This window comes from Kutzneria sp. NPDC052558, assembly GCF_044547355.1.
Lineage (GTDB): Bacteria > Actinomycetota > Actinomycetes > Mycobacteriales > Pseudonocardiaceae > Kutzneria.
Map to the genome: position 1 here is coordinate 54270 of NZ_JBIUAG010000029.1, position 55925 is coordinate 110194.

A 55925-nucleotide genomic window follows, 5' to 3' on the forward strand; every position below is an offset into this window, starting at 1 on the left:
CCTGTCGGTGCGATTCCTTGTCCGCTACTTCGAGACCCGCACCCTGACGCCGTTCGCGATCTACTGCGTGCTCGCCGGCCTGGGCTGCCTCGGCTACTTCGCGCTCGTCCAGGCCTGAGCACTCAAGAGCGGCTCCACTGTGGACGGATGTGTTCTCGGGCGAGCAGGAGCACGCCGGTGACCGCGACGACGGCGCAGGCCACCAGAACGGCCGCGGCGAACCGGGGCAAGGCGTCGGCCTCGCCGAACAGGCCGAGGCCGACGCCGACTCCGAGCATCGGGTCGATCACGGTCTGGCAGGCGATCACGACCTGCGGCGGTCCGGCGGCGTAGGCGTGCTGGACGAACCACAGGCCGACCGCGAGCGCGACAACCAATCCCAGCGCGGCGGCCACATGCAGGTGGGCGAGGCCATCCACGGCCAGGGAATGCGCGTACACCGAAACCAGGCCGTAGGCCATGCCTGCGGCCGCCGCGTAGGCCAGACAACGCGCGCGGCCCGCGGTCACCGCGCCGAATGCCCCCAACCCGAGGACACCGACCGCGGTCAGGGCGCCGGCGCGCGCCTCGGCGCCCGCCGAGAGCGTCGGCATCACCGCCCAGTGGGCTGACATCAGCACGAACAGACCGATGCCCGCGGTGCTGGCGATCACCGCGAGCCACGTCGAGGACGTCAACCGGCCGCCGGTGGAACGGACGGCCAGGACGGTGGTCACCGCGACGGCGACCACGCCGACCGGCTGGACCACGCTCAGCGGGGCGAGGCCGAGGGCGCAGGCGTGCAGACCGCCACCGAGCCCGGTGAGCCCGAAGCCGGACAGCCAGCGCGGCGCCCGAACCATGCGCAGCCAGCCCGACAGGCGTAGGTCGTCTCCGTCGGCCGCGGTGCGGACGGCGGCCTGTTGCAGCCAGGCGGCGACGGCGAAGCACAGCGCGCCGACAGCGGCGAGGGCAATTGCCAGGCAGGTCACGATGAGAGTCCTCTACTACAGACGTGTAGTAACCATTTCGAATCTACTACACTTGCGTAGTAGGAGGTGGGGCATGCCGCGACGCACCCGGGGCGGTCTGGAGCGCGAGATCCACGCCGTGCTGGCCGCGGCGGGCGGGCCGATGACGCCCGGGCAGGTGCGGGACGCCCTCGACGGCGATCTCGCGTACACCACCGTGCTCACGGTGTTGTCGCGGCTGTTCGACAAGGGCGAGATCACCCGCGAGGCCGTCGGCCGTGGCTACGGTTACTCCGCGCCGTACGACGCCGCCGAGCTCACCGCCCGGCGGATGGCCCTGCTGCTCTCCGACGGTGACCGGGCCACCGTGCTCACCCGGTTCGTCGACGGGCTCAGCCCCGGTGACGAGCAGCTGCTGCGCAGTCTGCTGGACCGATGACCGCCTCGGCGCTGGCCGCGCTCGCGGCGATGCTGCTGTTCGTGGCGGTCGCGCCACGGCTGGGCCATCGGCTGCCGCCGGCCATCGCCGCCTGCGTGCTGACGGCCGGCAGCCTGCTGGTGGCCGGCTCGACCGGGTTCGTGCTGGCGGTGCTCGCCCTCACCTGGCTCGGGCAGGCCCCGGCCATCGCCTGGTTCGCCGAATGGTCGCCGAGCGAACTCGACGTGGTCAGCCCGGTGCCGGAGTTCATCGCCGTCGGCTGCTTCGCGCTGCTGTCCGCCGCCGGCCTGCGCCTGCTGGTGCGGACGATCCGGTGCGGCCGCGCGCTGGTGGACGTGCGGCGGCTCCACCGTGGCTGGTCGTCGACGGTGATCATCGTGGACAGCGACCGCCCGGACGCCTTCGCCACCCCGTCTCCGGGCGGTCGCATCGTTGTCACCTCGGCGCTGATGGCCGCGCTGGCGCCGGAGGAACGGCGGGTGGTGATCGCGCACGAGCGGGCTCACCTGCGCCATCGGCACGCCTGGCTGCTGGTGCTGGCCGACCTCGCCGAGGCCGCGAACCCCTTGCTGCGGCCGACCGTCGCCGTCATCCGGCACGCCGTCGAGCGCTGGGCCGACGAGGACGCCGCTCGGCAGGTCGGCGACCGCCGGCTCGTCGCCCGCACGATCGCTCGGGTCGCCCTGCTGCGGCACGACGTCGGAAGCCACCCCCTCACACCGGCCGCGACCGGAGGCCAAGTGCCCCAGCGGGTCCGCGCGCTCCTGTCGCCCCCGCCGGGCCCTCGGCCGTGGCTCGCGGCCGTCGTCCTCGTTCTGCTCGCGGGCAGCGTTGTCGCCACGTGTGCCGTGGAGCGAACCGGCGACGCCGTCTTCGACCGGGTCGCCACCGTCCAGCACCGGTGACTCTCGTGCCGTCAGGCGTCGCGTCGGCGCAGCAGCACTGCGCCGAGGAGCAGAGCGATGGCGGCATAGCCGCAGAAGACCCCGAACCCCGACCACGGACCGAGCAGAGCCGCCGCGTCGGGATGCACGACCATCAACTGCTGGCCGGCATTGCTCGGCAGATAGGGATCGATGTTCGTGGCCCAGTCGGTCGGCAGGGCCTCGCCCAGCACCGGCAGCACAAGCAGGATCCCGAACAGGCTGGCGATGGCTCCGGCCGTGCTGCGGACAACGAACCCCAGACCGACACCCATCAGCCCGACAACCGTCAGATACAACCCGGTGCCCACGACCGCCCGCGCCACGCCGTCGGCGCCGATGGTGGTCTCGATGTGCTGCGAGCTGAGCAGGTACTGGCCGAGGAAAAACGCCAGGACCGCGGTCACCACGGTGACCACCAGCGTGATCACGGCGAACACGACGGCCTTGGCCACGAGGACGGGCAGCCGGCGTGGGGCGGCGCCGAGGCTGGAGCGGATCATGCCGGTGCTGTACTCGCCGGTGACGATCAGCACGCCGAGCACGCCGACGACGAGCTGGGCGAGGTAGAACCCGCGCAGGCTCACCGCGGTCGGGTCGAAGTGCGCCTGCTCGCCCGGCCGCATGTGCGGCCAGCGGTTGGCGGTGACCGCGGCGAACACGCCGCCGAAGCCGATCATCGCGATCAGCGTCGCGGCCAGCGTGAAGTACGAGGACCGCAGCGACCAGAACTTGTGCCACTCCGAGCGCATCACGCGCAGCTGGGTGACCCGGATGTCGTTCGGCAGTGGTGTCCGTGCTGCCGGCGACGGCTGGGTTTCGGTGAGCGTGGCGGTCATGACGCGGTCCTTTCGGTGAGCACGTCGCGGTGGACGCCGAATTCGACGGCGTCCTGGGTGAGATCCATGAACGCCTCTTCCAGCGAGGCGACGACCGGCGTCAGCTCGTCCAGCGGGATCCCGTTGTCACAGGCCAGTTGCCCGATCTCACCGCTGGTCAGGCCGTGCACCTCCAGCAGGCCGGTTTCCTGCGCGGTCACCGTCACCTCGGGCCCGACGAGCAGGTCCCGCAGCGTGCTGGCCTCCCGCGCGCGGACCCGGACGACCTTGCGGGAGAAGCGGGCGGTGAACTCCGCCATCGAGGTGTCGGCGATCAGCCGGCCCTTGCCGATGATCACGAGGTGGTCGGCGGTCAACGCCATCTCGCTCATCAGGTGCGAGGACAGGAACACCGTGCGACCGTCGGCGACCAGCGATCGCAGGAGGTGCCGGATCCAGCGCACGCCCTCGGGGTCGAGCCCGTTGACCGGTTCGTCGAGCACCAGCGTGTGCGGATCGCCCAGCAGCGCCGCGGCGACGCCGAGGCGTTGTCCCATGCCGAGAGAGAAGCCGCCGACCCGCTTGCGCGCCACGTCCCTGAGCCCGACCAGTTCGACGACCTCGTCGACGCGCCGCCGCGCAATGCCGTGCGTCAGCGCCAGCGCGAGCAGATGGTTGTACGCCGACCGTCCAGTGTGGACCGCTTTGGCCTCGAGCAACGCCCCCACCTCGCGCAGCGGCGCGGGATGGTCGGCGTAGCGCTTGCCGTTGACCCGCACCTCGCCCGCGGTCGGGGCGTCGAGCCCCAGGATCATCCGCATCGTGGTGGACTTCCCGGCCCCGTTCGGCCCCAGGAATCCGGTGACCTTCCCAGGACGGACGGTGAACGTCACATCGTCGACGGCGACCCGGTCCCCATAACGTTTGGTGACACCGAAAACCTCGATCATTCGCTCCTCGTCCCGTGCAGTGTGCGGACCGCGTGCCGGCACCGCGCGAGACTGGCACGGCCTGGCGCCACAGGCAAAACCATTCGCTGAGACGAGCCTCAGTCAGGACAAAGCGCCGGCGAGCCTGTCGATTCCCTCTCGATCCCACCAGGATGTGTAACGGTCGGCAGCGCGACCGACCCGGCCGTGGGCGGTCAAGGAATGAAGGTCACCTCCGGGTGCCGACGGGACGGACCGTCGGGCAGGTGGCCGTGGCGAGAGCACGGGACCCGACGCGCGGACGCGGGTCGTGGACGTGGCGGCGCGACTGCTGCGGGAACAGGGGCCAGGCGCCGTCGCCACCCGAGGTGTCGCCGGGGCGGCCGGCATGCAGGCGCCACCGCGACCCCGCCCTCGCCGACGCCCTGTACGATGCCGTGCTGGGACACATCCTCACCGAGGCCATCCCCGACACCGCCGCACCGTCACGCGACGGACGGGCAGCCGCGACGATCGCGTTCCGGGCCATCGATCGCACGTCTTGGCCGGCTGCCCAACTCCCGCCCGGTGCTCGTCCGCAAGTCCCGGTCATTACCGCTCGACGATGCCCGAGGCGTACGACCATGGCGATTCTCGGCGGCGGACCACCTCGCGGCGGTCGAGGGCTCGCGCCTGCCACTCACCGGCGCGGTGCCGGACACCCCATGGAGTCGCGACCTCGCCCACGTGATGGCCGTGCACGAGGAAGCCCTGCGCGACATCCTGACCACCCGGACTTGGTCAGTTCGGCGCCGGCACGCCCGTGCTGGTCCGACAAGTGGCTCCCACATCATGAACGGCTGACGATCAGCCTTGTTGGGCGGCATAGCGCGTGCGAGCATCGACGCCACGGTGCCGCCGGACTCATGCGAACACCTCGATTCGTTGTGCCGTAACGGTTTTGCCTGCCATTGAAAAGGATGTTCGTCATGTCCCACCATGTTCTCCCGCGCCGGGCGCTGTTACGCGGCGCCGGCGGCCTCGGGCTGGCCGCCGTGCTCGCGGCGTGCGCGACCGGCACGGATTCGGGAAGCTCGTCGGCGACGGGGCCGGCCAAGCCTGGCGGGACGCTGCGGGTCGGCACACCGGCGCCGCCCACCGCGGTCGATCCGGTGACGATGTACGACGGTTCGGCCATCGCGATCGTCCAACTGGTGGCTGACTACCTCATCTGGCTGGACAGCGACTTCAGCCTGGTGCCACGGCTGGCGACGAAGTGGAGCGCGGACGACGGCAACCAGCGGTGGGCCTTCACACTGCGCCAGGGCGTCACTTTCTCCGACGGCACACCGCTGGACGCGACCGCGGTCAAGGCGTCGTTCGACCGGCTGCTCGATCCGGCGAAGAACTCGGCGGCGCTGTCGGCGTTCAAGGGCGTGCTCGCCCCGGGCGGCGTCAGCGTTCGGGACGGCGACACGGTCGTGTTCACGTTGCAGCGCCCGTTCTCGGACTTTCCGTATCTGGTCTCGGCCGGCAACTACAACGCGGTGATCCTCAAGGCCGACTACGCCGGCGACTTCACCGCGAAGGCGATCGGCACCGGCCCGTTCCTGCTCACCGACTACAACCCGTCGACTGGGGCCACGCTCACCCGCAACCCCCGCTACTGGCAGCCCGGCCGGCCCTACCTCGACGGTGTCCGGGTCAAGTTCTACGCCGACGCCCAGGCCGAGCAGTTGGCGTTGCAGGGCGGTGACATCGACGCGCTGGTGATCACCGACCCGTCCGTCGTCCAGGCGGCCGGCGATGTGGTGCTGGACAAGGTGCCGGCCACCAGCATGACCACGCTGACGCTCCGCGTCGACCAGCATCCCTTCGATCGCAAGGAAGTCCGCCAGGCCATCGCCTACGCGCTGGACCGGCCCGCGGTGAACGACGCGGTCGACAACGGCATCGCGCAGCTGGCCAACGACCACCTGTTCGCGCCGCTGTTCCCGGCCAGTCCCCACGACATTCCGCAGCGGGCCAAGGATCCGGCCAAGGTGCGGCAACTGCTGGCCGAGGCCGGCGTCGAGCACCTGTCCTTCCCGCTGTCGTTCGACCCGCCGAACAAGAACTACGCGCTGGTCATCCAGGACCAGCTCAAGCAGGTCGGCATCGACGTCACCCTGGACCAGCAGACCTCCCAGGCGTTCTACGGCGGCGACCAGGCCAAGGACACGCCGTGGCTGTTCACGCCGGCGAACCTGGTCGGGTGGGCTGGGCGGCCGGTGCCGAGTCAGTTCGTCAGCCCCATGGTGACCAGCGACGGCGTGTGGAACGGCTCCAAGTACCGGAATCCGCAGCTGGACGCGGCGCTGCTGGCCTACGACGGCGCCACCACCGACCAGGCCCGCGCGCAGCAGGCGAAGATCATCGCCGCGGCGCTGCACGAGGACGTGCCGGTGGTGCTGACGCTGTGGAACGGGGCCGTCCGCGCGTACGACAAGGCGAAGTTCACCGGCATCAAGGCCCATCCCTCCTCGTTCGTCGACTTCAGCGCGGTGCGCCAGTCATGACCGGTCTGTTGCTGCGTCGGGCCGCCGCGGTGCCGGTGACGCTGGTCGTGGCGTCGCTGCTGGTGTTCCTGGCCACCGAGATCCTGCCCGGCGACGTGGCCAGGACGGTGCTGGGCCGTGAAGCCAGCGACGCGTCAGTGGCGCGGTTGCACGCACAGCTCGGACTCGACCAGCCGCTGTTGGCACGATATGCGCACTGGGCCGGCGACTTCCTGACCGGCCACTGGGGCACGTCGTACACGCTCGACGTGCCGGTGCGGGATCTGGTGCTCGGCCGACTCGGCAACTCCTTGCTGCTCGCCATGTTCGCGTTCGTGTTGCTGGTGCCGGTGTCGCTGACGGTGGGCGTGTTGTCCGGGTTGCACCACGATCGGCCGTTGGACCGGGTGCTCAGCGCGCTGGGGTTGGTGTTCGCCGCGACTCCGGAGTTCGTGACCGGAGTGGTGCTGCTGGTGGTGTTCGCGGTGGACCTGAAGTGGTTGCCCGCGTCGGCTCAGACCGACCCCGGCGCCGGACTGGGCGCGCAGTTGACGCACCTCGTGTTGCCGGCAGTGTCGCTTGTCCTGCTGTGCACGGGATATGTGGCGCGGCATGTGCGGGCCAACACAGTGTCCGTTGTGGACAGTGCGTTCGTGCGGGCCGCCCGGTTGCGCGGTTCGACGGGGGCACAGGTGATCCGCCGGCACGTGCTGCGCAACTCGACCGTGCCGGCGGTCAGCGCGCTCGGTGTGCAGGCGCAGTTCCTGCTCGGCGGGCTGGTCGCGGTCGAGCTGCTGTTCAACTATCCCGGCGTCGGCGCGCTGTTGCTCAACTCCGCGCTGGACAAGGACCTTCCGACATTGCAGGCGACCGCGGTGGTGCTCGGCCTGCTGTACATCCTGATCATGTTCGCGGTGGACGTCGTGCACCGACTGCTCGATCCGCGGATCCGGCACGGGGTGATCGCGTGACGACCGTGAGCCGGCCAACGCCTCTGGTCGCCGTCCCCACGCCACGGCGCCCACGGCGCCGCCGGTTCCCCGTCACACTCACGATCGGCCTCACGGTGGTGCTCGGCTGGGGCTTTGTCGCCGTGTTCTGGCCACAGCTGGCGCCGTACGATCTGCAACTGCAACATCCCGCGCACCGGTTCGCGCCGCCGGGGGGCGCCAACCTGCTCGGCACCGACCAGTTCGGCCGGGACACGTTCTCCCGGGTCCTGGCCGGATCCCGGTCGGTGTTGGAGATCGCCCCGCTCGCGACCCTGCTCGCGCTGATCGGCGGCACCGCGCTCGGCCTGCTCGCCGGCGCCTACCGCCGGTGGGTGGACGAGGTGATCATGCGCGTTCTCGACGCGGTGCTGGTGTTCCCGGCGATCATCGCGAGCGTGCTGTTCATCGCCCTGCTCGGGCACTCCGCGACCGTGCTGGTACTGGTGATCGGCATCGCGTTCGTGCCGATCGTCACCCGGTCCGTGCGGGCGGCGACGCTGGTGGAGCGCGGGAAACCCTATGTGGACGCGGCTTTGCTGCGTGGCGAACGCGGCGGCTCGCTGCTGGTCCGCGAGATCCTGCCCAACGTCGCGCGCACCGTGTTGGTGGAGGCCACGTCCCGACTCGGTGACGCGATCTTCGCGGTGGCCACGCTCGCGTTCCTGGGGCTCGGCGAGCAGCCCGGATCGCCGGACTGGGGCACCGCCGTCTCCGACAACCGGTCATGGTTGCAGAACGCGCCGTGGACGGTGCTCGCGCCGGCGATCGCGATCGCGACGCTCGTGGTCGGTGTGGCGTTGATCGCGGACGATCTGCGCGGCCGGTTCGAGGCGCGATGAGCGGACTGAGCATCGACGGGCTGAGCGTCGCCTACCGGGACATCCGCGCGGTGGACGATGTCTCGCTGACTGTCGACAAGGGACGGATGCTCGGCATCGTCGGCGAGTCGGGCTCGGGCAAGACCACGCTGGCCCGTGCGCTGGCCGGCGACCTGCCGGCGGCCGGGCGCGTGTCCGGCGGCCGGGTCGCGGTGGACGGCGTCGACGTGCTCGGGCTGTCCGGCCGCGGACTGCGCCAGTGGCGGCTGCGCGACCTCGCGTTCGTGCACCAGGAGGCCGGCGGCGCACTGGACCCGACGATGCGGATCGGCGCTCAGCTCGCCGAGGCACTGGCATTGCAAGGCGTTGCCCGGCCGGACCGCCGCAACGGGGTGCTCGACCTGCTCGACCGTGTCCAGCTGCCCGACCCGACGGCGGTCGCACGCCGCTATCCGCACCAGCTGTCGGGCGGCCAGCAACAGCGCGTGGTGATCGCCGCCGCGCTGGCCAAGCAGCCCAAGTTGCTCGTGCTGGACGAGCCGACCACCGGTCTGGACGCTTCGGTGGAGTGGGACGTCCTCGCCCTGATCGACCGGCTGCGCCGCGAACTGACCGCCACCGTCGTGCTGATCAGCCACGATCTGGGCCTGGTCGGCCGGCTCTGCGACGACATCGCCGTGCTGTACGCGGGCCGTGCCGTCGAGTTCGGCCGGGCCGCCGACGTGCTGCGCGACCCGAGCCATCCCTACACCGCCGCCCTGCTGGGCTGCGCGCCGACGCTCGGCGTGCCACGCACGGCGCGCCGAGTGATCGCCATCCCCGGCAATCCCGCTTCGGCCGGAGACATCGACACCGGATGCCGATTCGCGCCCCGATGCGCGTACGCGGACGACCTCTGCTGGGCCGTCGAGCCCGAACTGACCGTGGTCCAGCCGGCCAGGTCGGCACGGTGCCACCACGCGGAGCGGCTCGCCCCGCTGCCCACCGCGGCGCCCGCTCGTCCGGCAGCCCGAGTGCCGTCCACGGCGGACGCGGCGGTGCTGGCGGTCAGCGACCTCAGACGCGGCTACGGCCACCGCACCGTCGTCGACGGCGTGACCTTCGAGATCGCGGCGGCGGAGGTGTTCGGCCTGGTCGGAGAATCCGGCAGCGGCAAGACGACGCTGGCTCGCACGATCGTCGGCCTCGGCCCGGCCGGCGGCGGCGGAGCCATGACACTGGGCGGGGACCCGTTGCCGGCGCGGCTCGGCCGGCGTCGACCCGCTGTGCGACAACGAGTGCAGATGGTGTTCCAGCAACCCGACAGCACTCTCAATCCCGCGCAGCGGGTCGTCACCGTGCTCAGACGAGCGCTGCGGACGCTGGGAGGCACGACCACTGCCGACGAGTTGGCACGCCGTGTGCAGCTCGGTCCCGAGGTGCTGGCCGCCCGCACCACGGCGCTGTCGGGCGGTCAGCAGCAACGGGTCGCCATCGCGCGGGCGTTCGCGGGCACTCCGCGGCTGGTGGTCTGCGACGAGCCGGTGTCCGCGTTGGACGTCAGTGTGCAGGCCGGTGTGCTGGAACTGCTGGCCGAGCAACGAGATCGCACCGGCACCTCCTACCTGTTCATCTCGCACGACCTGGCCGTCGTCGGCTACCTCGCCGACCGGGTCGGTGTGCTGTACCGCGGTCAGCTGGTGGAGATCGGTCGCACCGCGGATGTGCTGGCCGGTCCGCACCACCCGTACACCGACCTGCTCGTCGGCGCCACCGGCCGCCGTGGGCGGACGGTGGCGCCGCGGCGGCCCGACACCGGCGCCGGCTGCGTGTTCGCCGCCCGATGTCCCCATCACCTCGGTGTTCAGTGCGACACCGAGGCTCCGCCGCCGCGGTCGATCAGCGACGGCCACGACGTCCGTTGCCACCTGCCCTTGTCCCACCTGCCGAGCAGCCAGGAGAAGCCAGCATGACCGACACCGCCGTGCAACCGGAGAACGAATTCGCGCAGGTGCCCGCGACGGCGGCCGATGTCGGGGTGAGCCCGCCGCCGGTGAGCAGGAGATGGGTGAACATCACCGCCGGCGGCCACGTCAGCGGCGTCACCTGGGGCAGCGGCTCACCGGAGATCGTGCTGTTGCACCGCTCCGGCGGCGACGCCCGGACCCTGGACCGGGTGGCGCTGCTGCTGGACCGGCCCGCGCTGGTGATCGACCTGCCCGGCGCCGGGCGGTCCAGCGGGCCCGCCAGCACACCGCGCCGGGCCGCGCGGGACGTCGCCGAGGCGGTGGCGTCCTTCGCGCCCCGCGCCAACGTCGTCGTCGGAGTCGGCGACGGCGGCCTGGTGGCGATAGCGGTCGCGGCGCGCCGATCGCAACTGGACACCGTGGTGCTTGTCGACACGGCGCCGGGCAGTGAACCGGACGTGGTTCGGGACCACCACTGGCGGCTGTCCGCGGGGATCACGCTGATCCACACCACCGAGGGACCGCTCACCGCGTCCGACCTCGCCGACCTTCGGCTGCTGCTGCCCAGCATCGCGGTCGTCGGCATCGACACGCCGGGCCTGATCGAGACCGAGGGCGCCGGGCGGCTCGCCGCCGCGCTGCGCCGCATCAAGAAAGGGGTAGTCGCGTGACCGACAGGGAGATCGCACTGATCGACGTCGCGGCCGCGGAAGCCGGCGACGCCGTCGAGCTCGCCCGGCTGCGCGCGGCCGGCACGGAGCTGGGCATCATCCAGGTGGTCAACCACGGCGTGCCGCAGGAGCTGGTCGACGACTTCCACACCCGCGTCGCGGCCGTGCTCGCGCTGCCGCGCGCCGAGAAGGTCGAGCTGGCCAGCCCGACCGGGCATCCCTACCGGGGCTGGCGGCAGTGGCCGGACGACTTCGGCCGGCTGGAGCTGGAGCGCTACAGCATCAGCCGGTACGACAGCCCGGCCGAGGCGGAGGCGGCCGGGCTGCCGGCCGAGTACAGCGGCGAGTACGCGCACCCGAACGTGTGGCCGGCCCAGGACCCGGGCCTGCGCGAAGTCGCCCGCGCCTACCACGACGCGGCCGCCGGCCTGGCCCAGCGGGTGCTCGGCCTCTACGCCCGGGTGCTGGACGTGGCCCCGGAGGTCTTTCCCGTCGGCGCCGCGCCGCACCACACCTCGTTCACCGTCAACAACTATCCGACATGGACCTACGGTGAGGCCGGGGATGAGGACCAGAAGCTGCTGCTGCTCGAGCACGCTGACGGCTCCGCGCTGACGGTGCTGCACCAGCGTGGCGACTACGAGGGATTGCAGGGGCAGTGGGCGGACGGCAGTTGGACGCCGGTGCCGATCGTGCCCGGCGCGCTCCAGGTCTTCACGGGCTCGCTGCTCACCCGATGGACCAACGGCAAGCTGCGCGCCGGCCGGCACCGCGTGGTCGCCGGCGGCACCGTGACCCGCCTGTCCAGCGGCGTGTTCTGGCATCCGAGGGTGGACACGATCATCGAGCCGCTCGCGCCTTTTGTCGGCGCGGACGAACCAGAGTACGACCCGGTGCTGTTGTGGGACACGGTGCGCAACCGCGTTGAGGACTACCTGGCGGTGTTCGGCCGCCCCGAGCAGGTCGCCGCCTGGCGCGACGGCCGTCCCTACGTCGCGGCGATCGCCGAATGAGCGACACGGTGCGCGCGTCCCGCCGCCATCCCGTGCCCGACGACGAGCTGACCTACGAGCCCAGCGCTCGCCGGGTGCGGGGTGTCGTGGGCGACACCACCGTCGTGGACAGCCGCCGGCCGCTGCTGGTCTGGGAGCCGGGCCGGCCCGTGCCGCTGTACGCCTTTCCGCGCGGCGACGTGCGCACCGATCTGCTCGCCGCCGGGCCCGCGGTCGGCCGTCCCGGCGCCGGCACGGGGTACAACCTGGCGCTGGCGGGACGGCAGCTGCCGGCCATCGCCTGGGACTACGAGGTTCCCGAGCTCGCCGACCACATCGCGTTCGACTGGTTCGGCCGCGTCGAGCCCGGCGTCGAGCACTGGTACGAGGAGGACGAGGAGGTCTTCGTCCACCCTCGTGACCCGTACAAGCGGGTGGACGCGCTGCCCAGTTCGCGACACGTCCAGGTGTCGGTCGACGGGACCGTGGTGGCCGACACCCGCCGGCCGGTGCTGGTGTTCGAGACCCGCCTGCCGGTGCGCTACTACATCCCGCCGGAGGACGTGGACTTCCACCGGCTGACCCGCAGCGTGCTGCGGACCCGCTGCCCGTACAAGGGGGAGGCACGGTACTGGTCGGTGTCCGGCGACCAGTCCCACGACAACATCGTGTGGACCTACCAGGATCCGATACCGTCCGTCGAGCCGATCAGGGACCACCTGGCCTTCTACAACGAAGTCGTCGACATCACGGTCGACGGCGAACTGCTGGAGCGGCCCGTCACGGTCTTCTCCGAACGGCTGAGCCAGCGCTGACCACGGCGCTGGCCTGACGGGGGTGTGCCAGGCAACAGCCCGGCACACCCCCGTCAGGCGAGGCCACGACGGCGGCTCGACCTGCTGGCAACGGACCGGAGGCCCTGGTGTGGTCAGCGCTGCTCGCGGCCGAGCGCGCGGGGGTCCATGGACGCCGGAACCGGGATGGCGTGGGCGGACGTGCCGGGCCGGCGCAGTCCGAGGTGCTCGCGCAGGGTGCGGCCGGTGTACTCGGTGCGGTACCGGCCACGGCGCTGGAGAATCGGCACGACTTCATCGACGAATGCGGCCAGTTCGTAGGGCAGCGTCGAGCCCATGATGGTGAAGCCGTCCACCGCGCCGGCGTCCTGCCAGGCCGTGATGTGGTCGGCGAGTTGTTCGGGTGTTCCGACGAAGTGTGTCTGGCCGGCGCCACTGGTGAGATCCTGGGCCAGCTCTCGCAGTGGGACGCCCGGCCGGGCCCTGGCGGCGGCGTAGAGCCGCTCCGCCCGGCTCGACGGAGCCGCCTGTCCCGTCCACAGCTGAGCCGGCAACGGCGCGTCCGGATCGTAGGCGTCAGGGTCGAGACCGGCGGTGTACAAGGCGTTCTGCCACCGGAATTCAGGGCTGGCCAACTCCTCAAGACGATCGGCTCGGCCCCGGGCCTCGGCCTCGGTGCCGCCGAGGGTGATCATGAGGGCGGGCAGCACGAGCACGTGCTCGGGGTCGCGGCCCGCGGCGGCGGCCTGGGCGTGCAGGTCCGAGCGGAACGCGACCGCCGCGTCCAGCGACGGCGGCCCGGAGAACACCAGTTCGGCATAGCGGGCCGCCAACCCGACGCCGGCCGCCGACTGCCCGGCCTGCACCAGCACCGGATGTCCCTGTGGCGAACGGGGAAAGGGCTGGATCCCGTCGACATCGTAGTGCTGGCCGTGAAAGCGCGGGTCGCGCAGTCGGCCGCGGTCGGCCCAGACGCCGTTCTCGCGGTCTCCGATGACAGCATCGTCATCCCAGCTGTCCCACACTCTCGTGACCGCGTCGACGAACTCGTGCGCGCGGGCGTACCGGTCGGCGTGCTCGGGATGGGCCAGCTCGCCGAACGCCGCCGCGGCCAGCGGAGTGACGGTGGTGACGATGTTCCAGCCGGCCCGGCCGCCACTGAGGTGGTCCAGCGTGGCGAAGCGACGGGCCAGCTCCCAAGGCTTGCTGTACGTGGTCGAGCCGGTGCCGATGAGCCCGATGCGGTCGGTGACGGCGGCCAACGCCGACAGCACCGAGATCGGGTCGAACTGGGTCTGGGGCAGATGTGTCGCGCGGTACTCCGCGATGGCCATGTTGTCGGCCAGGAAGATCGAGTCCAGCAGGCCGCGCTCCGCGGTCCGGGCGATGTCGGTGTAGTAGCGCAGCCCGAGCACGCCCCGGACGTCGTCCTCGACCACCCGCCAGGCCGACTCGTGGTAGCCGTTGGGCCAGATGAACGCGGTGAAGTGCAACGGCCGCTTGCTCACTGGTTCGACTCCTCCGTTGCCGTGCCGGACTTTTCCAGCCTAGGTCGACGTGACCAGCCGGACCCGACGTCTCAGCAAGTGGACCGGCCCCGCAATGCCGTTGTGTCCCGCGGAGATCGCGACTGTCGGGTCGTCAGCCGACCGCGGCGGCCGATTCGGCGGCGGGCACGTGCACCACCAGCATTCTCGACCGGCGGCGCCGTCGAAATCCCAGCGACTCGTACAGTCTGATGGCGTCGACGTTGCCCGCGGCGGCGTGCATGAACGGCGTCTCACCCCGATCCCGGATCCCGGCGGCCACCGCCAGCACCAGCCGGGTGGCCAGTCCCTGGCCGCGGAACGCGGGGTCCGTGCACACCGCGCTGATCTCGGTCCAGCCCGGCGGGTGCAGCCTCTCGCCGGCCATCGCGACCAGCGCGCCGTCACGGCGAATTCCCAGATATGTGCCCAGTTCCACCGTGCGAGGCCCGAACGGCCCGGGTCTGGTGCGCTCGACCAGGTCGAGCATTTCCGGCACGTCCGCGGGCCCCAGCGGCACCGCTTCCCCGTCCGCCCGGGCCACGACGCCGTGGTCGACGAGCTGCACCCCGGCGATCACCTCCTCCACCTGCCAGTGGTCGGGCGGGGTGAGGCCGGAGCCGGCGAGCGGGACCCGCGTGCCCGGCCCGACGAGCTCGGCCAGGTCGAGCCACACGGACTCGTCCGGCTCGCCGGCGATGGCCACGAAGGACGCCACGTCCGGCGGATAGCGCAACACCTGACCGCGCCGCTGGGCGAACCGTGCGTGCGGCCCGGTGAGCGATGCGAACACGGGATTGTCCAGAACGGACAGGGGGTCAGCAGCGGTCACCCACACGACTCTACGACGGACAAGATCCACGTCATCCGGGTTTCACATCGCGGGAACGCCGAACAACCGCCGGCCGACGCCGGTCGGTCAAGCAACGTCGGGGAACGATCGCGTTACACGGCACGGTTTCCCGCATGGTGAGAGGGTCGCGTCGGCGGAATCACGGCCCGGTCGGGGATGTTCTCCCTTGCGGCACGGGAAGAGCTCGTCAGCCGACAGGGAGTGTGCGACTTGACTTCGGAACAACGCCGCCGGCCGCTGCGTCTGGCGCTCGAAGTGGACGGGGACGGCGCGCATCCGGCGGCCTGGCGGTCGTCCGGGCGGCCGCCGGGCGCCGCGCTCACACCGCGAGGTGTCCGTGAGGTGGTCTCGGCCGCGGAGGCCGCCGGCTTCGACCTGGTGACGTTCGCGGACTCCCCGCTTCCGCCGAACACCGGTCTCGACGCCGCCGGCCGGTTGGACGCGGTCGGCCGCGCCGCCTACAACGCCCTGCTCACCGACCGGATCGGGCTCGCGCCGACCAGCCACGCCACGATCACCGAGCCGTTCCACGTGGCCGCGCAGCTGGCCAGCCTCGATCACGCCTCGCACGGCCGGGCGGCCTGGGTGGTGGGCGGCGCAAGCGATCCCCAGTCGCTGGCCACCGTCGGGGCGGCCGAGCTCGACGGGCCGGACGGGGTGCGGCGGGAGCTGGCGCAGGTGATCGAGGCCGTGCGCCGGCTGTGGGACTCGTGGGAGGACGACGCCGTCGTCAAGGACGTGGCGACCGGCCGTTATCTGGATCCGGACAAGGTGCACCACGTGGACTTCGACGGCGCGTCGTTCTCGGTCAAGGGGCCGCTGATCACGCCGCGCCCGCCGCAGGGTCAGGTGGTGCTGCTCGGTGGCGACGAGCTCGACGTCGCCCGGCAACTGGACGTCGTGCTGGTGGCCGGCGACCTGGACACGCTGCGCGATCGGGCCGCGCTGGCCCGCGCGGCCGGGGCTCCGCTGGTGTTCGCCGAAGTGGAGGTGTCGCTGGACGAAGGCGTGCTGGGTGCGCTCGACGAGCACACCCGGTGGGAGCCCGGGGCGCGCCTGCGTCAGATCGGATCGCCGCGGGAGTTGGCGCACCTGTTGTCCCAGTTGGCATCGGTGGTGGACGGGGTGCGCCTGCATCCGGCGGTGCTGGCGGTCGACCTGCCGGTGTTGGCCGAGCAGGTGCTGCCGGCGCTGGCCGACCTGCGCCGGCCGCCACGACCCGGCGACACCCTGCGGTCCACGCTGGGGCTGCCGAGGCCGGCCAACCGCCACGCCACCGTCTGAGGGGGAATTCGATGAGCCAGCAACCGAAACTGCATCTCGGCGTGTTCTACACCGGCGTCGGCCCGCACTACCTGTGGGCCGACGAGTCGAATGCCGACCACACCGCGATCGAGACCTACGTGTCGGTGGCGCGCACCCTGGAGCGCGGCCTGTTCGACGCGTTCTTCCTCGGCGAGGGCCTGCGCGTCCGGGAGAACCGGGGCCGCGTGCACTCCCTGGACGTCGCCGGCCGACCGGACGGCATCACCCAGCTGTCCGCCCTGGCCGCCGTGACCGAGCGGATCGGCCTGGTGGTCACCCAGAACACCACCTACAACGACCCGGCCGACCTGGCCCGCCGTCTGTCCACACTGGACATCCTGTCCGACGGTCGGGCCGGCTGGAACATCGTGACCACCGACAACGCCTGGACCGGGGCCAACTTCCGGCACGGCGGCTGGCTGGCGCACGAGCTCCGCTACGACCGGGCCGGCCAGTTCGTGGAAGCGGCCAAGGCGATCTGGGACTCCTGGGACGACGACGCGATCGCCGACTCCGCCGAGGCCAAGGCCTGGGCCCGACCGGGCTCGATCGCCGTCGTGGAGCGGCACACCGACCTGGTCGACCTCGCCGTCACGCCGACGCTGCCCCGCAGCCGCCAGGGCCGCCCGGTGCTGTTCCAGGCCGGTGACTCTCCCGGCGGCCGCGACCTCGCCGCCCGGCACGCCGACGTCGTGTTCTCGGCCAACACCGAGTACGCCAAGGCATTGGCCTACGCCGAGGACCTGCGCACCCGGCTCGCCGGGCACGGCCGGCCCGCCGACGCCGTGCGCATCATGCCCGGCGCATCCGTGGTGCTGGGCGACACCCCGGCCGAGGCCGCCGACCGGGCCGAATGGGTGCGGACCCAGCAGATCAACCCGCAACGGGCCGTCGCCTTCCTTGAGCAGTACTGGGGCAAGGATCTCTCCGGCTACGACCCGCACGGCCCGCTGCCCGACATCGAGCCCGAGGACGGCGAGCTCGATCCCTCGCGCGGCACCATCTCCATCGAACACCGCACCGGCAAGGCCGAGCGCATCCAGGCCTGGCGAGCGCTGGCCGCCGCCGAGAACCTGTCCATCCACCAACTCGTGCTGCGCGTCCAGCCGCGCGAGCGGGCATTCGTCGGCACACCGTCCCAGGTCGCCGACGAGTGGGCCCGGTACGTGCGGACCCGGGCCGTCGACGGGTTCAACATCAGCCCCCACCTGGTGCCGTCCTCGCTGGACGACATCGTCGACAAGCTGGTGCCCGAACTCCAGGAGCGGGGCGTGTACCGCACCGCCTACGAGGGCGCCACCCTGCGCGAACACCTGGACCTCGTCAACTGACCCGTCCGGGCCTCCCGCCCGCGAGCACGGGAGGCCCGGACCGGTCTGGTCCACCAGCGTGGGAAACGGCCGTTCAGCCGATCAACTGACGTTCGGGCACTCGTCGTCCGCGGGCAGGTTGCCGTACTTGTCACCGACCAGGTACGCGGCGCTGACCCACAGGGGCTTGCTGTCATCCGGGCTGATCCGCACCCATACGTAGTTGATGACGCCGTTCACCGTGACGCTGTCGCCGAGCGTCCAGCAGTAGCCGTTGGCGAGAGTGCCGGGCGTCAGCACGCCGGCGAGCCGGCAGGCGGTGGACGGGCACCGCTCGCGCACTTCGTCGTCGTGCCAGGCCAGCACCTTGACGTACTCGACGGAGTCGTGCGGCGCCGCCTTGCCGGCCGCGGCTCTGGCCGGGACGGTTGCGGCGGCGGCCGGGGTGGCCGCGGTCGCGGTGGCCACCCCGCCCAGCAGCATCACGAACAGCAGGCCGAGGGCGGCGGTGATCCGGGCGATCGTCATGGGAGTCCTTCCTCGTGGTTGTCGATCACCGGGCATGACGACCAGCAAGGCATGGCAGTTGTCTGATGGTCACGGTGGTTGATCCCGGCAACCTGTTGGCGCGCGACGCGTCCGAGCGGCCATGAGCGGGATTATCAGAGCAGTGCTCGCCTTCGCGCCGGTTGCTGCCGCCCTCGGCGCCGTGCCCTCGGTGAACGCCTGCCGTGGAGATCCTCGAACGGACCGGGCGCGCGATGTCGGAGAACCTGTCCAAGTGGGCTGTCCAATGGCGTGGTTTCTGCACGACCAGCCGCAAAATGTGGGACTTCCGCAACTTCGGTCGTAGAACTGGCGCAGCGGAGAACGTCGACTGTGGGGAGAAGACAATGGCTGATCTCGGTGCCGACCTGCTGATCCGGGCCGCGGCGGTGCACACCCTGGTGCCGGGCCAGCCCCCGCAGCGGGCGGTGGCGGTGCGGGGCGACCGCATCATGGCGCTGTCGGCGGACCCGAAGGGCCTCGACGACTTGGTGTCCAAGCGCACGACGGTGCTGGACCAGCCCGGGACGACGGTGTTGCCGACGTTCGACGACACCCACACGCACCTGATCTTCGCCGGCCTGAGCGCGCACGACGTCCCGGTGCACGAGGCCCGCTCGATCCCCGAGATGCTGGAGCTGATCCGGCGGCGGGCCGCCGTCACGCCCGAGGGGGAGTGGATCCGCTCGACGACCAACTGGCTGGAGTTCGACCTGGCGGAGCGGCGCCTGCCGACCGCCGCCGAGCTCGACCGGGCCACCGACCGCCACCCGGTGCTGGTCAAGCGGGGCGGCCACAACGATGTGGTCAACAATTACGCGTTGCGCCTGGCCGGCATCACCGAGGACACGCCGACGCCGTCGGGCGGCACGATCGGCCGCGACGAGCAGGGCCGCCTCAACGGCCGGCTGACGGACAACGCCATGCGGCTGGTCGAGTCGCTCGTCCCCAGCGAGGGCCTGCTCCAGCGCGTCGACGGCCTTCGGCTGGCCAGCGGCCGGTACGCCGCGACGGGAATCGGCGCGGTCCGCGACTGCGCCGTCACCCTCAACGACTACGCCATGCTGACCGCCGCGCACGAGAGCAACGCGCTCAACACGCGGGTGCGGGCCCTGATCGCCGCGTTCGGCCTCACCAACGCCGAGCTCGCGGAGTTGCTCGACGACATGGAGGACCTCCGCTACAGCGCCGATCCGTGGCTGCGGGTCTGGGGCGTGAAGTTCGGCATCGATGGCGGGTTGGAGGCCGGCGCCACCGAGGACCCGTACGCCTGCGACCACGCCTACTCCGGCACGCTGCTCTGGGAGCCCGATGCGCTGGTGGAAGCCGTGACCGCGGTGGTCCGCCGCGGTTGGCGGGTCGGCACGCACGCCTACGGCGACCGGGCGGTCCGCGTGCTCCTTGACGTGTACGAACAGGTGTTGGCCGACAACCCGGGCCTGCCGGCCAACAGCCTGGTCATGGAGCACGGCGGCCTGGCCGGCCCGAAGCAGCAGGCCCGGGCTGTCGAGCTGGGCGTCCCGGTCACCATCCAGCAGCCGCTGTTGCACGACACCGCCGAGGTCGAGCGGGAGTACTGGGGCCCGGAGCGGGTCGCCGCGCTGTTCCCCGCCCGCGGCTGGATCGACCGCGGCGCGCTGGTCTCCGCCGGGTCCGACTTCCCGATCGGCCACTTCGGCGCGATGCGGTCGGTGTGGGGCATGACCACCCGGCAGACCGTCATCGGCGTGCAGGGCCCCGAACACGCCATCACCTACGACGAAGCTGTCGCGCTGCACACCACGCAGGCCGCACGGTTGGTCGGCGAGCAGCACCTGCGCGGCGTCCTCACGCCGGGACGGCTCGCCGATCTGACGGTCTGGGAGCAGGACCCGGCCACGTGTGAGGGCGAGGCCCTCCGCGATCTGACCCCGCTGCGCACCATCGTGGGTGGCCGGCCGGTGCACCAGGCGGGCTAGGGCCAGATCACGCGGGGGTCACCGGGTCGCCGGGTGCGGAGTTCCTCGCTGCGTCACCAGATCGGCCAGGCCGTCGAGGATTCCGAGCAACGCCGCATGGGCCCGCGAGCCCTCCGGGAGCACGCCGCTCTCGTCGAACTGCTCGTGAGCGCGAAACAGCAACAGTTCGGGTTTGTCCAGCACGCGCGCGCTCATCGAATGCAGCACCTGGCGCAGAGCCAGTTGGGCGCGGACCGTGCCCAACTGGCCGCCCGACGCCCCCATGATCGCCACCGGCTTGCGGACCAGCGCGGGGCCGCCGGTGCTGTCCGAACGGGACAGCCAGTCCAGCGCGTTCTTGAGGCCGGCGGGAATGGAGGCGTTGTACTCGGGCGTCGCGATCAGCACCGCGTCGGCCGTCCGCACGCGGTCCCGCAGGTCCGCCACGGGCGCCGGGGCCGGATGCTCCTCGTCCTCGCTGAACAGCGGGATTGCCGGCAGCCGGTCGAAGTAGTCGAACGTGGCGCCCCGGCCGGCGATGGCCTCGGCCTGTCGCAGCAGGTTCGTGTTGAGGGATGTGCGGCGCAGGCTGCCCGAGATCGCCAAAATGCGAGTGGTCATCGTGATTCTCTCAGTTCGTCGGTTCCGGGCTGTGCACGAGACGTCCGCCCAGCACGGTGTGCGTGGGGTTGAGGTCGCGAAGGGCCGCACTCGGGCACGCCGTGGGATCCACCTCCCAGATGGTGAGGTCGGCGAGTCGGCCGGGGGACAGGACGCCGCGCAGGTTCTCCTCGCCGAGCAGGCGCGTGGCATTGGTCGTGTGCAGCGCGACCGCTTCGTCGAAGGCGATGGCGTGCTGGGGTCCCTGCACGCCGATCACGGTCTGCCGGGTGACCATGCCCCACACCGAGCGCATCGCGCCGAACTGGCCCACCGGGAAGTCGGAGCCACCGGTGACCAGTGCGCCCTGGTCGAGCCAGCCCCGGGCGGGGAACAGGTCGGCGACGCGTTCGGGGCCCCAGTACTCCCGCTCCACCTCGGCGGCGTCGTGCAGCAGCGGTTGCTGGATGGTGACGGGCACGCCCAGAGCGGCGGCGCGAGCGCGCTGTTCGGCCCCGGCCAGGCCGCCGTGTTCGATGACGAGGCTGCCGGCCGGCAGCCCGGGAACGTTGGCCTGCACGCGTTCGTAGACGTCGAGCAGGACGCGCACCGCGCGGTCGCCGTAGGCGTGGGTGCCGACCCGCCACCCGCGGCGCACCACCGCCTCCACGGCCTCGACGAGGGCGTCGGGTTCCCACATCAGCGTGCCGGAGAAACTGTGGTCGCAGGCATAGGGTTCCTCGGTGGCGCCGGCCTCCAGCCCGCCGTCCAGCCCGAACTTCATCCCCCACACCTGAAGCCACGGATCGGCGCTGTAGCGGAGGTCCTCCATGGCGTCGAGCATGTCCGCCCGCGCGTCCGTGGTGGTCAGGCCGAACGCGCCGATCAGGGCGCGCACCCTGGTGTTGAGCAAGCCTTTCTCGTGGGTGGCGCGCAGCACGGCGTAGTCGTCGAGGGAGACCGCGCAGTCGCGGACGGCGCCGATTCCCGTCGCGGCGTACTGGGCGCTGGCGATGCTGAGCCCGTCGACGCGCTCGGCCCGATCGGCCGGGGGAACCAGGCGCTCCACCAGCATCTTGGCGCTGTCGATCAACCGGCCGTTGAGCCGGCCGTGCTCGTCGCGGCCGATCACGCCACCGTGCGGGACGGGGGTGTCTTCGGTGACGCCGGCCAGCAGCAGCGCGTAACTGTTGGCGACGGCGTTGTGGCCGCCGCGCCGGACGAGGATCGGGTGGCGGTCGGTGGCCCGGTCGAGCTCGGCGGCGGTGGGCATGCGCCGCTCCGCCAGATTGAGCTCCTGCCAGTTCGTCGTGGTCAGAATCCAGTGGCCCACGGGGGTTGTGGCGGCACGCTGGCGGATCAGCTCCAGGAACTCGGGAATCGAGCGGGCCTCGTGCACCGGGACGTCATGGGCGCCGCGCCCGGCGAACATCAGGTGGGTGTGGGTGTCGTCGAACGAGGGCAGCACAGTGGCTCCCGGCAGGTCCAGGACCGCGGTGCGCGCGGTCACCGCGGTGTCCAGGCCGTCGGGCTCCGCCGACACCGCGACGATGCGGTCGCCCCGCACCGCCACTGCCCGCTGCGGGCCCTGGCCGGGCACCAGGGTGTGCACCGCCGCGGCCCGGATCACCAGATCGGCGCCGTGATCAGCCATAGTCGTTCTCCCACGTCAACGCGATGTTTTTCGGCGGCGACAGCGCCGGGATCACCACCCGGTGGCCGTCGCCGCCCCTGACCGCACCGTTATAGGGGCCGGCGGACGCTGATCAGTCCGCTGTGGAGAAAACACGTCACGGGCATGGTCGACGACGCGGATTCCGCGACACGTGCCCGCCGGTCCGCAGCGGTGGTCGAGGGCGGCGGTGGCCGGTCGGCCAGGCGATGTGGCCGATCGGCAGATCCTCACAGGCAGGCCGGCTCCGTACCTTTCGGCCGGTCCGGATGGCTGGTCCACCCGGAACCCCTGTTCAGCGGACACCCACTGGAGAAGACCGTGATCTCGTACCTGAACGCCCTGCGGCACTACGCCGTGTTCCACGGACGCGCCCGCCGAGCCGAGTTCTGGATGTTCATGCTCGTGCACGTCGTGATCTCCACCGCCCTGGCCGCGTTGGTGAAGACCTCCCTGCCGTACACGATCTACTCCCTGGCGGTCGCGTTGCCGATGCTGGCCCTCGCGGCCCGGCGGCTGCACGACACCGGGCGCTCGGCCTGGTGGCTGCTGATCGGCGTGCTCCCGGTCATCGGGCAGATCGTGCTGATCGTCTTGTTCGCCACCCGCAGCGACGAGGGCGCCAACCGGTTCGGCCCGTCCCCGATGGCGGTGACGGCCCGATGACCGCCGGCGCGGTGCTGCACGTCGTTGACGTCAGCAAGAGCTTTGGCGCGGTGGATGTGCTGGAGAAGGTCAGCGTCGCGGTGGAGCCGGGAGAAGTGGTCGCCATCGTCGGCCACAACGGCGCCGGCAAGACGACCTTGATGCGCATCGCCGTCGGACTGGTCCGGCCGGACAGCGGTGAGGTCCACGTCGGCGGCATTCCGTTGGCCCGCATCGGGAATCTCGGCGGCCTGGTCGGCACGTCGCTGGACGCGTCCGCGCTGCCGGCGACCTGGCGGGTCGGTGTCGCCATGCGGATCGCGGCAGAGCTGGCCGGGGCCGACGAACGCCGGATCGGCGAGGCGTTGGCCCTCGTCGGGCTGGCCGAGGTGGTCCGGCGGCGCATCGGCGCCCTGTCCATGGGCATGCGCCAACGCCTCGCCCTGGCCGTGGCCATGGTGGCGCGGCCGCGCCTGCTCATGCTCGACGAGCCGACCAACGCCCTGGATCCCGCCGTCAGCCACGAGGTGCGCGGCTGGCTCGCCCGTCACGCGGCCCGCGGCAACGCAATCCTGCTGTCCAGCCACAATCTGGCCGAGGTGGAGGAGATCGCCGACCGGGTCGTCATTGTCCACAAGGGACGGGTTGTCCGAGACGAGGTGAAGGCCACGCTGCTGGCCGCCGACTCGACGGTGGTCCGCGTGGACCGGCCCGATGTCCTGCTGGACTGGCTGGTCCGACACGACTACGCGGTCGACAGACTGGCTGGGGCGGCGATCCGGGTCGATGGCCTCACCGCCGACGAGACCGGGGTGATCTGCGCCCAGCTCGGCCTCGTCGTCCGACAGTTGGTCGGCGAGCGACCTCGCCTGACCGACGTCTACCAGACGGTGACCACTTCGGGAGTCCAGTCATGACCGCCGCGACCGACCACCACGTCCGGCAATCCCGTCGCTGGTTGGCCGGCGTGCCGTTCGGCCGGCTGGTCCGGATCCACCTGAGGATCTGGTGGGCGCAGCGTGCCCTGACCGTCGGCGCGGCGGTGACGTGCCTGCTGGGCCTGGTCGGCGCGGTGGTCGCGGTGGCGACGTTGTCGGGATCGGTCTCCGAGGGCACGGCCGGCCAGCGGCTCGACTACTCGGCTCAGTTCTCGGTGCTGGTCTGGCTCGGCCTCGGCGTGTTCGCGGGGAGCGCGCCGTTCCGATCACGATGGGCGGTCCTGGTGCTCACGGTGGCCCCGCGACGGATGTGGTGGCTCGGAGCCTGCTACGCGTCGGCCCTGATCTGGGCGTTGGCCGTCACCGCCGGATTCGCGGCGCTGACCTGGATCGGCGTGGTGATCACGTTGGCCGGCAACGGGTGGCTGGTGGCGGCCGGGTCGGGCCTGGGCGGCTGGCTCGGGCAGGTGCTGCTCGGGGTGTTGGTCAACGTCACCGTGGGATTCTTCCTCGGTGCGGCGATTCGGGCGTCGGCCGTGACCCTGGTCGCTGTCTACGTGGTGATTCCGACGGCGTTGGCCGGGGCCGGCGAGGCCGGGCAGTGGTTCGACTTCACCGCGGCCTGGGGGGCGGTCAGCCACCTCGCGGTGACCCCGAGCAGTGTGGCGCCGGTGGTGTTCGCCTTGCTCCTGTGGATCGTCGGCCCCGCCGCGCTGGCCGCTGCGCGGTTGCGCCGAGCTGTCGCACAGTGACCATGGGGCACAGGGGAGAGAACATGGGCGCGACCCCTCGCGTGAGGGTGGCACGGATCGGATCTGGCAGCCTCGGCGCGATTCGGGCGTGGTTGGGCGCGACGAGTCGGCCCGGGCTGATCAAGGTGCTCGTCCTGCCGGTCCTCATCGGTTGGTCGATGGTCCCCGAATCCCTCGGCTCGCCGTCGCCGCTGCGGCCGGCCGCAGCCACGCTGGTGCTCGCGGCGTTGCTGGCCCGCTTCTCCTGGCCCGCCGTCGGTGTGGTGGTGGCGTCGGCCTGCTTGTGGTTCGCGCCGCCGGCAGCCGTGCTCGCAGTGGCGCTGCTCGCCTACGGCACGGCGCGGCGGACCTCGTCGCCGTACTGGGCGAGCGCGGCGTTGTCGGCCTCCTGGATCCTGGCCGTGCTGGGCGGGTACCACCGCCTGCCGGGCGCCGCCGACGGCGACGTCCTCGTGTTCGCCGCATTGGGCGCGACGGCGGCTGTGGTGCCCGCGGCGGCCGTGGGGGCCTTGGTCGGCGCTCGGGCCCGCCGGCTCATGGATCTCAAGGAACGCAACGAGATTCTGCGACGGGCCAACCGGCTCGCCGAGAGCCAGGCCCGGATGGCCGAGCGTGCCCGGATCGCGAGCGAGATGCACGACCTGATCGGCCACCGGCTCAGCCTCATCAGCCTGCACGCCGGCGCCCTGGAGCTGCACGCCAGAAACACCGCCCCGCAGCTGAGCGAGCAGGCGGTGTTGGTGCGTACTACTGCCAAGCAGGCATTGGACGAACTTCGCGGGGTCTTGGACGTGCTCAAGGAAGATGTGGTCACCGATGACGCGAGCCCGGGGCAGGACGGGCGCGACGCCGGCATCGGGACCCGCGCCGACGTGACCGGGTTGGTGCGGGCCTCACAGCAGGCGGGAACGCCGGTGGAACTGGAATGGGACGGTGACGACCTGGCCGACGTCGACCAGCAGATCCGCCGCACGGTTCACCGGCTGGTCCGCGAATCCCTGACCAATGTGCACAAGCACGCGCCGGGGATGCCGGCTCGCGTGCGGGTGCGGCGACGCGACGCGGAGCTCACCGTCGAGACCAGCAACCGGCTCGCGCCGCCGTCCGCCACGCCGGCGCCCGGCACCCGGCTCGGGCTGGTCGGCCTGCTCGAACGGGTCCGCCTGGCCGGCGGCACGCTGACCACCGGCCCGGACGGGGATCGTTTCGTCGTGCGGGCGGTCCTCCCGGTCACCGTCGCCCCGGTTGGTGTGTCCGCGTGATCAGGGTCCTGCTCGCCGACGACGAGGCCCTGATCAGGACCGGCATTCGGTTGGTGCTGGCCGCCGCCGGCGATGTCGAGGTCGTGGCCGAGTGCGCGGACGGGGCCGAGGCGGTGAAGCTCGCGCGCCGCCACCAGCCCGACGTCGCGCTCGTCGACATCCGCATGCCCAAACTGGACGGGATCGCCACGGCGCGGGAGATCCAGCCGCCGGCCATCCGCACCCACGTCGTCATGCTGTCCACGTTCGGTGAGGACGCCAACGTCGCCCGCGCGCTGCGGGCCGGGGCCGTCGGGTTCCTGCTCAAGGACACCCCGCCGGACGAGCTGATCCAGGCGGTCCGGATCGCGGCCCGTGGTGAGTCGATCCTCTCGCCGGCGATCACGCAACGGCTCATCAGCCAGTTCATCGCGCCCGAGGACGACCGTGTGGTGGCGGCCAGACGCCGGTTGGCGGTGCTCACCGACAAGGAGCTCGATGTGCTCGTCCAGGTCGGCAACGGGCTGTCCAACGGTGAGATCGCCAGGAGCCTGCACATGAGCGAGGGCACCGCGAAGGCCCACATCAGCCGCATTCTGGCCAAGCTGCAGTGCGTCAACCGGGTGCAGGCGGCGATCCTCGCCCACGACTCCGGAGTCCTCACCGCCGGGTGAAGGGCCGTCCCCTCGGTCCGGTTCGGCGCGTCGCTGTGGTGGCTCTGCTTGAGCGTGGCCAGCTGATCCGGTGGGACGGTCAGGTGCTGGTTGATCACCGGCCGGGATCCGCCGATCGGCTAGGAACCGGCGTTCCTTGTGGCCTTCCGGCGTTTGCCGGCGACGACCGGGGCGAGCACGAGTCCGCAGCCGGTGTCCTCCAGGAAGTCGGCGACCGCGTCCCAGGAGCGGAAGCGGCTGCGGCTGCCGAGGCGTTCGTGCTCGGCGCACACCGACGGCAGCAGAACCCGCAGGGCCGTCACCCGCGCTTGCAGCACATCCGAGGTGATCCCGAGATCGTTGCCGCGCAGGGCCGCGCGGAGTCCGCCGCGCAGCGCCTCGTCGGCGGAGGTCGCCGACTCACGCAGACCGATGTCGAGCCAGCTCGGGTCGGTCAGCGTCTGCAGCGCGAACCGCGCCGCATAGGTGGGCGGTTGCAGCGTCGCGAGGTACGCGGGCAGCTGGCGGACCAGCGCGGCGACAAATCCTCGAGGGTCCGAGCTGCCGGCCAGCTCCTCGGCGGCGGACCGACGCAGGCGATCCATTCCGTCGATGTGCCGGCGCATGAGCGCCAGCACGAGGTTCTCCTTGGTGCCGAAGTGGTAGCCGACGGCGAAGTGGTTGGCCGCGCCGGCCGCTTCGGCGATCCGGCGGTTGGACACCGCGCCGATGCCGCCCTCGGCGAAGAGTCGCTCGGCCGCGGCGAGGATGGCGTCCGGAGTGGTCGACGCACCACCGTGGGCCGTGCTCTTCTTCCCTGCCATGTCCGTGAAACTAGCAGCTCACGGCCGGGTGTTGGACAGCACCAGGCTGGACGCGCCGGCGAAGAACAGGCCCACACCCTGCACAAAGCCGAGCGTCACGCCAGGGACCTGGACAGCCGCTTCGCCGCGCAGTTGCCGCACCGACTCGAGGATGGCGAACATGCCGTACTTGCCGGTGTGCGTGTAGGACAGCCCGCCGCCGTTGGTGTTCATCGGCAACGAGCCGCCGGGGCGGGTGTGACCGTCGGCGATGAAGCCAGCTGACTCACCGCGTCCGACGAAGCCGAGGTCCTCCAACCCGTACAGCGGCAGGTGCGCGAAGGCGTCGTAGACCATCAGGTGGTCGATGTCCTCCGGGCGGACGCCAGCGGTGGCGAAGGCGTCCGCGGAGGACAGCCGGAAGCCGAGGAAGCTGCCCAGGTCGTCCATCTGGGACACCATCGTCGACCCGGCCGACTCACCGGAGCCGAGCAGGTAGACGGGCGGGCGGGGCGACTGCGCCGCGCGGTGGCGGCTGGTGAGGACCAGGGCGCCGCCGCCGTCGGTGACGACGCAGCACATCTGCTTGGTGAAGGGGAAAGACACCACGTCGTCGTCGAGCACGTCGTCCACGGTCACCCGGTTCCGCCGCCAGGCGCGCTGGTTGTCCACGGCCCATTCCCGTTGCGCGACGACAACCTCGGCCAGCGCCCGGCGGTCGAGCCCGCGGTCGTGCAGGAACCTCAGCGCGGGCACGGTGAAGGCGGTGTGCGGCAGGACGGCTCCGTAGGGCCACTCGAACTGGCCCTGCGGCGACGTGCGCGTGGCGGAATGCCCGGCGGACCCGATCCTCGACCGGCCGGACTCCCCGTGCGTGACGAGCACGACCTCGGCGGCGCCGGCGGCGATCGCGGCGGCGGCGTGACGCACGTGCGACAGGAAACTGCCGCCGCCGACATTGGTCCCGTCGAGCCACCGAGGGGTGATCCCGAGGTGGTGAGCGACCTCGATGGACAGTGGTTCGGCGGCGGCCAGCCCATCCACGTCCCGAGGCGTGAGGCCGGCGTCGGCGAGCGCGTTGCGGGCGGCCTCGGCATGCAGCGCCAGCATCGAGTGGCCGGGCAGTGCGCCGATCCGGTCGGTTTCGGCCGCGCCGACGATCGCGATGTCCCCGCCGTGCATGCTGGTCATGTCGGGACTCCGGGTCGGTCGCCGGTCGGCGCGAACACCGGCAGGGTCATGTCGTCTCGCTGGTGGAAGCGGACCCGCAGGGGCATGTCGAGCACGAGCAGGTCGGGATCCGGGTCGATGTCGACGATGTTGGTCATCAGTCTGGGGCCCTCGTCCAGCTCGACCACTGCGATGACCGGTGACACGGGTTCGAATCCGCGCAACGGTTTCCGGGCGATCACGTAGGAGAGCAGGCGCGCGTTGCCGGTGACCTCGACCCAGGCGACGTCGGGGGAGAAGCAGTGACGGCAGAACGGCCGCGGGTAGAAGTAGTGCCGGCCACAGGCGTTGCAGTGTTGGATCTCCAGCCTGCCCTCGGCGGCGGCGGCCCAGTACGGCGCGGTGTCCGGTGTCGGCGCGGGGGTGCTCATCGTGCTCTCCTGGAGAACGTGCCGTGGTCGAGCACGGCGGTGGCGCCGACACGGGTCTGGAACACCGCGTCGTCGTCGCCGGTGACCCATATGAGCACGTTGAGCGTCTGCCCGGGCAGGACGGGCGCGGCAAACCGAGCCGACATGGAGCCGAACTCGTCCGGGTCCGAGCCGCAGAGGGTGTGCAGCAGGGCGCGGCCGGTGAACCCGTAGGTGCACAGGCCGTGCAGGATCGGGCGGTCGAACCCGGCCCTCGCCGCGTGGCCGGGATCGCTGTGCAGCGGATTGCGGTCACCGCTGAGCCGATACAGCAACGCCTGGTCCGGGCTCGTGTGGTAGCTGACGATGTGATCGGGCGCCCGGTCCGGCGGCTGCCAGGGAACCGATTCGCCGCGCGGCCCGCCGAACCCGCCCGCGCCGCGGAGGAACAGCCCGGTTCGCAGCTCGGCGAGCAGCGCGTCGGTCGACCCGTCCCGCAGCGCGGACTTCAGCCAGACCACGGCGTCCCGGCCCTTGTCGTTGACGCCTTCGAGCTCGGCGGTGGCTCGCGCCGTGCCGGCCGGCGGGATCGCCGAGTGCAGCGAGATGGACTGCTCGCCGTGCAGCAGCCTGGCGTGGTCGAAGTCGCCGATCAGATCGGCCAGGCTGCCATTGCGATGTCCGTTGAGCACCAACGGGAACGTCGGCAGCGTCAGCTGCGTCGGGCTTTCGGTAGTGAAGGCCAGCTCCGCCGTGCCGGCGCCGACGCCGAGCGCGTAGAGGATCGCGTCGGTCGAGGTCCAGCTCGACTCGCCGGCGTCCCAGGCCCGGCCGACGTTGTCGGTGTGCAGCACCATGTCACCGCCTCGCCGTGAACACCGAGTGGGGCAGGCCGTCGGCGAGTGGGCGGAACCTCGCCTCGATCGCCGCCGCCAGGTCACTGGTCTGCCATGGCACGTCGGCGTCGACCTCGCTGATCTCGTGCGGGTTGGCGTAGAGGCCGACCCGATGGCCGGCTGCGGACAGGACCCGGCCGGTGAGCCAGCCGGACCTGGTCCCGGCCAGGTACGCGGCCAGCGGCGCGATGTTGTCGGCGGCCAGTTCTGCCGGCAGTGCCCCCGGCGCCACGGTCGCGACCAGGCGGGTCGCGGCGGTGGGGGCGATGGCGTTGGCGGTGACCCCGTACTTGGCCAGCGCCTGGGCGAGTGAGTAGGTCAGCCCGACGACGCCCATCTTGGCGGCCGCGTAGTTCGGTTGCCCGGGGGAGCCCTGCAGACCCGACGAGGACGTGAAGTTGATGATCCGGTAGTGCCCCTGAGGATCGCGCCGTTGTCGGAAGTAGGCGGAGGCGGGCCGGATGGTGCTGTAGTGGCCCCGCAGGTGCACCCGGATCACCTGATCCCAGTCCTGCTCGGTGAGGTTGAAGATCATCCGATCGCGGAGGATGCCGGCGACGTTGACGACGATGTCGAGCCGGCCGAAGGTGTCGACCGCCATGTCGACCAGCCGCTGGCCGGTCGCGGTGTCGGCGACGTCGCCGCAGTCGGCGAGGGCCCGCCCGCCTGCCGTCGCGATCTCCGCGGCGACCTGCGCGGCCGGGCCGGCGTCATCGCCCGTTCCGTCGGGAGTGGCGCCGAGATCGTTGATCACGACGGCCGCGCCTTCGGCGGCGAACCGCCGCGCGATCGCGGCGCCGATGCCGCGGCCGCCGCCGGTGACCACGGCCACCCGTCCTTCGAGTGTCGTCATGACTCCTCCGTTGGTCCTGTGCCGCAGCGTCGGCCGAGGACGCCGGCGAACCGGGCGCGCAGCGTTCGCCGGAGCAGCTTTCCGCTCTCCGAGCGGGGCAGGTCGGCCATGAACTCGTAGCGGCGCGGACATTTGAGTGCCGCGAGCCCGGCCCGGCAGAACGCGTCGAGCTCCTCGGCCAGGTCGGGCCCGGCGACGACGGCGGGCCCGGGACGCACCACGGCGAGAACGCGGTGGCCCCACTCGGGATCCGGCACGCCGATGACGGCCACGTCCGCGACCGCGGGATGGGTCAGCAGGTGCTGCTCGATCTCGGCCGGGTAGATGTTCACGCCACCGGAGATGATCAGGTCGTCCCGGCGGTCCAGCACGTACAGATAGCCGTCGGCGTCCAGCCGGCCGATGTCGCCCACGGTCGCGAACCCGTCGGAGCGGATCGCGGCCGCCGTCTTCGCCGGATCGTTGTGGTACTCGAACGGCGCCGCCGCGGCCGGGAAGTAGATCCGGCCGGGCTCGCCCGGCGGAGTCGGGTCGCCCTGGTCGTCAAGGATCTTGACCAGCGCGGGCTTGCCGACGGAGCCCGGGTGTTCGAGCCACTCCACCGGGCCGATGTGGCAGACCACGCCCTCGGTGGATCCGAGGTACTCCCACACGACCGGGCCGAGCCACTCGATCGCCCGCTGCTTGTCCCGCACCGGACAGGGCGCGCCGGCCAGCATGACCACCCGCAGGCTGGAGGTGTCCCACTGCTCCCGCACCTCGTCGGGCAGGGCCAACAGCCGGTGCAGGTGAGTGGGCACCAGGTGCGTGGTCGTGACGCCGTGCCACTCGATGTCCTCCAGCGTCCGAACGGCGTCGAACCGCGGGTGGATCACGACGGTGTGGCCGAGGTGCAGGCTGCACAGGGCGAGGTTGCCCGGCGCCGCGTGGTAGAGCGGCGCGCAGACGAGATGGACACCTCGGCCGGCGGTGATCCCGAACTTGCCGTAGTGCCGCGCCATCTGGGCGATGACCACTTCGGGCGGCAGTTGCGGCAGCGGGCGGCGCACCCCCTTCGGGCGTCCGGTTGTGCCCGAGGTGTACCCCATGATCGAGCCGGCCTCGCGGTCGTGCGGCGGGTGGGCGGGCTGGTCGTCGCGCAGCGCGGAGTAGGGCCGCCAGCCGGGAACCGGCGCGCCCACCGCGTAGCGGGCGGCCGGGAGATCCGCCGACTCGAGGCCGCCGGCCAGACCGTCGGTGGCGACCACGACACCGGCCCCCGAGTCCCGCACGATGTGGCTGATCTCGCTCGGCGCCAGGTGGCTGTTCACCGGCACCACGTACAGTCCGATCTGGAACGCGGCCAGCACGACCTCGACATGCTCGGCCGAGTTGTGCTGGATGCTGGCGATCACGTCGCCTCGACGCAGCCCCAGCCCCCGCAGGCCGTTGGCGACCTGGTTGGCCGCGGCGACCAGGTCGCCGAAGCTCACCCGGCGGCCGGACGGGCTGACGATCGCGACGCGGGTGGGGTCGGTCCGTGCGATCGCGTACGCGCCGTGAACGGCGATCGGGGTGTCTGCTGTGGACATTTGTGCTCCCGCGCTCAGGGACGGACCGGACCGGTGATCACCTGCGTCTCGGTGTAGGCGTGCAACCCCCAACGGCCGTTCTCCACGCCGATCCCGCTCCACTTGTGACCGCCGAAGGGCAGGTCGGGCCAGACCCCGAAGCCGTGGACGTTGAGTGAGACCTGTCCGGCGTCGAGGTCCGCCGCGATCCGGGCGGCCTCGGCCACATCGGCCGACCAGACGGACGCCGTGAGCCCGAACCGGCTGTTGTTGGCCCGGGCCACGGCGTCCTCGACGTCGTCGTAGCGGATGACCGGCAGCGCCGGCCCGAACTGCTCGTCGTCGACGATCGCGACGCCGTCCGAGACGTCCGTGAGGATGGTCGGCCGGTAGAAGTAGCCGGGCCGGTCGATCGCCCGGCCGCCGGCCGCCACCCGCGCGCCCCGGACGATCGCGTCGTCCACCAGAGAGGTCACGCGGTCGAGTTGGGGCCGATTGTTGATCGGGCCCAACACGGCGCCCTCGACCGTTCCGTCGTCCACCTTGACCGACCGCGCGATGGCCGCGAGGGCGTCGACGAGCTCGTCGCAGATGCTCGCGTGGGCGTAGACCCGCTTGACCGCCAGACAGACCTGGCCGTTGTTCATGAAGGCGCTGGCGAACAGGCGTTGGGCGATCGTGCCGATCTCCACGTCCGGCAGGACTATCGCGGGGTCGTTGCCGCCGAGTTCGAGCGTGACGCGCTTGAGGTCGGGGGCCGCCGCGGCCGCCACCCGTTTGCCCGTCTCGGTCGAACCGGTGAAGCTGATCTTGCGGACGAGCCGGTGCCCGGTCAGCAGCGAGCCGAGCGGGTCGGGGCCGGCGATGACGTTGAGGACACCGGGCGGCAGGACCGGCCGCAGCACTTCGCCCAGCGCCAGTGTCGCCAGCGGCGTGAACGGCGACGGCTTCACCACGACGGTGTTGCCGGCGCGCAGCGCCGGCGCGATCTTCCACATCGCCAGTGTCAGCGGGAAGTTCCACGGGGTGATGGCGGCGACGACGCCGAGCGGCCGGCGATGCACCTCGGCGTAGCCGGTGGCGTCGTCGCGGACGACCTCGACCGGCAGCTCCAGATCCGCGTGGTAGCGCAGCCACAGCGCCGACCGCTGCACCTCCGTCGCCGCATCGGTGAGCGGCTTGCCCTGTTCGGCCGTGAGCAGGGCAGCCAACTCCGGGCCGGCGGCGTCGACGGCGTCGGCAGCGGCATGCATGGCCTTCCGCCGAGCGCCCTCGTCCCGTTTCCACGAAGCGAACGCCTGGTGCGCCGCCGACACGGCCGCCTCGACGTCGTCGGGGGCCGCGGCCGGGGCGGTCGCGAACACGCTGCCGGTCGCCGGATTGACGACGTCGAACCGGCGGGCCGTCCCGGCGCGAGCGCCGCCGATCGTCATGGTGTGCTCGGACATCAGGCGTTTCCCATCAGCAGGACCGGTTTGACCACAACACCGCCGCGCGTGTCGGATTCCGCGACATTGAGTTGATCGAGCTGGTAGTGCCGGACGAGCCGGTCGAACGGGAACAGACCACGTCGCCAGAACCTGATCAGCTCGGGGATGAACAGCCGTGGGATCGCGCTGCCCTCGTAGACGTAGGTGACCGACCGGCCGCCGAGCTCCGACGGAAGCACGGTCAGTGAGTCCCGTCCGGCGCCGAGAAGCGCACACTTTCCTCGCCGGGCAAGCACTGTGATCGCCGTGGACATCACGGCGCCCACACCCGTGGTGTCGATGCTGAAATCGAAACCCGGGCCGTCGGCGACCACCGCTTCGGCCAGATCGTCGGTCGTGGCGTGCACCGTTCGAACGGCGCCCAGTTCGATCGCCGTGGCCAACCTCGCCGGGTTGAGGTCGACCGCGACGATCTCGTCGGCCCCGGCGAGCTTGGCTGCCATCACCGCGGACAACCCGACAGCTCCGGCGCCGAACACGACGACGGAGCTGCCCGGCCGGACGCGAAGTTCGTTGAGCACGGCCCCGGCGCCGGTCTGCACGCCACAGCCGAGGGGCCCGAGCAGATCAAGCGGAGCATCGGGATCAACCCGCACGACGTTGCGTTCGGTGGCGATCGCGTACTCGCTGAACGAGGACTGCGCGAACCACCTGCTGGTGATCGGCCGCCCGGCGGAGTCGTGCGCCGAGCCCGTGCCGTCAAGCCGCCGGCCGCTGAGGTTGCGCGCACGGAATGTCGCGCAGTAGGCGGGACCACCGCGCAGACAGGCAGCACACGTTCCGCACGAGTCGAAGGTGAGCACCACATGGTCGCCGGGGGCTACCGCCGTCACCCCGTCGCCCACGCGATCGACCACGCCCGCGCCTTCGTGGCCGAGGATGGCCGGGTGGAATTCCGGGCCGAAGAACGGACTCCGGGCGATCAGGTCGGTGTGGCACAGTCCGGCGGCGACGACCCGGACCAGCACCTCACCGGGCCGGGGATCCTCGATCACCACGTCCTCGACCACGTACGGCGCCTCGGGGCCGCGCAGCACGGCCGCTCGGGAATGAGTCATCGACGCCTCCAGTGGCGGTGTTGAGGTCGTCAGCCGACGCGGGCGGGCAGCGTGGCGATGCCGTTGACGAAACTCCCGGCGAGCCGGACCGGAGTGCCGAACTCGATGCCGGGCAGGCGGGTCAGCAGTTGCTTGAACAGGGCTCTCAACTGGGTCCTGGCGACCCCGGCGCCCAGACAGTAGTGCGGGCCGCCGCCACCGAAGGAGACGTGACGTGACCGCGGGCGGCGCAGGTCGAACTTCTCCGGGTCGGTGAACACCGCGCCGTCCCGGTTGCCGGAGCAGTAGAAGAGGACGACCTTGTCGCCGGCGGCGATGGGCGCGCCATGGAGTTCGGTGTCCGCGGTGGCCGTGCGGGCGAAGGTCATGACCGGCGTGGCGTGGCGGACGAACTCCTCGATGGCCGGCATGACCCGGCCGTCGAAGTCGGCCAGCAGCCAGTCGCGTTGGTCGGGGTGCTGGTCCAGCGCCAACGCCGTCAGCGTCGTGGTCTGCTTCGTCGTGTCGGTGCCCGCGACGCTGATCAGCGTCATGAACTGGCCGATCTCGCGGTCGGTCAGCCGTGCCCCGTCGATCTCGGCCTGGACGAGCCCGGTGAGCAGGTCGTCGGACGGCTTCCTACGCCGGTGCTCGGCCATGCTGGCCCCCATCGCCAGCAAGTACTGGTACTCGGACATCTTCGCCGCCAGGACACTCTCGGGCGGCAGCCCCTCGGCCTTGCCGCCGCCGATGAGCGTGTGCGCCGCTTCGGCGACCCGTGCGCGCTCCGACGGTGGAACGCCGACGATGTCGGAGAACGTGGTGAGCGGCAGGCGGCTCGCGCAGTCCGCGACGAACTCGATGTCCCCGGCGCCGACCAGCGAATCGACGATCTGCGCCGCGTCGGCCTCGATGCGCTCGGCGATCCGGCCGACCGCCTTCGGCGTGAACGCCGCGTTGACCAGCGCCCGGTAGCGACCGTGCTCGGGTGGATCCATGGACAGGAAGAACGAGGAGTGGGCCGAGTGCCGCCGCGGCAGCGGTTCGGCGGCGATCCCGTGTCGTGACGAGAAGAGTTCGGGCTCCCGGCTGACCGCTGAGATGTCCGCCGCCCTGGTGACGGCCCAGAATCCGCGTTCGTCGTGTGGATAGCTCACCTCCATCGGCGGATGCCAGCTCACCGCCGCCCGCGCCCGCAGCCGTGCGAACGACTCGTCCCGATGGTGGAAGTCCTTGGCCCAGAAGGCGCGGCTGGAGATGTCCACCCCGGTGGCATGACTTTCTGCAAGGTGCATCCGAGCACTTCCGTTGCGTGCGGGGGACCCGTCGTCGGACGGGGTCCTTCTGGGATGGAGGGTGGCATCATGGCACCCGTTAAGTCAAGTGGCTTAGACCAGAATTGACGACACTCGACTCATCGCCGGCGGCGCGGTCCGCGCGGGCGTGGGACACGGGCAGGGCGCTGACGCGGAAGGGGTGTCCGCGGATGTTCCGGGGGCGTGACCCCTGCCTGGTGTCGGCTCGGCCAGCTTGCCGACGCGAGCGGCATGAACGCCGTCGAACCGGGTATCCACTGCCATGAGTTCGGGCTCCCGCGCGAGAAATCGTCGGTTCCTCGGCAGGCTGGCTGTCTCCGGGAACGGCGGTGGTGCGTCGGCGCGAGCGAGGCTGGTGGTCTCCTTCGTCGTCGGGCTCCTTGCCGGCGCCGCCGGCGTCCTGCTGCTGAGTTGGCCGTACGGTGTGCTGATCGGCTGGACGACGGCGGCCACCGTGTTCGTGGTGTGGTTCTGGATCACCATGTGGCCGATGGGCTCCTCGGCCACCGCGGCTCACGCCGTCCGCGAGGATCCCGGCCGGGCCGTGGCCGATCTGCTGGTGCTGGCCGCTGCGGTGGCCAGCCTGGCCGCAGTGGGCGTGCTCCTGGCCGCCGGCGATTCCGGTGGCGGCCAGGACGTGCAGGCCGGCATGAGCGTGCTCAGCGTCGCGCTGGCCTGGGCCGCGGTGCACACGGTTTTCACCATGCGCTACGCCCGCCTCTACTACGTCGGTTCGCCTGGTGGTATCGACTTCAACGAGGACATGCCGCCGCGCTACACCGACTTCGCCTACCTCGCCTTCACCATCGGCATGACCTTCCAGGTGTCGGACACCGCCTTGACGTCCAAGACCGTTCGCGCGACCGCGTTGCGCCACGCCCTGCTGTCCTACCTGTTCGGCGCGGTCATCATCGCCGCCACGATCAACCTCGTCGCGGGGCTGGCCAAGTAGGGATGACCAGAGCTCGTCTCCCGTCATCCGCCGCACCCGATCTCGCTGCTGGCCGCAGCCGGCGAGCTGGCGACCGGAATTCACTGCGCCTAGAAGACAAGCCATCCCGCGCTGACCTCGCGATGCCGGACGTGCTCTGCACGTCCGGCATCGCGTCGTCGCCGCACATCGCACCGGTGCTGGTCGGCGAGTTCGGCAGCACCCCCGCCGACCCGAATGACCGGGTCTGGCTGCAGAACCTGTTGGCGTACATGGGAACCGGCCAGATCGGCATGAGGCCAGCGCGTCGATCGGCTTCCAGGCCAACGGGTCCGCATCGGGTCAGCCGACCGGCTACGCCGTCGCCGGCGCCGGCTGCGCGGTGAGCTGACCAGTGACGGCCCCCGGCCCCGGCGGCCGTCACACCCCGACGGTGCGCAGGCGGGTCGCCGGCCGCGCGCCCATGCCGTGCACCAGCGCACTGCCGAGCACGCAGCCGACGGTGATCACCAGGACGGTGTCGGCGGTGTGGCCCTCCGGCAGCCGGTTGATGGCCGGCAGCCCGAACACGATCGAGGTAGTGCCGCCCGGGCCGAGCGCGGCTGCGGGCGGTGAACGTCGTTGCGTCGCCGAGTCATGATCTAGTGGCGATTTCGTGGCGACGGGACCCCGGCGCAACGCGTCGGAAGCGGGTGGAACAAGCGGTCATTGCGACAGAGCTGCGCGAACGTGGCATGTCGGTGCACACGTTCACCGGCCAGGAGCGGGTCGAGTGGGCGGCCGTCAACGCGGCCCTGATTCGGCCCGACGGGTACGTCGCCCGGGCGACGGAGGCCGACGAACGCGGGGCCCGCGAAGAGCTGCTCGACGCCGCCGCGCAGCTGCGACCGGGCAATCGTTGACACGTCAGAGAAAGGGAATAAATGGCGGTACGACGTCTCAACCCGTACACCATGCACAGGATTCCGGACACAATCAGCCAGATCGTGGTGGCCGGGTCGCTTGCCACGTGTCCGGACAAGTCGCCTTGGACGCGCACGGCAACATCGTCGGCACGACGCACCTGGCGTAGACCGAACAGATCAATGTCAATATCGGACATGTTCTTGCGGAACTGGGGGGCGGGCCTGGTTCCATCATCAGCGAGACGATCTTCGTTGTCGGTCAGACGCCCGAGCTGACCGAGGTGACCGTGTCGACGCTGAGGTCCAATGGAGCACCGCCGCCCGCGAGCACCTACGTCGGCGTCGAATCCCTGTATTCACCCGACGTGCTGGTGGAAGTGAACCTGGTGGTCGACGTGCCGGTCGGGGCGTTCAAGCAGTAACGGTCCAGTGGCGAGACGGTAACCACTCGACGACCAGCTTGATGGTTGAATACGCCACTTTCAAGGCGCGGCTGTGCCCTGTGCTTGGCCGAATGAGACGTTCAGCACCGCGGAACGGCGATTTCGTCAGACGACGCACCTTGGAGGACGCTCAGGAACATGACCAGTAACAAAATCTTCACCGCGTGGTTCACGTCCGAATCCGACGGCGTGGACCACGCGGTGACAGATGAAGAGTTCACCGAACATCGACCCGAGCCGGAAGCGGTGTGCGGCGCTCTAGTGGCGCTCGGCCCGCTGGAGTCCTCACCCGGGCCGCGTTGCCCGCGGTGCGTCGCCTTCCTGGCCGCGCGAATGACGTTGCGCGACCTCGATCGGCGGTTTGAACTGTATGAGCATCGACGGTCGGAATGGTGGGGTCGTTTACTCCGTCGTTGCCGGCTTCTCTCGACGGCCAGTGAAATCCTCTGATGAGCGAGTGTGCCGACCTCTGGTGAGGCGCTACGTGGTCGGCACGACCAGCGCGGTGGCCACGGCGGCGATGCCCTCGCCGCGACCGGTGAGGCCGAGGCCGTCGGTGGTCGTGCCGGAGACCGAGACCGGACCGCCGACCACATCCGAGAGCACCCGCTGCGCCTCGTCGCGACGCTTGCCGATCTTGGGGCGGTTGCCGATCACCTGCACCGCGGCGTTGCCCACGGTGAAGCCGGCCTCGTCGAGACGGCGGCGGACCTCGGCGAGCAGTGTCACGCCGCTGGCGCCGGCCCATTGCGGGTCGCCGGTGCCGAACACCGCGCCCAGGTCGCCCAGCCCGGCGGCGGACAGCAGCGCGTCGCACAGCGCGTGCGCGGCGACGTCGCCGTCGGAGTGGCCCTCGCAGCCGTCGGTGTCCGGCCAGTGCAGCCCGGCCAGCCAGCACTCGCGGCCGGCTTCGATCGGATGCACGTCGGTGCCGATGCCGACGCGGGGGAGGAATGTCACAGCTGGGCTCCTGAGAACAGCGCCTCGGCGACCACGAGATCGAACGGCGTGGTGATCTTCAGCGCGTGCGGGTGGCCGGCGACGGTGGCGACGGGCTCGCCCAGCCGCTCGACCAGACCGGCGTCGTCGGTCACCGGAGCATCTTGCTGATCATGGGCGCGTCGCAGCAAATCCACGTCGAAGCCCTGTGGGGTCTGGACTATTCGCAGGTGCGACCGATCCGGGGTGGCGACCACAAGGCCAGTGGAATCGACCTGTTTGACGGTGTCGGCGACCGGCAGCACGGGAATCACCGCCGGCGCACCGGCTTTCACGGCGTCGACAACCGCGCGGACGACCTCGGGCGGCGTGAAGCAGCGGGCCGCGTCGTGCACGAGGACAACGCGGGTGTCGGGATGGATGGCCACGGCCTCGTCGAGCGCGAGGCGGACCGAGTCGGAACGTTCCTCGCCGCCTGGCACAACGCGGACGGTGGGACCGAACTCACTGAGCGCGTCGACCACCACTGTCACCATGTCCGGGGGAGCGGCGACGACAACCTGGTCGACACAGCCGGCGGCCAGCAGGCCGCGCACGGCGTGCACCAGCAGCGGAGCCCCGAGCACGGAGACCAGCGCCTTCGGGATGGGGGCGCCGAGACGTACGCCCCGGCCGGCCGCGGGCACGAGCACGGACACTCTCATTGAGGAGCCTTCCTGTCTTCGGCGCCCAGGTTCAGCGGGGCGGGACAGATGACGTAGCCGGCCCGCGACCACTGTCTCGGCGAATACGTCCGATTACGGTGGGTCGAATATCGGTCAGCCGCCCAATGCTGTCACCAACGAATGCTGTCAAGGTTGTCGTCAGAGGGGGTGTGAGAAAGGGAGAGAAAATGTTGTTCAGGAAGACGGCAGTCGGGTTGGGATTGGCCGCGGTGATCGCCGCGGGAATGTTTGCGACCACGGGCCCTGCTCTGGCCGCCTCGAACGACTATGTCATGACGTTCTACAAGGCTGACCACTGGGCGGCTGCGTCCTACTGTCAAGGTTACGCCAACTCCGCGAACCAACACTGGACCGAGGCCCGGCATTCCTGGGACGACTGGTTCTACTGCGCCGACGGGCCTGTCGACAACAGTGCCAATCTGTGGGTGCGCCGCCCGTGAGACCGAGACAGTGGCGGGTCCCCGCGGGGACCCGTCATTCCTTGTTTCACGGCGCGCTGACCAGGCCTTCGCGCACCGCCCAGAGTGCGGCCTGCGTTCGTGACGCCAGGCCGAGTTTGGACAGCACGTTGCTGACATGGGTTCGTGCGGTGCGCTCACTGATGACGAGGGTGTCGGCGACGTCCCGATTGGACTTGCCGCGGGCCACGAGGATCAGGATCTCCCGTTCCCGGGGTGTGAGCGCGGTCGCGGTCTTCCGCGGTGACGCCAGGGATCGGGTGAGTATGCCGGCGACCGTCGGATCCAGGTGCACCTGCCCACGCACGGCCGCGCGGACCGCGGCGCACACCTGGTCGGCCTCGGCGTCCTTGAGCAGATATCCGGTCGCGCCGGCTTCCAGTGCCATGTGCACCCGCTCGGCCTCGCTGAAGCTGGTGAGGGCGACCACTTGGACGCCGGGGTGGCGTTCCTTGATGGCTTTGGTGGCGCCGATGCCGTCCAGGCGTGGCATGTGCAGGTCCATCAGCACGACGTCGGGCAGATCCTCACGGCTGGCCATGGCGTCGAGTTCGTCGAGGGCGGCCTGCCCGTCTGGCGCCTCGCCGAGCACCTCGACGTCGTCCAGCATGTCGAAGAACGCACGCATGCCGCGGCGGACGACCGCATGGTCATCTACGAGGAACACTCGGATACGCGCGTCGTCGTCCGGATGGCTCATGACTGACTCTCCTGACGCGGGTGTGGTTCGACGCCATCGAGAGCGTCGGGAAGGATCGCCTGGACGGTGGTCGAACGGGTGGGGCAGCTGTCGATGACGAGGTGGCCGCCGATCCGGGCCATCCGCTCGGACATCCCGCTCAGCCCCATGCCGCTGGTTCGCCGGGCGTCGGGATCGAAACCGCGGCCGTCGTCGGCGATCTCGATCAGCAGTGCCCCGCTGAGCTGGGGGTGCTCGCCGAGCCGAACGGCGATCTGCCGCGGTTCGGCGTGCTTGATGCTGTTGTGCAGGGCTTCCTGGAACACGCGGAACAGCTCGCCTTCGGCGCGTCGCCCGAGCGACAAGTGCTCGTCGGTGGCCTCAACCTCGATCGTCACCCCCTCGCGGGTGGCGATCGCGGTGGCCTGCTTGCGGATCGCCTCGGCCAGCCCGTCCTCGTGCAGCGCACTCGGTCGGAGCTGGAACAGGGAAGCCCGCATCTCCGACAGCGCGCCCTGGGTGAGGCCACGCAACTCCTTGAGGCCACGGGCCACCGGGCCGTCGGGGTCGCCGCCGGCCTTCTGCACGGCCAACTCGACCGCGCGGGTGTGCAGGGTCATGGAGAACAGGGCCTGGCACACCGAATCGTGGAGTTCACGCGCGAGCCGGTGGCGTTCCTCCAAGGTCGCGACTTCCGACGCGTCGTCGATGATCCCGATGACATCGTGCACGCTCAGCTGGTCGTCGCCGACGACCGACGCGACCAGGATCCGGGCGGACGCCACGCCGACCACGCCGGCCAGCACGGTCTCGACGTGATTGACCAGGTCGGCGTCCGCCTCGTCGGAGCCGCCGCCGACCGGCTCGGGCGCGGCGGCGAACGGATGCAGCGTGCGCTCGGCTACAGCCGGATTGAAGAAGCGCTTCAACAGCTCGCGCAGTTCGCCGACGGCCACGCGCCCGTGCCGTCTCCTGGTCTCGGTCGGCTCGGCCAAGGCGTCGACGAACAGGATCGCCTGCTCCCGCTCGGCCAGCCGTGGTCGGCCAAAAACCGACACACCCACGTATCCGCCGACGTTGACCAGCGCGCTCCAGAACATCGCATGGGTGATGCTGTCCGTGCCGGTGAGCCCGAAAAGGTGCTGGGGACGCAGCCACTGGATCCCGAACGGCCCGTCGCTCACGAACGACCTCGAGATCCAGCCGGCATCGGTCACCGTCGGCAGCAGCAACGTGTACGCCCATACGACGAAGCCGGCGCTCAGACCGACGAGGGTGCCGTTGCGGGTGCCGCCCTTCCAGAACAGGCCGCCGAGAACGGCCGGCGCGAACTGGGCGACCGCGGCGAACGACACGAGGCCGATCTGCGCGAGCGCGGACGCCTGGCCGGCCAGCCGGAAGTAGCCGTATCCGAGCAGCAGGATCACCACGATGGTGACGCGGCGGATGCCGAGGATCGTCGGCGCCAGATCGCTGCGCCGGGTGAGCTTCGCGTTGAGCCGCAACAGGACCGGGAGCACCAGCGAGTTGGACACCATGGTGGACAGCGCGACCGTCTCCACGATGATCATGCCGGTGGCCGCGCTCAGCCCGCCGAGGAAGACCAGCAGCGTGAGCGCCTGTTGGCCGGCGGCCATCGGCACGGCGAGCACGTAGGAGTCGGCGTCGACCCGGTTGCCGAGGCGCAGCAGACCGGCGGCGGCGATCGGCAGCACGAACACCGACGTCGCCAGCAGATAGAGCGGGAACAGCCACATGGCCTTCTTGAGGTGGCGCTCGTCGGTGTTCTCCACCACGCCCACCTGCCATTGCCGGGGCAGCAGCACGATCGCCAGCATCGCCAGCACGTTGTCCCAGATCCAGGTGCCTGGGGGGACGTTGAAGGTGAACAACCGGTCCAGGTTCGCGTCCTTCGCCCGCATGAACACGTCGCCGAAGCCGTGGTACAGCCCGAAGGTCACGAACACGCCGACCGCGAGCAAGGCGACCAGCTTCACCGTCGCCTCGAAGGCGATGGCCGCGACCATTCCCTCGTTCCGCTCGGTGGCGTCGAGATGACGGGTGCCGAACAGCACCGCGAAACCGGCGAGGAGCAGCGCGGCGTACAGCGCCGTGTCCTGGACCATCGGCACCTGGCCGAGTTCGGTGCTCGACGTGAGCGCGGGGTGGCGGCGGATGATCTCGAACGTGGTCGACACCGCTTTGAGCTGGAGAGAGATGTACGGGACGATGCCGATCACCGCGATGACGGACACCAGCCCGCCGAGCGCGGCGCTCTTGCCGTAGCGGGCGGCGATGAAATCGGCCAGCGAGGTGATCCGGTGCCGGCGGCTGATCCGGACGATGCGCCGCAGCACGAGCCAGCCGAGCCCCATCATCAGTGTCGGGCCCAGATAAATGGGGAGGAATCCGTACCCGGTGCTCGCCGCGTTGCCGACGCCGCCGTAATATGTCCATGAGGTCGCGTAGACGGCGAGGGAAAGCCCGTACACCGTTCCGTTTCGGACGACGCTGCGCCCGCGGGCGGCTCGGCGGTCGCCGTAATGGGCGACCGCGAACATGGTCAGCAGGTAGGCGATCGATATGGTCAGCACTACCCAGGTCTGGAGCATCAGGTCATCCCGAGAACTTCACGAGGAGCGCCACGAGGGCGATGAGCACGGTCCAGACGGCGAAGAGGTACAGCCACACGTCGGGCAGGCCGAGTTGCAGAATGGCGCCAGTGGCAGGGATCAGGGGTGGCAGGAACAGCACGGTCCCGACCAGGACGACAAACGTCAGCCGAGCGGTCAGTCGGCCGCCGCCCTCCGGATCGTTGTCGGCGCTTTCCATTATCGCCACCCCTCGCCGCCCGTGACCTCTGGCGGTCATGATTCTTGCCGCCCGTGATTCCCGTACGGTAGCGCGCCGCATCGGCCCGGTCGAGTCGACGTTCCGTCGAGCAGAACTTCGAGCGTTCGACCCGTTTGCTTATTCCGCGTATTGGAACATCGGGTATGGCGGCAGGTGGGGCGGGCATACCGTTCTATTGGCGAATTGGCTGACCTGTGTGAATCAAGGAGTGAGTCCGATGCGAGAAGATCACACAACGCTTCACTCGATGGCGGTGCTGGAGCTGGTGGCGCCGGATGAGCCGTCGGTCCCGATCGAGGTCGAGCTCCGCTATGACACCCGCGACCCGTGGGCCGTCACCATGGCCTTCCACGCCGGCCCGTCACGCTGGGTCGAATGGTGCTTCGCCCGCGACCTGCTGGCTGACGGGCTGATCGCCGAGACCGGCTCCGGCGATGTGCGCATCCGCCCGGACGCCGAGGACGCGGAGTCGGTGGAGCTGGTCATCAGTTCACCGTCCGGCCGGGCCCGGTTCGAGGCGCCCGCACGCGAACTGGCCTGTTTCCTGGACCGCACGCACGACATGGTGCCGCCCGGAGCCGAGGGACGATGGGTCAGTGTCGACGACGCGTTGGCCACGCTCTTCCTACAGAACCTGAACTGACTCGCTCGGTGCGGGGCCGGGCGGCGGCTGCCGCCGGCCGTGGCCTGGCCGGAGGTGCCGGTCACCCGAGCGCGTTGAGGGTGTCGAACAGGTCGTCGACGACCCTGGCCTTTTCGAGAAAGCGGATTGCGCCGGCCTGCAGGGCGCTCCGGCGGGCGCTGCTTTCCATGCCGATGGAAACCACGGGAACCGCGAAGTCGTGGCTCAGTCGGCGAATGAGCGACAGGCCGTCGTTCCTGGTCGGCAGGTGCACGTCGACCACCGCGATCGTCGGAGTGCGCGCGCGGGCCAATGCCAGGGCTGAGTCGAGGCCGTATGCCTCGATGATGCTTTCCACTCGCGGATTCGCGGTGAGAAAGGTGCGCAGTGCCGCGCGGACTCGCTGATCGCTCACCGCGATCAGCACTTGGCGGAGCGCGCCATTGTTCTCGTCACGCATCGAGGCGCCTCCAACCGGGCAGTCGTGCACTTACTTGTGAACAGTGAAGCAGAAGAAGCATGTCGCGGTCCCGCAGCTGACGACGTATCTCGTTCGCGACATCTGACGTAGATCAGGCCGAGGGTCAGGCGGCTACCGTCACCGAGCCGGCCCGGCGCATCGCCGCCTTCGCATCCTCGATCATCCGCTTTCGGTCCGCTGCCGTGCTGTACGGGCCGAACCCGTCCTTGCCGGCGAAGTCCTCGCAGCTGACGACCAGTCGCTCGAAGGACTCGTGGCATTGCTCGAACGCCGGCATCGACCGCACCGCGCCGGTGAAGAAGACCAGGTACTGGGCGGGCGCGTCGATGTCGCGGCGGTCGACCCGTGCCACTTGGGCCAGCTCAAGGCGGCCGAGGGTGATGCGGGCCTCCTCCCACGCCTCGCGCCGCGCCGTCGCCTCGAGATCGGCGTCCGAGGGCTCGACGCCACCGGCCGGGATCTCGATGCCGCGCTGCAGCCGCACGGTCACGACATCGCCATTGTCGGTGAAGGGCACCACGCCGACACCCCAGATGTCGGCCACGTCGATGTCGGCGACCGCCGCGGCGTCCAGCCAGGTCAGCGTGACCGGCAGCCCCTTGACCAGCATGTCGCTCGTCGACTGCCGGCGGCTCGGCAACGTCGCCGAATCCGCGAGGTAGCTGTTCTCAAGAAGCTTCTTGACGGTGATGCAGCGGGTGGCGGTATTCGCGTTCATTGTGGCCTCCGATGTGTCCGTTGCTGATGGAATGAACTCTGCCAGCGGTGGTTCGCGACTACATCGGACGCGCGGCCTGAATGTGTTTACCCGTTGATGGAGGTCTCGCCTGAGACGGTTGTTGCCGGGCGGTCTACGTCATCTGTCTCGGACGTCATGGACAAAAGGGCAACCAGTAGCCCCATATCGTCGGCTGTTCCGTTGAGGGGAACGTCTTTTTGGGTGGCCAGTTCCGGCCGTGTCAGGATTGCGACGGCAATTCGGAATGGCGTTCAGCCTTCCGGTTCTCCCCGAAACAGGAGTGTCACATGTCTGCCAAAACGATGATCCGTCGGAACCTCCGCGCGCTGGGTGTCGCCGGCGCGTTGGTCGCCGGGATCGTGGCCGGTGCGGCGCCGGCCTCGGCGTCGACGATTCCCGACGGCCACATCCAGTTCTGTGCGCAGGGCGGCTACTCTGGCTACATCCATGTCCTGTCGACGCCGATCCCCGGCTACGACGGCCTCACCACAAGGTCCATGGTGAGCCCGGTCCAGAAGCCGGGCCAGTGCTGGTGGTCGACGTTCGACACCGCCGGCCAGTGGGTGCAGGTCGACGTGGTCGGCCTGCACACCAACGGCAGCGAGTTCTACATCGACAGCTACTGGTGGAACAGCCGCACCGGTCTGGGCATCGGCGCGGAGGGTGGGGAGAACTCGGCCTGGACGCAGGAGTGGTGAGCGGTCCCTTCGGGCGCTGACATCGGCAGAAAGGCGTTCCGCCACCCGACCGTTGGTCGGGTGGCGGAACGCCTTCGGTGGGGAGACGAGGTGGACGGGATCGGTGGGGCCGTGTCACCGCACGCGCACGTACGTGGCTGCCTTGAACGTCACGAGCGGCCCGACGGTGGTGGGTTCCCAAGGCTGTTGTGGATGAGCAGGTCGAAGCCGTGCGGCGCGTCGGGTCCTACGATGTTCTGCACGACGGGTCGGCCAACGACGCCCCTCATCGTGTCCATGGGCCCGCTGAGCCGTGCATGCGTGGATGCGGCTGAACAGCTTGCGTGGAGGCAGCGGACGGGTGGGTGGCGCCGGCGGCGGCTTCGTGCAGGCTGCGACCGATGCTGGTATGACAACTCCGATCCACAACCTCGGTGTGCCGCGCCGTTTCATCCCGCACGCGAACCGGCAGCAGATCCTCGACGAGCACGGTTACACCGCCGGCGGCATCGCCACCGCGATCCGGCAGGCCCTGGCCGGTGGTGGTCCGAACCGCCAGGAGCCGGACAAGGCGCCGGTTTCCTTGGTCTGAAATGGTGTTGAGGGGGCGCCGCGGCAATCCGGGCGCCCCTTCGCTTGGTCGGCCGGCGGGCGTGCCCATCACACCATCGGGTGATCCTGTCCGGTTGTGCAGCCAGGTGGAACGCCGCGTAGGAAGTCCGGCGGGACGGCGCTAGCGTCCTGTGTGGACAGTGCAGGCCAGTCGATTTCCGGGTCCGCATCACCTGATCCGAGGAGATGACCATGTCCGTATCGCTTGGTATGCCTACCGCCGCTCCTCCTGTGTCACGCGGTCGGCGGCGGACCCGGCAGCTGCATGTGGGCTCGGTCGGCGTCGCGCGTGAGGCCTCGAATCGCCTGGCCGGCGATCCGGAGGGCACCGCGGTGCGCTCCCGTATCGGCACCGTGAGCTCGAAAGTCGTGCCGGGTGAGCCGGTGGTGTTCGCGCTGCGGGAGGGCACGGCGGTGCTGCCGATGACGCCGAAAGTGCCGGCGAGTGGTGCTGTGCAGTGGGTTCCGGCGAACGGCGACGTTCCGGTTGAGCCGGTGGCGTTTCTGCCGCGCGGCGGGGAGCTGGTGACGCCGCAGACGCCGAGCGTGCCGGCGGACGAGTGACGACCGGTACGTACTAGACACGGAGGGCCGGCGATGAGTCTTCAGATTCCCCCGGATCTCGATTGGCTGGTGAAGATCACCGCTGGTCAGGGGTGGCCGAAGGGTGACGAGGACAGGATGCGGGCCCTCGGTCGTGAGTGGAAGGCGTTCGCCGGACAGCTCAGTGGTGTCACTGGTGAGTTCGAGCCGGTGTTCCGGCAGGTGATGGACAACATCAGCGGGCAGCCGGCTGAGCAGTTCGGGAAGTTTGTCACGCAGATGCATCAGCAGTTGCCGGCGTTGGGCGAGGCCGGTGAGCAGTTGGCGGAGCTGTCTTCGAAGACGGCGCAGCAGTTGGAGTATTCCAAGTACATGATCATCGCGCAGTCGGCGTTGCTGGCGGCGGAGATCGCGTGGTGTGTGGCGAATGCGCCGTTGACGGCTGGTGGCACGATGGCGTTGGTCCCGGGGCTGATCGCGGCCAGTCGGTTGACTGTGATGCAGATCTTGAAGCGGTTGGCGATGGCGGTGTTGTTCGGTGTGGTCTCGCAGTTCGGGTTGGACGTCGCGGTGCAGGCGATTATGGCGATCAAGGCCAAGCTCAAGGGTGATGATTTCTCGTGGAATTGGCAGAACACCCTTGGCATGGTTGAGATGGGCGCGATCGGTGGCGCGATCGGCGGGGGTCTGCATTTGGGTATGAACAAGCTGCGGCCGGAGGGTTTCGGGGACACGTTCTCGGGCATGATGATCAACGGCGGCATTACCGGGGTGACCGTCACGGGTATCAGCAACGTGATGAACAAGGATGACGGCAGTCTGGGGTATGGTCTCACGTCGGGTCTGGCGGGCGCGATCGGTTCTGGGGGTGGGCGGCGCGGTCATGGCGGTGGTGTGCCGAAGATGGGTGAGATCCATGTCGGTGATGTTGACAAGGTCCACTTCGATGCCTCGGACCTCAGCCAGGACGTGCCGCCCGCGTATGAGCTGGGCGACGGCCCGAACTCCGATCCTGCCGCGGCGCCGTCGTACCGGCGTGGCGACTATGAGGGTCTTCCCGGGCTGGATGGCGTCTCGAATCAGATGCCGACGCCGCGGCCGGTGGGTGTGGGAGACTCGGGCGAGGGCAGGGGAGATCCGTTCGCCACGAACCTCACCCCGGTCGGCGATCGCAGCGGCATGCCGGTGGGGCCGCCGCCGGGGCTGTCGAGCAGCCGGCCGGGCGACGCGTCTACGCCCGGTGTGCACGGGGAGGCACCGCGTCCGCAGACGGAGCAAGAGGCGCCGACTCCGGCACGGCTGTCGATGCCGACGGCGCAGCCGCATTCGCCTACGCTGCAAGCTGCTGCGGATTCCGTGCGGTTGTCGATGCCGACGGCGCAGCCGCATTCGCCTACGCAGCAAGGTGCTTCGGGCTCCGTGCGGTTGCCGGTGCCGGGCGAGCAGCCTCATCCCCATGCTTACCAAGATGCTCCAGCGTCGGTGCCGGGTGGACATCTCGGCCCGATCGAGCGCAGCAGTGACCGATCTGTCGAGCAGTCCAACACCCTGGCGCACCACGAAGTGCCGACGCGGGTGGTGCGGCCGGATGACCTGCCCAATGCGCAGGCCGTTCCGACTCCGCTCGAGTCACACCACGGTGTCCCGCAGGACCGGCCGTCTACCAACGACGTCCGCAACGCGACCGGCGGCGACAAGCCGACCGCCGCGCCGGCCCCCACGCGGACCACCACGCAGCAACCGATCTCCGTGCAGACGCACGGCAGCGTGGAGAAGCCGCCGGTGGCCGACGCGCCCAGGATCGCCACGGATCGCGGCGCGCCGGTCCAGCACCAGCCGGCCCAGTTCGAGCCGGTGTCACCAGGGGAACCGGTGGTTCGGTCGAACGAACCGCAGCTGCCGGCCGCGAGCCGCGAGCCGCAACCCGACGCCCACGTGGCCGTCGGCGATCATCGGCCCGCGCAGGTGATCGACCAGCTTGATCTTCGGCTCGGCGCGTCCAGCGAGCTCCTTGGCCAGCCCGGCCATTACCTGCCGAAGCTGCCGTCGGAGAAGGTGCTCGGGAAGATGCGTCCGGAGCGGCGGGATGAGCTGGAGCAGCGGCACGAAGAGCGCGAAGCGGAGTACACCAGGCTGAAGGCCGACGTTGCCGAGTTGCACGTCGAGGAGGAGGTTCTGCCGGTCCTCGGCGGAGCCGGCGACGTCCGTCTGGCGAGCGTGGGTCCCGATCTGGCAGATGATGTCCGCCTCGGGACGCAGGGCCTCCGGGACGGCCAGCCGCTGGCGCCGAACGGGGGCAGGACCGACGCCGATGCCCCGGTGCAGCAGCAGTTCCGCGAACATCATGACCAACGCCTCGCGACGCCGTCGGCGCCGCCGTTCGGATCGCACCGCCCTGACGACGAAATCCGGCTCACGAACGAGGGGCCGACGACCGATGACAGGGGCCATGCAGGACCGGAGGCGCGCGAGGTTGAACACGAGCCAACGGCCCAGCCTGCCACGCGCGGTGGCGTGGACGAGCGCGTCCCGACGAAGAACGTCGCCGACGACGAGTCGTGGCGCCACGCAGTCGACCGGCCCCACGACTGGTTCGAGCCGGATCATCCGTTCCGCCCGGAGCAGTGGGAGCATCTGCGCCGGGACGACCTTTCGCGCCGAGTCCACACCGAAATTGTGGACGTGAAGAATTCAAGTCGAGTGGATGAGCGTGGTCGTCTGCATGTTGACAGCTATACCGGCCTGGTGCGCTATGACCTGCGTCGCATCGAGGTGACACCGGGGCGTTTTGTGCAGGAGTACACGGTCAAGCTGCGCCTGACGGGCGAAGACGCACACATTGCAAAGGCGAAACGAGACGTCACCGCAGCCGTGAACGAGCTGTTCAACAAGGGAAACCGGCTGCCGTCTGGCGATCAGTTCCATGTGCGGCTGGAGTTCGTCGAGAACCGCTCAGAGGCGCACACCGAGGTGAGCGTCGGTATACGCGAAACCGACCAGCGCCATTGGGCGGTCAACGAGCATCCACACAAGCTCGCACATGAGGTGTTGCACTTCCTGGGACCCGGTGACGAAGGGAATGACCCTGCCCGTGTGTTCCTGGACGATGCCAGCAAGTCCGCGGTTGTCGACGACAACGGTGTGCTCGGTGGTGGGGTTGGCGGCGATGTCGTCGAGTTGAAGCCGCGGAACCTGTGGTATGTGGAGCGGGTCGCGCGGGATCAGGTGGCAGTGCCTGACACTCGGCTGGGTCACTCCTACGACGGTGTGAATCTGGGCCGGGAGAACCCGCGTGTCGAGCATGGTGATGCGGCTGTCGAACTGAACACGCGTCCCGCGCCGCGCCGTCGTGAGGAAATACGGTATATCGACAGCGCGGATTATCAAATCGCAAGCCGGGGTGGCGATGCGTTTCAAAGATATGAGGACTTGGATATCGCTCGCCATGGCGGATTTCCGGAGCGTCGGCCGGTTCATCGCATCTTTGCCGAGGATCAACCTGTGCTGCGGGTGTCGTCGGACAATAGTATTGCGATCAATGCAGGCCCGGGCGAGATTCGTGAGGTCTATGCGCTTCGGTCTCTGGCGGACGAGGCGAACCGGCGGCTCAGGTTGGCGGGCAGCAAGGTGGAGCTCGTACCAGATGCGAATCATCAGATTCGCATCGGCGATAGTCGCATTCTGTACAAAGTTGTTCCGGTGTTCAGCGGGAAAACGCCGGACATCTGTCGGGACTTTGCGGCTGAGGTGCTTGGTGGCCAGCCGGATCACCTGATCTTCCGTCGCGGCCCTGAGGCCGTCGAGGTGGCGGCGTCGGCCGACGCGCCGATGGAGGTGACGGGTGTGCACAAGTTTGCCCAGCAGGTCGCTACGGCGGTAATGGTGTCCGGGATCGACGATCTGAATCCACGCTGGGCTGCGAAGATAGTGGCAGGGGACCGGCGGCCTACGGCGCAGGTGGGGCGCCACGGGTTGCCATCGGGCGCGGAGTATGGCTCTCTCCTTAGTTCCGACGATATCAATCATGAGACGATGGAACGCGCGGTTCGAAAGCTCGGTATCAACGAGCATGCCGAGCCGAAAATCGGCGAGGCTTACATGATCAGCTCGATTCCAACCGCTGATCAGCTCGGAAATCCCGCTTATAATGAGAATCATGCGCGCGCCGGTGGGCTCGGCACGGTCTTCGGCTATCACTTCGGTGCCGTTGTGCTCACCAGTGCGGACGGCCGCACCCATGTAACCATCGAGAACTACCGTAGAAGTGCGGTCTTCGACGCTCTTATCAGCGACGCTGTGACGAAAACCTTGGAAAAGAACTGGGAAAAAATCGACCGCGTCGTCCGTGAACTTGATGAAGCGGTGAGGGCGGCTCCACATGGTACGCCGGATCGTAGTCGAGCACAGCAGAAGCTGAACCTTGCGCGCGCCCTTGCCACAATGAAGGCCCATGACGGAAACCGCGACTTGCCTGCCTATGGAAATGCGGCCAGGGCTGCCGAGCTTGCCATGGGATCACTCGCCAGAATTGTTCAGCCGGGCGATCTGTGGAGCTTTCACATGTACCAGCCCGGCGGCGGTCTCAGCTTCCACGAGAACTGGGGCATGGTAAATACGAGCGCTAATCAAGCTGCAAGTATAGTTAATCCCTTGACTGTCGTCGCGGTCGGTGGGCACGGCGGGCGAAGCGTTGTCAAAATCTCATTCGAGAAAAACTCCGTCACGTTCCCGAATACGGGGAGAATCGGCATTACGCGAATGGCGAACGCTCTCGCTCGAGATATGCTATGGCGGCGGGAAAACAGGCTCGACTACGAACGGGTCGAGATTACCGGGCATAATCCGGGCCTCAAACATTTGCCCGATGTCAAAAATATGGGCCTTCGTCGCGCCGAGGCGGTCGCGGTCGAATTGCGGACCGCATTGGACGCCGAATTGCTTCGGCTCCAAGGTCATGGCGGCATTGTGGCGGCGCGTGACGCCAACATCAGTGTGACGTCCAAGGGGAACGATCTCTCCGACTTCGACCAAGGCACGGTCAGCGTGGTCTCGGTGCCGGCCAACGTGCGTCGCCAGTCGGTGTCGGTCTACCGGCGGGAGCGCTTTGACGACACCCCCCAAGCCGGTCCTCCGCCGACCGACGCCCCTGTCACCCAAGGTGACCGTGGTGGAGTGCGAGGGCTGTTGCAGCGGTTCCGTGGGCGGAGTGCGAGTACTTCGCAGCAACCTGAGCCGGTTCCGTCTCGTCGGTCCGACGTGGAGAGGCCGACTATGTCCTCCGGGGGCCGGGTGCGGGCGGAGTCGCATGGTGTGTTCGGTTCCGGCGAGGCCGAGCGTCAGGTCGGCGGTTCGTCGTCTCGGTCGCGTCGGCCGGAGCAGGTGCCGGCGACCGACGCGCCGGTTGAGCAGCCGGGGCACGGCGGGATGCTCGCGTTCATGCGGCGCAACCGTGGGCGGAGTGCGAGTACTTCGCAGCAACCTGAGCCGGTACCGTCTCGTCGGTCCGACGTGGAGAGGCCGACTATGTCCTCCGGGGGCCGGGTGCGGGCGGAGTCGCATGGTGTGTTCGGTTCCGGCGAGGCCGAGCGTCGAACCGGCGGTTCGTCGTCTCGGTCGCATCAGCCGGAGCGAGGGCATTTCCCCCCGCGTCAGTCGTTCGATCTGGGGGGCCAGCCAGTGACCGATGCGCCGGCTCGGCGGGACGGGCGCGACAGGTCCGTCGTCTCCAGCCATCGGCAGGGTGGGCGACGCGCGAGTACCTCCCAGCGGCCCGACCAGGAGCCGTTGTACCGGGGGCAGATGGATAGGCCCGGAACGTCTGGGTCGGGGACGGGCCTGAATATCAGCAGTTCCGCTGAAGCGGCGCGTTACGCGGCGGAACGGGCCGCACGTTCGTCGTCCCGACAGCAGGATTCCGCCACACGAAGGCGTCATGCCGGCAGCCGCAACGATGCGCCGCCAAGCCGTCCGGCGCCGGTGCGCGATGAGTCCGACGGCTCGTCGGACGAGCTGCTACGAGATGTCCGGCAGGACTCCGCCGACCACCCAGCCACTCCCGCGGCGCGTGGCTACGGCACCGCCGGGCACGACCCGATGAAACCTGTGCTCGACGACGAGTCGTGGCGGCACAGCGATGATCCGGCGCCGGACTGGTTCAAGCCCGATGAGGAGCCGCTGCACCCGACGGACTGGGAAAGCCTGCGTCGCGACGACCTGGCACGTACGGTGCACACCGAGATCGCTGACGTGAAGACGTCCAGCTCGATTGCCGAGGGCGGGCAACATCGGTTCGAGCGGTACGCCGGTCTGGTGCGCTACGACCTGCGTCGGATCGAGGTTTCGACGGGCCGGTTCGTCCAGGAGTACACGGTGAAGTTGCACGTGGTCGGTGATCCGGTGCACGTGGAGAAGGCGAAGCGGGACGCCACCGCGGCCGTGGACTCGTTGTTGAACCAGGGCAACCGGCTGCCCTCGGGTGATCAGTTCCATGTGCGGCTGGAGTTCCCGGAATCGGCGAAGGAAGCGCACGCCACGGTGCGTGTCGGCGAACACTCGACCGACCAGACTCACTGGAATGCCGGCGAGAATCCGATCGTGTTGGCCCACGAGGTGCTCCACTACCTCGGCCCGGGTGATGAGAGCCTGGACCGGAGCCGAGTGTTCCTCGACAGCGAGCGAAAGTCGGCCGTCGTCAACGACCACAGCCTGCTGGGCAGCCTGAGTCGGCCCGACGAGGTGACACTCAAACCACGCCACCTGTGGTACGTGGAACGTGTGGCTCGTGACCAGGTCGCGGTGCCGGACAGCCGGCTCGGCCATGACTACGCGGGCTTGGATCTTGGCCGGCCGAACCCGCGCGTGGAGCACGAGTCCGACGAGACCATGTCGTCGCACGAATCCGACGACTCGAGCCGACACCCGCTCACGCGGTTGACGCCTGTGCAGCGGCATGCGCTGTCCGTCGCCGCCGCGCGTGGTGCGCAGTTCCACGAGCAGAACAAGGCAGCGGCGATGGATCGGGTCCAGCGACTCAACGAGGTGCATCGGACCACGTACCCGGTGGACGATCTGGAGCAGATGGGCCGCATCCTTGAGGCGGCGCATCATCATCTCCAGACCATGGAGCTGGTCCGGAACATCGATTTCGGCCGCGCGCCAACCGGCGCGCCCGGTGAGCCCGGTAGGCGCCCCCTCACCTGGGCCGAGTATCTGTCCGAGTACGAACGCTTCCCGACGTTCTGGGAGACCGGGTACACCACCGGTACCCCGTTCCGCGCCGGCCGCGGCTGGGTGGAGGAGCAGCAGGGCTACGGCAGGGTGCTCAACCGGGTGGCCGGCGACCCGACCAGCCGCCGCGATCTGACCGGTGAGTTCGAGCCGACCTCGCCCGCCGACATGCCGCTCTATGGGGCGTTGCTGTCGCGGTTGCAGCACGGCGGCGCCTACTCCTACGGCTCCAGTGTGCTGCATCTGAAGGAAGAGGTCCGCCAGCGCACCACCTACACCCCGCAGGACAGCGCCGCTTACGGGCCTGGCGGCGTGGAGGGCTACACCGACCACGCCCACCTCTACGGCTTGCTGGCGTACGGCCATGATCCGAACGTGCGGCTGACGCTCGGCGGCATCACTGGTTTCCGCTACGACCAGGAGATGCACGATGCCATCGTCCGCGACGGGCACGCCGCGGTGGGCCGCTATTACGAGGCGCAGATCCACGGCGGCATGTCCTGGCACGACGTCGCCAAGGTCACGGTGAACTGGGGCGACCTGTACGGATCGCAGAGCAAGACCACCACCAAAGCCGAAGCCGAGGGCCAGGTGGCCTTCCTGCGCTCACTGGCCCATGAGCGTGGCTACGACCTCACGGTCGAGCTAGGCCGGGAGATCGGTGCGGACGATGGCCTGCACCGGGCCGAGTCCTCGCGCGCGTTGCAGTTGTTCGGCGCCGACCACGACGATCCGATCGACCGGAACACCATCGCCGCGCTGGACCGGCTGGCCAAGGACACGCCGTTCCCCAGCCGCGC

The 55925-nt window shown here is 69.9% G+C and carries 53 protein-coding genes (2 of these 53 cut by a window edge); 28 read left to right on the plus strand and 25 right to left on the minus strand.

What is annotated here, in order from left to right; all coding sequences use genetic code 11:
• On the plus strand, positions 1-118 hold the end of the coding sequence (locus ACIG5F_RS37770; protein ID WP_396524820.1) for an undecaprenyl-diphosphate phosphatase. It extends 806 nt beyond the left edge of the window; the window shows 118 of its 924 coding nt (coding positions 807-924); its start codon lies off the left edge, out of view; it ends in the stop codon at positions 116-118.
• A gap of 4 nt (positions 119-122) precedes the next feature.
• On the opposite strand, the gene ACIG5F_RS37775 is transcribed toward ACIG5F_RS37770, so the two are convergent.
• Positions 123-971 carry a hypothetical protein gene (locus tag ACIG5F_RS37775; protein ID WP_396524821.1) on the minus strand — a complete coding sequence of 283 codons (849 nt, stop codon included), beginning with the start codon at positions 969-971 and terminating at the stop codon, positions 123-125.
• A 73-nt stretch (positions 972-1044) separates the two neighbouring features.
• Between ACIG5F_RS37775 and ACIG5F_RS37780 the strand changes: the two genes are divergently transcribed.
• Positions 1045-1389 (plus strand): BlaI/MecI/CopY family transcriptional regulator, encoded by a 345-nt coding sequence (locus tag ACIG5F_RS37780; protein ID WP_396524822.1) that lies wholly within the window; start codon positions 1045-1047, stop codon positions 1387-1389.
• The gene (locus tag ACIG5F_RS37785) at positions 1386-2294 is read left to right on the plus strand and encodes a M56 family metallopeptidase (protein ID WP_396524823.1); all 909 of its coding nucleotides are present in this window, start codon (positions 1386-1388) and stop codon (positions 2292-2294) included. The genes ACIG5F_RS37780 and ACIG5F_RS37785 overlap by 4 nt, the downstream gene beginning before the upstream one ends.
• 11 nt (positions 2295-2305) lie before the next feature.
• Here the strand turns inward: ACIG5F_RS37785 and ACIG5F_RS37790 are convergent, their stop codons facing one another.
• Positions 2306-3151, minus strand: a complete 846-nt coding sequence (locus ACIG5F_RS37790) for an ABC transporter permease subunit (RefSeq protein WP_396524824.1) — start codon at positions 3149-3151, stop codon at positions 2306-2308.
• Positions 3148-4080 (minus strand): ABC transporter ATP-binding protein, encoded by a 933-nt coding sequence (locus ACIG5F_RS37795; protein WP_396524825.1) that lies wholly within the window; start codon positions 4078-4080, stop codon positions 3148-3150. The genes ACIG5F_RS37790 and ACIG5F_RS37795 overlap by 4 nt, the downstream gene beginning before the upstream one ends.
• Positions 4081-5027: 947 nt before the next feature.
• Here ACIG5F_RS37795 and ACIG5F_RS37800 point away from each other — a divergent pair.
• Genes ACIG5F_RS37800 through ACIG5F_RS37830 form a run of 7 tightly spaced genes read left to right on the plus strand, consistent with a single transcriptional unit; the run spans position 5028 to position 12809 of the window.
• Positions 5028-6596 (plus strand): ABC transporter substrate-binding protein, encoded by a 1569-nt coding sequence (locus ACIG5F_RS37800; protein ID WP_396524826.1) that lies wholly within the window; start codon positions 5028-5030, stop codon positions 6594-6596.
• Complete coding sequence (locus ACIG5F_RS37805; RefSeq protein WP_396524827.1) at positions 6593-7546, plus strand: ABC transporter permease; 954 nt, start codon at positions 6593-6595, stop codon at positions 7544-7546. The genes ACIG5F_RS37800 and ACIG5F_RS37805 overlap by 4 nt, the downstream gene beginning before the upstream one ends.
• Positions 7543-8406, plus strand: coding sequence for an ABC transporter permease (locus tag ACIG5F_RS37810; protein WP_396524828.1), 864 nt, complete (start codon positions 7543-7545; stop codon positions 8404-8406). The genes ACIG5F_RS37805 and ACIG5F_RS37810 overlap by 4 nt, the downstream gene beginning before the upstream one ends.
• Positions 8403-10337 carry an ABC transporter ATP-binding protein gene (locus ACIG5F_RS37815; protein ID WP_396524829.1) on the plus strand — a complete coding sequence of 645 codons (1935 nt, stop codon included), beginning with the start codon at positions 8403-8405 and terminating at the stop codon, positions 10335-10337. Before ACIG5F_RS37810 ends, ACIG5F_RS37815 begins: the two co-directional genes overlap by 4 nt.
• Positions 10334-11002: an alpha/beta fold hydrolase gene (locus ACIG5F_RS37820; RefSeq protein ID WP_396524830.1), complete on the plus strand. Its 669-nt coding sequence runs from the start codon at positions 10334-10336 to the stop codon at positions 11000-11002. The genes ACIG5F_RS37815 and ACIG5F_RS37820 overlap by 4 nt, the downstream gene beginning before the upstream one ends.
• The gene (locus ACIG5F_RS37825; protein WP_396524831.1) at positions 10999-12015 is read left to right on the plus strand and encodes a 2OG-Fe(II) oxygenase family protein; all 1017 of its coding nucleotides are present in this window, start codon (positions 10999-11001) and stop codon (positions 12013-12015) included. The genes ACIG5F_RS37820 and ACIG5F_RS37825 overlap by 4 nt, the downstream gene beginning before the upstream one ends.
• Entirely contained in the window at positions 12012-12809 is a 798-nt protein-coding gene (locus ACIG5F_RS37830) for a DUF427 domain-containing protein (protein WP_396524832.1), read from the plus strand. The genes ACIG5F_RS37825 and ACIG5F_RS37830 overlap by 4 nt, the downstream gene beginning before the upstream one ends.
• A 113-nt stretch (positions 12810-12922) precedes the next feature.
• On the opposite strand, the gene ACIG5F_RS37835 is transcribed toward ACIG5F_RS37830, so the two are convergent.
• Positions 12923-14296 (minus strand): NtaA/DmoA family FMN-dependent monooxygenase, encoded by a 1374-nt coding sequence (locus ACIG5F_RS37835; RefSeq protein ID WP_396524833.1) that lies wholly within the window; start codon positions 14294-14296, stop codon positions 12923-12925.
• 133 nt (positions 14297-14429) lie between these two features.
• Positions 14430-15146 (minus strand): GNAT family N-acetyltransferase, encoded by a 717-nt coding sequence (locus ACIG5F_RS37840; RefSeq protein ID WP_396524834.1) that lies wholly within the window; start codon positions 15144-15146, stop codon positions 14430-14432.
• A 231-nt stretch (positions 15147-15377) separates the two neighbouring features.
• Between ACIG5F_RS37840 and ACIG5F_RS37845 the strand changes: the two genes are divergently transcribed.
• On the plus strand, positions 15378-16451 hold the full coding sequence (locus tag ACIG5F_RS37845) for an LLM class flavin-dependent oxidoreductase (protein ID WP_396524835.1): 1074 nt from the start codon (positions 15378-15380) through the stop codon (positions 16449-16451).
• Positions 16452-16462: 11 nt separating this feature from the next.
• Positions 16463-17803 (plus strand): NtaA/DmoA family FMN-dependent monooxygenase, encoded by a 1341-nt coding sequence (locus ACIG5F_RS37850; protein ID WP_396524836.1) that lies wholly within the window; start codon positions 16463-16465, stop codon positions 17801-17803.
• Between the two features lie 81 nt (positions 17804-17884).
• Here the strand turns inward: ACIG5F_RS37850 and ACIG5F_RS37855 are convergent, their stop codons facing one another.
• Positions 17885-18310 (minus strand): hypothetical protein, encoded by a 426-nt coding sequence (locus ACIG5F_RS37855; RefSeq protein ID WP_396524837.1) that lies wholly within the window; start codon positions 18308-18310, stop codon positions 17885-17887.
• Positions 18311-18675: 365 nt separating this feature from the next.
• Here ACIG5F_RS37855 and ACIG5F_RS37860 point away from each other — a divergent pair, with 365 nt between their 5' ends.
• A complete protein-coding gene (locus tag ACIG5F_RS37860; protein ID WP_396524838.1) occupies positions 18676-20286 on the plus strand; it encodes an amidohydrolase in 1611 nt (536 codons plus the stop codon).
• Positions 20287-20304: 18 nt separating this feature from the next.
• On the opposite strand, the gene ACIG5F_RS37865 is transcribed toward ACIG5F_RS37860, so the two are convergent.
• Positions 20305-20886, minus strand: a complete 582-nt coding sequence (locus ACIG5F_RS37865) for an NADPH-dependent FMN reductase (RefSeq protein ID WP_396524839.1) — start codon at positions 20884-20886, stop codon at positions 20305-20307.
• Between the two features lie 10 nt (positions 20887-20896).
• The gene (locus ACIG5F_RS37870) at positions 20897-22519 is read right to left on the minus strand and encodes an amidohydrolase (RefSeq protein ID WP_396524840.1); all 1623 of its coding nucleotides are present in this window, start codon (positions 22517-22519) and stop codon (positions 20897-20899) included.
• 339 nt (positions 22520-22858) lie between these two features.
• Here ACIG5F_RS37870 and ACIG5F_RS37875 point away from each other — a divergent pair, with 339 nt between their 5' ends.
• The 5 genes from ACIG5F_RS37875 to ACIG5F_RS37895 are packed head-to-tail and all read left to right on the plus strand — an operon-like array spanning position 22859 to position 26787.
• Positions 22859-23203: a DUF805 domain-containing protein gene (locus tag ACIG5F_RS37875; RefSeq protein WP_396524841.1), complete on the plus strand. Its 345-nt coding sequence runs from the start codon at positions 22859-22861 to the stop codon at positions 23201-23203.
• Positions 23200-24099, plus strand: coding sequence for an ABC transporter ATP-binding protein (locus ACIG5F_RS37880; protein ID WP_396524842.1), 900 nt, complete (start codon positions 23200-23202; stop codon positions 24097-24099). Before ACIG5F_RS37875 ends, ACIG5F_RS37880 begins: the two co-directional genes overlap by 4 nt.
• On the plus strand, positions 24096-24872 hold the full coding sequence (locus ACIG5F_RS37885; protein WP_396524843.1) for a hypothetical protein: 777 nt from the start codon (positions 24096-24098) through the stop codon (positions 24870-24872). Before ACIG5F_RS37880 ends, ACIG5F_RS37885 begins: the two co-directional genes overlap by 4 nt.
• Before the next feature lie 23 nt (positions 24873-24895).
• Positions 24896-26134: a sensor histidine kinase gene (locus ACIG5F_RS37890; protein WP_396524844.1), complete on the plus strand. Its 1239-nt coding sequence runs from the start codon at positions 24896-24898 to the stop codon at positions 26132-26134.
• Positions 26131-26787 (plus strand): response regulator, encoded by a 657-nt coding sequence (locus tag ACIG5F_RS37895; protein ID WP_396524845.1) that lies wholly within the window; start codon positions 26131-26133, stop codon positions 26785-26787. Before ACIG5F_RS37890 ends, ACIG5F_RS37895 begins: the two co-directional genes overlap by 4 nt.
• A gap of 119 nt (positions 26788-26906) precedes the next feature.
• On the opposite strand, the gene ACIG5F_RS37900 is transcribed toward ACIG5F_RS37895, so the two are convergent.
• The 9 genes from ACIG5F_RS37900 to ACIG5F_RS37940 are packed head-to-tail and all read right to left on the minus strand — an operon-like array spanning position 26907 to position 36270.
• A complete protein-coding gene (locus tag ACIG5F_RS37900; protein WP_396524846.1) occupies positions 26907-27590 on the minus strand; it encodes a TetR/AcrR family transcriptional regulator in 684 nt (227 codons plus the stop codon).
• A gap of 18 nt (positions 27591-27608) precedes the next feature.
• Entirely contained in the window at positions 27609-28760 is a 1152-nt protein-coding gene (locus ACIG5F_RS37905; protein WP_396524847.1) for a thiolase C-terminal domain-containing protein, read from the minus strand.
• Positions 28757-29170 (minus strand): Zn-ribbon domain-containing OB-fold protein, encoded by a 414-nt coding sequence (locus ACIG5F_RS37910; RefSeq protein ID WP_396524848.1) that lies wholly within the window; start codon positions 29168-29170, stop codon positions 28757-28759. The genes ACIG5F_RS37905 and ACIG5F_RS37910 overlap by 4 nt, the downstream gene beginning before the upstream one ends.
• Positions 29167-30006: a MaoC/PaaZ C-terminal domain-containing protein gene (locus ACIG5F_RS37915; protein WP_396524849.1), complete on the minus strand. Its 840-nt coding sequence runs from the start codon at positions 30004-30006 to the stop codon at positions 29167-29169. Before ACIG5F_RS37915 ends, ACIG5F_RS37910 begins: the two co-directional genes overlap by 4 nt.
• A 1-nt stretch (position 30007) precedes the next feature.
• Positions 30008-30898: an SDR family NAD(P)-dependent oxidoreductase gene (locus tag ACIG5F_RS37920; protein ID WP_396524850.1), complete on the minus strand. Its 891-nt coding sequence runs from the start codon at positions 30896-30898 to the stop codon at positions 30008-30010.
• Positions 30895-32469, minus strand: a complete 1575-nt coding sequence (locus ACIG5F_RS37925) for an AMP-binding protein (RefSeq protein ID WP_396524851.1) — start codon at positions 32467-32469, stop codon at positions 30895-30897. Before ACIG5F_RS37925 ends, ACIG5F_RS37920 begins: the two co-directional genes overlap by 4 nt.
• A 14-nt stretch (positions 32470-32483) precedes the next feature.
• Positions 32484-33896 carry an aldehyde dehydrogenase family protein gene (locus ACIG5F_RS37930; RefSeq protein ID WP_396524852.1) on the minus strand — a complete coding sequence of 471 codons (1413 nt, stop codon included), beginning with the start codon at positions 33894-33896 and terminating at the stop codon, positions 32484-32486.
• A complete protein-coding gene (locus ACIG5F_RS37935; protein WP_396524853.1) occupies positions 33896-34996 on the minus strand; it encodes an NAD(P)-dependent alcohol dehydrogenase in 1101 nt (366 codons plus the stop codon). The genes ACIG5F_RS37930 and ACIG5F_RS37935 overlap by 1 nt, the downstream gene beginning before the upstream one ends.
• Before the next feature lie 29 nt (positions 34997-35025).
• Positions 35026-36270, minus strand: a complete 1245-nt coding sequence (locus ACIG5F_RS37940) for a cytochrome P450 (protein ID WP_396524854.1) — start codon at positions 36268-36270, stop codon at positions 35026-35028.
• Between the two features lie 376 nt (positions 36271-36646).
• Here ACIG5F_RS37940 and ACIG5F_RS37945 point away from each other — a divergent pair, with 376 nt between their 5' ends.
• A complete protein-coding gene (locus tag ACIG5F_RS37945; protein ID WP_396524855.1) occupies positions 36647-37243 on the plus strand; it encodes a DUF1345 domain-containing protein in 597 nt (198 codons plus the stop codon).
• A gap of 399 nt (positions 37244-37642) precedes the next feature.
• Here the strand turns inward: ACIG5F_RS37945 and ACIG5F_RS37950 are convergent, their stop codons facing one another.
• Complete coding sequence (locus ACIG5F_RS37950; protein ID WP_396524856.1) at positions 37643-37792, minus strand: hypothetical protein; 150 nt, start codon at positions 37790-37792, stop codon at positions 37643-37645.
• Positions 37793-37956: 164 nt separating this feature from the next.
• Between ACIG5F_RS37950 and ACIG5F_RS37955 the strand changes: the two genes are divergently transcribed.
• The 3 genes from ACIG5F_RS37955 to ACIG5F_RS37965 all read left to right on the plus strand — a co-directional run bounded on the left by ACIG5F_RS37955 (position 37957) and on the right by ACIG5F_RS37965 (position 39020).
• The gene (locus ACIG5F_RS37955) at positions 37957-38124 is read left to right on the plus strand and encodes a hypothetical protein (RefSeq protein WP_396524857.1); all 168 of its coding nucleotides are present in this window, start codon (positions 37957-37959) and stop codon (positions 38122-38124) included.
• Positions 38125-38303: 179 nt separating this feature from the next.
• Positions 38304-38549 (plus strand): RidA family protein, encoded by a 246-nt coding sequence (locus ACIG5F_RS37960; RefSeq protein WP_396524891.1) that lies wholly within the window; start codon positions 38304-38306, stop codon positions 38547-38549.
• A 159-nt stretch (positions 38550-38708) separates the two neighbouring features.
• On the plus strand, positions 38709-39020 hold the full coding sequence (locus tag ACIG5F_RS37965; RefSeq protein ID WP_396524858.1) for a hypothetical protein: 312 nt from the start codon (positions 38709-38711) through the stop codon (positions 39018-39020).
• Positions 39021-39050: 30 nt separating this feature from the next.
• Here ACIG5F_RS37965 and ispF read toward each other — a convergent pair whose 3' ends face one another.
• On the minus strand, positions 39051-39530 hold the full coding sequence (gene ispF, locus ACIG5F_RS37970; protein ID WP_396524860.1) for a 2-C-methyl-D-erythritol 2,4-cyclodiphosphate synthase: 480 nt from the start codon (positions 39528-39530) through the stop codon (positions 39051-39053).
• Positions 39527-40213 (minus strand): 2-C-methyl-D-erythritol 4-phosphate cytidylyltransferase, encoded by a 687-nt coding sequence (ispD, locus tag ACIG5F_RS37975; protein WP_396524861.1) that lies wholly within the window; start codon positions 40211-40213, stop codon positions 39527-39529. The genes ispF and ispD overlap by 4 nt, the downstream gene beginning before the upstream one ends.
• A gap of 188 nt (positions 40214-40401) precedes the next feature.
• On the opposite strand from ispD, the gene ACIG5F_RS37980 reads away from it, so the two are divergent.
• A complete protein-coding gene (locus ACIG5F_RS37980; protein WP_396524862.1) occupies positions 40402-40674 on the plus strand; it encodes a hypothetical protein in 273 nt (90 codons plus the stop codon).
• Between the two features lie 46 nt (positions 40675-40720).
• Here the strand turns inward: ACIG5F_RS37980 and ACIG5F_RS37985 are convergent, their stop codons facing one another.
• From ACIG5F_RS37985 to ACIG5F_RS37995, 3 genes are read right to left on the minus strand one after another with little or no spacing between them, the layout of a single operon-like run.
• Complete coding sequence (locus tag ACIG5F_RS37985) at positions 40721-41392, minus strand: response regulator (RefSeq protein ID WP_396524864.1); 672 nt, start codon at positions 41390-41392, stop codon at positions 40721-40723.
• A complete protein-coding gene (locus tag ACIG5F_RS37990; protein WP_396524865.1) occupies positions 41389-43983 on the minus strand; it encodes a histidine kinase in 2595 nt (864 codons plus the stop codon). The genes ACIG5F_RS37985 and ACIG5F_RS37990 overlap by 4 nt, the downstream gene beginning before the upstream one ends.
• Before the next feature lie 4 nt (positions 43984-43987).
• Positions 43988-44203: a hypothetical protein gene (locus ACIG5F_RS37995; RefSeq protein ID WP_396524866.1), complete on the minus strand. Its 216-nt coding sequence runs from the start codon at positions 44201-44203 to the stop codon at positions 43988-43990.
• A gap of 238 nt (positions 44204-44441) precedes the next feature.
• Between ACIG5F_RS37995 and ACIG5F_RS38000 the strand changes: the two genes are divergently transcribed.
• Complete coding sequence (locus ACIG5F_RS38000; RefSeq protein ID WP_396524867.1) at positions 44442-44867, plus strand: SsgA family sporulation/cell division regulator; 426 nt, start codon at positions 44442-44444, stop codon at positions 44865-44867.
• Between the two features lie 61 nt (positions 44868-44928).
• On the opposite strand, the gene ACIG5F_RS38005 is transcribed toward ACIG5F_RS38000, so the two are convergent.
• Both ACIG5F_RS38005 and ACIG5F_RS38010 read right to left on the minus strand, forming a co-directional pair.
• The gene (locus ACIG5F_RS38005; RefSeq protein WP_396524868.1) at positions 44929-45306 is read right to left on the minus strand and encodes a response regulator; all 378 of its coding nucleotides are present in this window, start codon (positions 45304-45306) and stop codon (positions 44929-44931) included.
• 124 nt (positions 45307-45430) lie between these two features.
• Positions 45431-46045: an NUDIX hydrolase gene (locus tag ACIG5F_RS38010; RefSeq protein WP_396524869.1), complete on the minus strand. Its 615-nt coding sequence runs from the start codon at positions 46043-46045 to the stop codon at positions 45431-45433.
• Positions 46046-46353: 308 nt separating this feature from the next.
• Here ACIG5F_RS38010 and ACIG5F_RS38015 point away from each other — a divergent pair, with 308 nt between their 5' ends.
• The 4 genes from ACIG5F_RS38015 to ACIG5F_RS38030 all read left to right on the plus strand — a co-directional run.
• Positions 46354-46764, plus strand: coding sequence for a hypothetical protein (locus ACIG5F_RS38015; protein ID WP_396524871.1), 411 nt, complete (start codon positions 46354-46356; stop codon positions 46762-46764).
• A gap of 388 nt (positions 46765-47152) precedes the next feature.
• Positions 47153-47335, plus strand: coding sequence for a hypothetical protein (locus tag ACIG5F_RS38020; RefSeq protein WP_396524872.1), 183 nt, complete (start codon positions 47153-47155; stop codon positions 47333-47335).
• 251 nt (positions 47336-47586) lie between these two features.
• Entirely contained in the window at positions 47587-47919 is a 333-nt protein-coding gene (locus ACIG5F_RS38025) for a hypothetical protein (RefSeq protein ID WP_396524873.1), read from the plus strand.
• Positions 47920-47952: 33 nt separating this feature from the next.
• On the plus strand, positions 47953-55925 hold the 5' portion of the coding sequence (locus ACIG5F_RS38030; RefSeq protein ID WP_396524874.1) for a hypothetical protein. It continues 1882 nt past the right edge of the window; 7973 of the gene's 9855 nt are visible here — the first part of the coding sequence; it begins with the start codon at positions 47953-47955; its stop codon lies off the right edge, out of view.

Bases quoted from the DNA above. Each gene is read 5' to 3' on its own strand.
- ACIG5F_RS37830 (WP_396524832.1), top strand. From the start codon at position 12,012: ATGAGCGACACGGTGCGCGCGTCCCGCCGCCATCCCGTGCCCGACGAC.
- ACIG5F_RS37995 (WP_396524866.1), bottom strand. From the start codon at position 44,203: ATGGAAAGCGCCGACAACGATCCGGAGGGCGGCGGCCGACTGACCGCT.
- ACIG5F_RS37785 (WP_396524823.1), top strand. From the start codon at position 1,386: ATGACCGCCTCGGCGCTGGCCGCGCTCGCGGCGATGCTGCTGTTCGTG.
- ACIG5F_RS37800 (WP_396524826.1), top strand. From the start codon at position 5,028: ATGTCCCACCATGTTCTCCCGCGCCGGGCGCTGTTACGCGGCGCCGGC.
- ACIG5F_RS37815 (WP_396524829.1), top strand. From the start codon at position 8,403: ATGAGCGGACTGAGCATCGACGGGCTGAGCGTCGCCTACCGGGACATC.
- ACIG5F_RS37795 (WP_396524825.1), bottom strand. From the start codon at position 4,080: ATGATCGAGGTTTTCGGTGTCACCAAACGTTATGGGGACCGGGTCGCC.
- ACIG5F_RS37850 (WP_396524836.1), top strand. From the start codon at position 16,463: ATGAGCCAGCAACCGAAACTGCATCTCGGCGTGTTCTACACCGGCGTC.
- ACIG5F_RS38000 (WP_396524867.1), top strand. From the start codon at position 44,442: ATGCGAGAAGATCACACAACGCTTCACTCGATGGCGGTGCTGGAGCTG.
- ACIG5F_RS37905 (WP_396524847.1), bottom strand. From the start codon at position 28,760: ATGACCAGCATGCACGGCGGGGACATCGCGATCGTCGGCGCGGCCGAA.
- ACIG5F_RS37790 (WP_396524824.1), bottom strand. From the start codon at position 3,151: ATGACCGCCACGCTCACCGAAACCCAGCCGTCGCCGGCAGCACGGACA.
- ACIG5F_RS37865 (WP_396524839.1), bottom strand. From the start codon at position 20,886: ATGACCACTCGCATTTTGGCGATCTCGGGCAGCCTGCGCCGCACATCC.
- ACIG5F_RS37900 (WP_396524846.1), bottom strand. From the start codon at position 27,590: ATGGCAGGGAAGAAGAGCACGGCCCACGGTGGTGCGTCGACCACTCCG.
- ACIG5F_RS38015 (WP_396524871.1), top strand. From the start codon at position 46,354: ATGTCTGCCAAAACGATGATCCGTCGGAACCTCCGCGCGCTGGGTGTC.
- ACIG5F_RS37990 (WP_396524865.1), bottom strand. From the start codon at position 43,983: ATGCTCCAGACCTGGGTAGTGCTGACCATATCGATCGCCTACCTGCTG.
- ACIG5F_RS37915 (WP_396524849.1), bottom strand. From the start codon at position 30,006: ATGGTGCTGCACACCGACAACGTCGGCCGGGCCTGGGACGCCGGCGAG.
- ACIG5F_RS38020 (WP_396524872.1), top strand. From the start codon at position 47,153: ATGACAACTCCGATCCACAACCTCGGTGTGCCGCGCCGTTTCATCCCG.
- ACIG5F_RS38010 (WP_396524869.1), bottom strand. From the start codon at position 46,045: ATGAACGCGAATACCGCCACCCGCTGCATCACCGTCAAGAAGCTTCTT.
- ACIG5F_RS37855 (WP_396524837.1), bottom strand. From the start codon at position 18,310: ATGACGATCGCCCGGATCACCGCCGCCCTCGGCCTGCTGTTCGTGATG.
- ACIG5F_RS37920 (WP_396524850.1), bottom strand. From the start codon at position 30,898: ATGACGACACTCGAAGGACGGGTGGCCGTGGTCACCGGCGGCGGCCGC.
- ACIG5F_RS37965 (WP_396524858.1), top strand. From the start codon at position 38,709: ATGACCAGTAACAAAATCTTCACCGCGTGGTTCACGTCCGAATCCGAC.
- ACIG5F_RS37890 (WP_396524844.1), top strand. From the start codon at position 24,896: ATGGGCGCGACCCCTCGCGTGAGGGTGGCACGGATCGGATCTGGCAGC.
- ACIG5F_RS37910 (WP_396524848.1), bottom strand. From the start codon at position 29,170: ATGAGCACCCCCGCGCCGACACCGGACACCGCGCCGTACTGGGCCGCC.
- ACIG5F_RS37870 (WP_396524840.1), bottom strand. From the start codon at position 22,519: ATGGCTGATCACGGCGCCGATCTGGTGATCCGGGCCGCGGCGGTGCAC.
- ACIG5F_RS37820 (WP_396524830.1), top strand. From the start codon at position 10,334: ATGACCGACACCGCCGTGCAACCGGAGAACGAATTCGCGCAGGTGCCC.
- ACIG5F_RS37955 (WP_396524857.1), top strand. From the start codon at position 37,957: ATGTCGGTGCACACGTTCACCGGCCAGGAGCGGGTCGAGTGGGCGGCC.
- ACIG5F_RS37925 (WP_396524851.1), bottom strand. From the start codon at position 32,469: ATGTCCACAGCAGACACCCCGATCGCCGTTCACGGCGCGTACGCGATC.
- ACIG5F_RS37930 (WP_396524852.1), bottom strand. From the start codon at position 33,896: ATGTCCGAGCACACCATGACGATCGGCGGCGCTCGCGCCGGGACGGCC.
- ACIG5F_RS38005 (WP_396524868.1), bottom strand. From the start codon at position 45,306: ATGCGTGACGAGAACAATGGCGCGCTCCGCCAAGTGCTGATCGCGGTG.
- ACIG5F_RS37860 (WP_396524838.1), top strand. From the start codon at position 18,676: ATGGCTGATCTCGGTGCCGACCTGCTGATCCGGGCCGCGGCGGTGCAC.
- ACIG5F_RS37780 (WP_396524822.1), top strand. From the start codon at position 1,045: ATGCCGCGACGCACCCGGGGCGGTCTGGAGCGCGAGATCCACGCCGTG.
- ACIG5F_RS37940 (WP_396524854.1), bottom strand. From the start codon at position 36,270: ATGCACCTTGCAGAAAGTCATGCCACCGGGGTGGACATCTCCAGCCGC.
- ACIG5F_RS37880 (WP_396524842.1), top strand. From the start codon at position 23,200: ATGACCGCCGGCGCGGTGCTGCACGTCGTTGACGTCAGCAAGAGCTTT.
- ACIG5F_RS37980 (WP_396524862.1), top strand. From the start codon at position 40,402: ATGTTGTTCAGGAAGACGGCAGTCGGGTTGGGATTGGCCGCGGTGATC.
- ACIG5F_RS37935 (WP_396524853.1), bottom strand. From the start codon at position 34,996: ATGACTCATTCCCGAGCGGCCGTGCTGCGCGGCCCCGAGGCGCCGTAC.
- ACIG5F_RS37885 (WP_396524843.1), top strand. From the start codon at position 24,096: ATGACCGCCGCGACCGACCACCACGTCCGGCAATCCCGTCGCTGGTTG.
- ispD (WP_396524861.1), bottom strand. From the start codon at position 40,213: ATGAGAGTGTCCGTGCTCGTGCCCGCGGCCGGCCGGGGCGTACGTCTC.
- ACIG5F_RS37805 (WP_396524827.1), top strand. From the start codon at position 6,593: ATGACCGGTCTGTTGCTGCGTCGGGCCGCCGCGGTGCCGGTGACGCTG.
- ACIG5F_RS37985 (WP_396524864.1), bottom strand. From the start codon at position 41,392: ATGAGCCATCCGGACGACGACGCGCGTATCCGAGTGTTCCTCGTAGAT.